Source organism: Mesorhizobium sp. M0052 (assembly GCF_040323255.1).
Classification (GTDB): domain Bacteria; phylum Pseudomonadota; class Alphaproteobacteria; order Rhizobiales; family Rhizobiaceae; genus Mesorhizobium.
This window is the reverse complement of record NZ_JAMYUS010000001.1, coordinates 1-56,709: the sequence shown is the minus strand read 5'-3', so window position 1 is coordinate 56,709 and position 56,709 is coordinate 1. Positions and strand designations below refer to the sequence as shown.

At 62.5% G+C, this 56,709-nt stretch carries 52 protein-coding genes and 1 tRNA gene (1 of these 53 only partly in view); 24 read left to right on the top strand and 29 right to left on the bottom strand.

Features of this window, described 5'->3' with window-relative positions; genetic code table 11:
- From cobT to NKJ77_RS00255, 3 genes are all read right to left on the bottom strand, one after another.
- Positions 1-475, bottom strand: partial view of a cobaltochelatase subunit CobT gene (gene cobT, locus NKJ77_RS00265; RefSeq protein WP_023706318.1) — the beginning only. 1,424 nt of this gene lie to the left of the window's left edge; the window shows 475 of its 1,899 coding nt (coding positions 1-475); the start codon lies at positions 473-475; the stop codon falls past the left edge of the window.
- 11 nt (positions 476-486) lie between these two features.
- Positions 487-1,473, bottom strand: a complete 987-nt coding sequence (gene cobS / locus NKJ77_RS00260; RefSeq protein ID WP_023670677.1) for a cobaltochelatase subunit CobS — start codon at positions 1,471-1,473, stop codon at positions 487-489.
- A 123-nt stretch (positions 1,474-1,596) separates the two neighbouring features.
- Positions 1,597-2,226 (bottom strand): J domain-containing protein, encoded by a 630-nt coding sequence (locus NKJ77_RS00255; RefSeq protein ID WP_032887126.1) that lies wholly within the window; start codon positions 2,224-2,226, stop codon positions 1,597-1,599.
- Positions 2,227-2,394: 168 nt separating this feature from the next.
- Between NKJ77_RS00255 and NKJ77_RS00250 the strand changes: the two genes are divergently transcribed.
- Complete coding sequence (locus NKJ77_RS00250) at positions 2,395-2,697, top strand: BolA family protein (RefSeq protein ID WP_023670675.1); 303 nt, start codon at positions 2,395-2,397, stop codon at positions 2,695-2,697.
- An 11-nt stretch (positions 2,698-2,708) separates the two neighbouring features.
- Here the strand turns inward: NKJ77_RS00250 and NKJ77_RS00245 are convergent, their stop codons facing one another.
- On the bottom strand, positions 2,709-4,262 hold the full coding sequence (locus NKJ77_RS00245) for an acetolactate synthase large subunit (RefSeq protein ID WP_023701378.1): 1,554 nt from the start codon (positions 4,260-4,262) through the stop codon (positions 2,709-2,711).
- 536 nt (positions 4,263-4,798) lie between these two features.
- On the opposite strand from NKJ77_RS00245, the gene NKJ77_RS00240 reads away from it, so the two are divergent.
- The 3 genes from NKJ77_RS00240 to NKJ77_RS00230 are packed head-to-tail and all read left to right on the top strand — an operon-like array spanning position 4,799 to position 9,633.
- Entirely contained in the window at positions 4,799-6,748 is a 1,950-nt protein-coding gene (locus tag NKJ77_RS00240) for a PrkA family serine protein kinase (RefSeq protein WP_352533906.1), read from the top strand.
- A 17-nt stretch (positions 6,749-6,765) separates the two neighbouring features.
- Positions 6,766-8,073: a YeaH/YhbH family protein gene (locus NKJ77_RS00235; RefSeq protein WP_023685368.1), complete on the top strand. Its 1,308-nt coding sequence runs from the start codon at positions 6,766-6,768 to the stop codon at positions 8,071-8,073.
- Between the two features lie 9 nt (positions 8,074-8,082).
- Positions 8,083-9,633: a SpoVR family protein gene (locus NKJ77_RS00230; protein ID WP_023685369.1), complete on the top strand. Its 1,551-nt coding sequence runs from the start codon at positions 8,083-8,085 to the stop codon at positions 9,631-9,633.
- A 41-nt stretch (positions 9,634-9,674) separates the two neighbouring features.
- Here NKJ77_RS00230 and NKJ77_RS00225 read toward each other — a convergent pair whose 3' ends face one another.
- The 3 genes from NKJ77_RS00225 to NKJ77_RS00215 are packed head-to-tail and all read right to left on the bottom strand — an operon-like array spanning position 9,675 to position 12,309.
- On the bottom strand, positions 9,675-10,571 hold the full coding sequence (locus tag NKJ77_RS00225) for an HlyC/CorC family transporter (protein ID WP_023670669.1): 897 nt from the start codon (positions 10,569-10,571) through the stop codon (positions 9,675-9,677).
- A complete protein-coding gene (gene aroB, locus NKJ77_RS00220) occupies positions 10,568-11,701 on the bottom strand; it encodes a 3-dehydroquinate synthase (RefSeq protein ID WP_023694054.1) in 1,134 nt (377 codons plus the stop codon). Before aroB ends, NKJ77_RS00225 begins: the two co-directional genes overlap by 4 nt.
- Positions 11,698-12,309 carry a shikimate kinase gene (locus NKJ77_RS00215; protein WP_023670667.1) on the bottom strand — a complete coding sequence of 204 codons (612 nt, stop codon included), beginning with the start codon at positions 12,307-12,309 and terminating at the stop codon, positions 11,698-11,700. Before NKJ77_RS00215 ends, aroB begins: the two co-directional genes overlap by 4 nt.
- 172 nt (positions 12,310-12,481) lie before the next feature.
- On the opposite strand from NKJ77_RS00215, the gene NKJ77_RS00210 reads away from it, so the two are divergent.
- The 5 genes from NKJ77_RS00210 to NKJ77_RS00190 all read left to right on the top strand — a co-directional run bounded on the left by NKJ77_RS00210 (position 12,482) and on the right by NKJ77_RS00190 (position 16,448).
- Positions 12,482-12,634 carry a hypothetical protein gene (locus NKJ77_RS00210; protein WP_023670666.1) on the top strand — a complete coding sequence of 51 codons (153 nt, stop codon included), beginning with the start codon at positions 12,482-12,484 and terminating at the stop codon, positions 12,632-12,634.
- A 21-nt stretch (positions 12,635-12,655) separates the two neighbouring features.
- Positions 12,656-13,567, top strand: a complete 912-nt coding sequence (locus tag NKJ77_RS00205; RefSeq protein ID WP_027050748.1) for a site-specific tyrosine recombinase XerD — start codon at positions 12,656-12,658, stop codon at positions 13,565-13,567.
- 88 nt (positions 13,568-13,655) lie between these two features.
- A complete protein-coding gene (locus NKJ77_RS00200) occupies positions 13,656-14,606 on the top strand; it encodes an acetyl-CoA carboxylase carboxyltransferase subunit alpha (RefSeq protein WP_023670665.1) in 951 nt (316 codons plus the stop codon).
- A 237-nt stretch (positions 14,607-14,843) separates the two neighbouring features.
- On the top strand, positions 14,844-16,139 hold the full coding sequence (locus NKJ77_RS00195; RefSeq protein WP_023832492.1) for a L,D-transpeptidase family protein: 1,296 nt from the start codon (positions 14,844-14,846) through the stop codon (positions 16,137-16,139).
- A gap of 60 nt (positions 16,140-16,199) precedes the next feature.
- On the top strand, positions 16,200-16,448 hold the full coding sequence (locus tag NKJ77_RS00190) for a sulfurtransferase TusA family protein (protein WP_027050749.1): 249 nt from the start codon (positions 16,200-16,202) through the stop codon (positions 16,446-16,448).
- Between the two features lie 12 nt (positions 16,449-16,460).
- On the opposite strand, the gene NKJ77_RS00185 is transcribed toward NKJ77_RS00190, so the two are convergent.
- Positions 16,461-17,558, bottom strand: coding sequence for a CobW family GTP-binding protein (locus NKJ77_RS00185; RefSeq protein ID WP_023815674.1), 1,098 nt, complete (start codon positions 17,556-17,558; stop codon positions 16,461-16,463).
- A 3-nt stretch (positions 17,559-17,561) separates the two neighbouring features.
- A complete protein-coding gene (locus NKJ77_RS00180) occupies positions 17,562-18,740 on the bottom strand; it encodes a D-alanyl-D-alanine carboxypeptidase family protein (protein WP_023832491.1) in 1,179 nt (392 codons plus the stop codon).
- 233 nt (positions 18,741-18,973) lie between these two features.
- Between NKJ77_RS00180 and NKJ77_RS00175 the strand changes: the two genes are divergently transcribed.
- On the top strand, positions 18,974-20,137 hold the full coding sequence (locus NKJ77_RS00175) for a M20 aminoacylase family protein (RefSeq protein ID WP_023699100.1): 1,164 nt from the start codon (positions 18,974-18,976) through the stop codon (positions 20,135-20,137).
- Between the two features lie 106 nt (positions 20,138-20,243).
- Positions 20,244-20,320 (top strand) — tRNA-Arg (locus NKJ77_RS00170).
- Between the two features lie 278 nt (positions 20,321-20,598).
- On the opposite strand, the gene NKJ77_RS00165 is transcribed toward NKJ77_RS00170, so the two are convergent.
- The 11 genes from NKJ77_RS00165 to NKJ77_RS00115 form a co-directional block, all read right to left on the bottom strand.
- Entirely contained in the window at positions 20,599-21,009 is a 411-nt protein-coding gene (locus tag NKJ77_RS00165) for a TadE/TadG family type IV pilus assembly protein (RefSeq protein ID WP_023708223.1), read from the bottom strand.
- Positions 20,999-21,439, bottom strand: coding sequence for a TadE/TadG family type IV pilus assembly protein (locus NKJ77_RS00160; protein ID WP_352533904.1), 441 nt, complete (start codon positions 21,437-21,439; stop codon positions 20,999-21,001). Before NKJ77_RS00160 ends, NKJ77_RS00165 begins: the two co-directional genes overlap by 11 nt.
- Positions 21,440-21,443: 4 nt before the next feature.
- Positions 21,444-22,649: a pilus assembly protein TadG-related protein gene (locus tag NKJ77_RS00155; RefSeq protein ID WP_352533902.1), complete on the bottom strand. Its 1,206-nt coding sequence runs from the start codon at positions 22,647-22,649 to the stop codon at positions 21,444-21,446.
- 377 nt (positions 22,650-23,026) lie between these two features.
- Positions 23,027-24,013: a methyltransferase gene (locus NKJ77_RS00150; RefSeq protein ID WP_023831989.1), complete on the bottom strand. Its 987-nt coding sequence runs from the start codon at positions 24,011-24,013 to the stop codon at positions 23,027-23,029.
- Between the two features lie 236 nt (positions 24,014-24,249).
- A complete protein-coding gene (gene chrA, locus NKJ77_RS00145; protein WP_352533899.1) occupies positions 24,250-25,635 on the bottom strand; it encodes a chromate efflux transporter in 1,386 nt (461 codons plus the stop codon).
- Positions 25,632-26,450 (bottom strand): chromate resistance protein ChrB domain-containing protein, encoded by an 819-nt coding sequence (locus NKJ77_RS00140; protein ID WP_023806560.1) that lies wholly within the window; start codon positions 26,448-26,450, stop codon positions 25,632-25,634. Before NKJ77_RS00140 ends, chrA begins: the two co-directional genes overlap by 4 nt.
- A 144-nt stretch (positions 26,451-26,594) precedes the next feature.
- The gene (locus tag NKJ77_RS00135; protein ID WP_023831991.1) at positions 26,595-27,308 is read right to left on the bottom strand and encodes a nickel/cobalt transporter; all 714 of its coding nucleotides are present in this window, start codon (positions 27,306-27,308) and stop codon (positions 26,595-26,597) included.
- A 39-nt stretch (positions 27,309-27,347) separates the two neighbouring features.
- Positions 27,348-28,385, bottom strand: a complete 1,038-nt coding sequence (locus tag NKJ77_RS00130; RefSeq protein ID WP_023806558.1) for a cation diffusion facilitator family transporter — start codon at positions 28,383-28,385, stop codon at positions 27,348-27,350.
- Positions 28,382-28,648, bottom strand: coding sequence for a metal-sensing transcriptional repressor (locus NKJ77_RS00125; RefSeq protein WP_023806557.1), 267 nt, complete (start codon positions 28,646-28,648; stop codon positions 28,382-28,384). Before NKJ77_RS00125 ends, NKJ77_RS00130 begins: the two co-directional genes overlap by 4 nt.
- A 75-nt stretch (positions 28,649-28,723) precedes the next feature.
- Positions 28,724-29,512: a 3-hydroxybutyrate dehydrogenase gene (locus NKJ77_RS00120; protein WP_352533897.1), complete on the bottom strand. Its 789-nt coding sequence runs from the start codon at positions 29,510-29,512 to the stop codon at positions 28,724-28,726.
- Between the two features lie 347 nt (positions 29,513-29,859).
- Positions 29,860-30,396 (bottom strand): TetR/AcrR family transcriptional regulator, encoded by a 537-nt coding sequence (locus NKJ77_RS00115; RefSeq protein WP_023831992.1) that lies wholly within the window; start codon positions 30,394-30,396, stop codon positions 29,860-29,862.
- A gap of 149 nt (positions 30,397-30,545) precedes the next feature.
- Here NKJ77_RS00115 and NKJ77_RS00110 point away from each other — a divergent pair, with 149 nt between their 5' ends.
- Positions 30,546-31,850, top strand: a complete 1,305-nt coding sequence (locus tag NKJ77_RS00110; protein ID WP_352533895.1) for an efflux RND transporter periplasmic adaptor subunit — start codon at positions 30,546-30,548, stop codon at positions 31,848-31,850.
- Positions 31,847-34,930, top strand: a complete 3,084-nt coding sequence (locus tag NKJ77_RS00105; protein WP_352514781.1) for an efflux RND transporter permease subunit — start codon at positions 31,847-31,849, stop codon at positions 34,928-34,930. Before NKJ77_RS00110 ends, NKJ77_RS00105 begins: the two co-directional genes overlap by 4 nt.
- A 163-nt stretch (positions 34,931-35,093) precedes the next feature.
- Here the strand turns inward: NKJ77_RS00105 and NKJ77_RS00100 are convergent, their stop codons facing one another.
- The gene (locus tag NKJ77_RS00100; protein ID WP_023730774.1) at positions 35,094-35,555 is read right to left on the bottom strand and encodes a L,D-transpeptidase; all 462 of its coding nucleotides are present in this window, start codon (positions 35,553-35,555) and stop codon (positions 35,094-35,096) included.
- Positions 35,556-35,885: 330 nt separating this feature from the next.
- Between NKJ77_RS00100 and NKJ77_RS00095 the strand changes: the two genes are divergently transcribed.
- Positions 35,886-36,218: a hypothetical protein gene (locus NKJ77_RS00095; protein WP_023670061.1), complete on the top strand. Its 333-nt coding sequence runs from the start codon at positions 35,886-35,888 to the stop codon at positions 36,216-36,218.
- Between the two features lie 32 nt (positions 36,219-36,250).
- Positions 36,251-36,421: a hypothetical protein gene (locus NKJ77_RS00090; protein ID WP_023670062.1), complete on the top strand. Its 171-nt coding sequence runs from the start codon at positions 36,251-36,253 to the stop codon at positions 36,419-36,421.
- Positions 36,422-36,492: 71 nt separating this feature from the next.
- Here the strand turns inward: NKJ77_RS00090 and NKJ77_RS00085 are convergent, their stop codons facing one another.
- Positions 36,493-37,197, bottom strand: a complete 705-nt coding sequence (locus tag NKJ77_RS00085; protein ID WP_023670063.1) for a response regulator transcription factor — start codon at positions 37,195-37,197, stop codon at positions 36,493-36,495.
- Between the two features lie 94 nt (positions 37,198-37,291).
- Here NKJ77_RS00085 and NKJ77_RS00080 point away from each other — a divergent pair, with 94 nt between their 5' ends.
- Together NKJ77_RS00080 and NKJ77_RS00075 are read left to right on the top strand one after the other, a co-directional pair.
- Complete coding sequence (locus NKJ77_RS00080) at positions 37,292-38,020, top strand: response regulator (RefSeq protein ID WP_023690130.1); 729 nt, start codon at positions 37,292-37,294, stop codon at positions 38,018-38,020.
- Between the two features lie 222 nt (positions 38,021-38,242).
- Positions 38,243-40,333 carry a PAS domain S-box protein gene (locus tag NKJ77_RS00075; protein WP_352533893.1) on the top strand — a complete coding sequence of 697 codons (2,091 nt, stop codon included), beginning with the start codon at positions 38,243-38,245 and terminating at the stop codon, positions 40,331-40,333.
- A 234-nt stretch (positions 40,334-40,567) separates the two neighbouring features.
- On the opposite strand, the gene NKJ77_RS00070 is transcribed toward NKJ77_RS00075, so the two are convergent.
- The gene (locus tag NKJ77_RS00070; protein ID WP_023701367.1) at positions 40,568-40,948 is read right to left on the bottom strand and encodes a hypothetical protein; all 381 of its coding nucleotides are present in this window, start codon (positions 40,946-40,948) and stop codon (positions 40,568-40,570) included.
- A 504-nt stretch (positions 40,949-41,452) separates the two neighbouring features.
- On the opposite strand from NKJ77_RS00070, the gene NKJ77_RS00065 reads away from it, so the two are divergent.
- Positions 41,453-42,655 carry an aromatic ring-hydroxylating oxygenase subunit alpha gene (locus NKJ77_RS00065; RefSeq protein WP_023711686.1) on the top strand — a complete coding sequence of 401 codons (1,203 nt, stop codon included), beginning with the start codon at positions 41,453-41,455 and terminating at the stop codon, positions 42,653-42,655.
- A 15-nt stretch (positions 42,656-42,670) separates the two neighbouring features.
- Here NKJ77_RS00065 and NKJ77_RS00060 read toward each other — a convergent pair whose 3' ends face one another.
- A complete protein-coding gene (locus tag NKJ77_RS00060; protein WP_352533891.1) occupies positions 42,671-44,083 on the bottom strand; it encodes an aminotransferase in 1,413 nt (470 codons plus the stop codon).
- Positions 44,084-44,376: 293 nt separating this feature from the next.
- Between NKJ77_RS00060 and NKJ77_RS00055 the strand changes: the two genes are divergently transcribed.
- The 3 genes from NKJ77_RS00055 (at position 44,377) to NKJ77_RS00045 (ending at position 47,280) form a co-directional block, all read left to right on the top strand.
- Complete coding sequence (locus NKJ77_RS00055) at positions 44,377-45,294, top strand: ABC transporter permease (protein WP_023701363.1); 918 nt, start codon at positions 44,377-44,379, stop codon at positions 45,292-45,294.
- Positions 45,291-46,115, top strand: a complete 825-nt coding sequence (locus NKJ77_RS00050; RefSeq protein WP_023670071.1) for an ABC transporter permease — start codon at positions 45,291-45,293, stop codon at positions 46,113-46,115. Before NKJ77_RS00055 ends, NKJ77_RS00050 begins: the two co-directional genes overlap by 4 nt.
- 91 nt (positions 46,116-46,206) lie before the next feature.
- Positions 46,207-47,280, top strand: a complete 1,074-nt coding sequence (locus tag NKJ77_RS00045; RefSeq protein WP_023831996.1) for an ABC transporter ATP-binding protein — start codon at positions 46,207-46,209, stop codon at positions 47,278-47,280.
- A gap of 40 nt (positions 47,281-47,320) precedes the next feature.
- Here NKJ77_RS00045 and NKJ77_RS00040 read toward each other — a convergent pair whose 3' ends face one another.
- The 5 genes from NKJ77_RS00040 to NKJ77_RS00020 form a co-directional block, all read right to left on the bottom strand.
- On the bottom strand, positions 47,321-48,616 hold the full coding sequence (locus tag NKJ77_RS00040) for a flavin monoamine oxidase family protein (RefSeq protein WP_352533888.1): 1,296 nt from the start codon (positions 48,614-48,616) through the stop codon (positions 47,321-47,323).
- Positions 48,613-49,689: an extracellular solute-binding protein gene (locus NKJ77_RS00035; RefSeq protein WP_352533886.1), complete on the bottom strand. Its 1,077-nt coding sequence runs from the start codon at positions 49,687-49,689 to the stop codon at positions 48,613-48,615. The genes NKJ77_RS00040 and NKJ77_RS00035 overlap by 4 nt, the downstream gene beginning before the upstream one ends.
- A 116-nt stretch (positions 49,690-49,805) precedes the next feature.
- Positions 49,806-50,888 (bottom strand): ABC transporter substrate-binding protein, encoded by a 1,083-nt coding sequence (locus tag NKJ77_RS00030; RefSeq protein ID WP_023724466.1) that lies wholly within the window; start codon positions 50,886-50,888, stop codon positions 49,806-49,808.
- Positions 50,889-50,946: 58 nt separating this feature from the next.
- Positions 50,947-51,627 (bottom strand): transcriptional regulator BetI, encoded by a 681-nt coding sequence (betI, locus tag NKJ77_RS00025; RefSeq protein ID WP_023670076.1) that lies wholly within the window; start codon positions 51,625-51,627, stop codon positions 50,947-50,949.
- A 27-nt stretch (positions 51,628-51,654) separates the two neighbouring features.
- Positions 51,655-52,455: a class I SAM-dependent methyltransferase gene (locus tag NKJ77_RS00020; protein WP_023670077.1), complete on the bottom strand. Its 801-nt coding sequence runs from the start codon at positions 52,453-52,455 to the stop codon at positions 51,655-51,657.
- Positions 52,456-52,656: 201 nt separating this feature from the next.
- On the opposite strand from NKJ77_RS00020, the gene NKJ77_RS00015 reads away from it, so the two are divergent.
- The 3 genes from NKJ77_RS00015 to NKJ77_RS00005 form a co-directional block, all read left to right on the top strand.
- Complete coding sequence (locus tag NKJ77_RS00015) at positions 52,657-54,276, top strand: phytoene desaturase family protein (RefSeq protein WP_023701359.1); 1,620 nt, start codon at positions 52,657-52,659, stop codon at positions 54,274-54,276.
- Positions 54,263-55,828, top strand: coding sequence for a phytoene desaturase family protein (locus NKJ77_RS00010; RefSeq protein ID WP_023831999.1), 1,566 nt, complete (start codon positions 54,263-54,265; stop codon positions 55,826-55,828). Before NKJ77_RS00015 ends, NKJ77_RS00010 begins: the two co-directional genes overlap by 14 nt.
- A 51-nt stretch (positions 55,829-55,879) precedes the next feature.
- Positions 55,880-56,709: aminomethyltransferase family protein (locus NKJ77_RS00005; RefSeq protein WP_352533884.1), on the top strand; the 830-nt coding region annotated here is incomplete at its 3' end.

The following is a 56,709-nucleotide window of genomic DNA, read 5'->3' as shown; positions in this document are numbered from 1 at the left end:
CCATCAGCGCCAGCGCTTCCTCGATCGGCGCGTCGGCCTTGTCCTTGACGTCGACAAGGTTGGCCTTGGCGTATTTGTCCTCCAGCATCGAGCCGATATTGTCGGCGACGCCTTGCATGGCGCGGCTGCCGATCGCCTCGACGCGGGCCTGTTCCACGGCGTCATAGATCGAGCGCGCCAGCTTGCCTTCCGGCGCCAGTTTGGTGTGGATGCGCTGATCGTGGCAGGCGCGCTTCAGCGCCATGGAATCGCCCAGGCCACGAGTAATCGCGATGTCTGTCTTGGACGCTTTCTTCGGCAGTTCGGGCAGACGGGCGCGGCTGCCGGCGAGCGCCGGGCGGTCCTTGGCGAAACCGACTTCGAGCTCCTTGTCGCCGGCGATGGCGCGCATGCAGACGGTGACGGCACGCTTGAAGCTGTCGGCTTCAGACCCCGTCTTCGACTTGTTGCGCGTGTTGTCGCCCGGACCCGCCATCGAGGCTCTGCTCAGCCCAGCACCACGTTGGCGGCGCTCTCGGGCAGGTCCTCGCCGAAGGCGCGCTGGTAGAACTCGGCCACCACCGAACGCTCCAGCTCGTCGCACTTGTTGAGGAAGGTCAGCCGGAACGCCATGCCGATATTGCCGAAGATCTCGGCATTTTCGGCCCAGGTGATGACGGTACGCGGGCTCATCACGGTCGACAGATCGCCATTGATGAAGGCCGAGCGCGTCATGTCGGCGACCCGCACCATCTTGTTGACGATGTCCTTGCCCTTGCCGTCGCGATAGTGCTTGGCCTTGGCCAGCACGATGTTCACCTCATTGTCGTGCGGCAGGTAGTTCAGCGTGGTGACGATCGACCAGCGATCCATCTGCGCCTGGTTGATCTGCTGCGTGCCGTGATAGAGGCCGGTAGTGTCGCCGAGGCCGACCGTGTTGGCGGTCGAAAACAGCCGGAACGCCGGATGCGGTCGGATGACCCGGCTCTGGTCGAGCAGCGTCAGGCGGCCCGACGATTCCAGCACGCGCTGGATGACGAACATCACGTCCGGACGGCCTGCATCGTACTCGTCGAAGCAGAGCGCGACATTGTGCTGGTAGGCCCAGGGCAGGATGCCGTCGCGGAATTCGGTGATCTGCAGGCCATCCTTGACGACGATGGCGTCCTTGCCGACGAGGTCGATACGGCTGACATGGCTGTCGAGGTTGACGCGCACGCAGGGCCAGTTAAGGCGGGCGGCGACCTGTTCGATATGGGTCGATTTGCCGGTGCCGTGATAGCCAGACACCATGACGCGGCGATTGTAGGCAAAGCCGGCAAGGATCGCCAGCGTCGTCGCCTTGTCGAACAGATAGTCCGGATCGATGTCCGGCACATGTTCCGAGGTCACCGAATAGGCCGGCACCACCATCTTGGACTCGAAGCCGAATTTGTCTTTCACCGACACCGTCGTGTCGGGCAAATTGGCGATGTCGCGATCGACCTTGTTCATCTCTATCCAAGTCTCCACTGGCGAAATGCCTGATTTCGCCGGCAATCGATTTTGTCCGGGGGCGGTCTTAGAGCCTTTTCCACCCTTATGAAAGTTGGAAAACGACACGAACCGTTAGGTTGCTCAGCACAAACCCGCCTGCTTGAGCACGCGATAGGCCTGCAGCACATCGCGGAACCGGTCTTCCGAACCTCTATCGCCGCCATTCGCATCCGGATGGTGGCGCTTCACAAGTTCCTTATAGCGCGCCTTGATGTCCTTGCCAGTCGCCTTTGTATCAAGGCCAAGCGTTTCCAGCGCCTTGGCCTCAAGCGGCTTGGCCTTGCGTTCGCGCGCCTCGCGCGGGTCCTTCGGCCCTTTGAACAGATCGAAGGGATCGCGCATGCGGTTGTAATAGCCGGCGCGACCGGAACGCTGCTGGGCGAAATCGGGCGAGGAGCGCGTCGAGGCGCCGGCGACGCCCATCTTCCATGTCGGCCGGTGGCCGGTCATCGCTTCCTTCTGGAAGCGGGCTATCTCGGTGTCCGGCACGCCGGAGAAGTAGTTGAAACCCTTGTTGTATTCGCGCACATGATCGAAGCAGAACTGAAAATACTCGCCTTCCTTCATGCGTCCGACCGGCGCCCGGTGGGTACCGGCCTCCTTGCAGCCGTCCCACTGGCAGATCGGCGAGTGCGACTTCAGCTCCGCATCCTTGTCGGGGCGGACCCGAATTTTCTCGAAATATTTGGGGTACGGTTTCATCTCACCCATTTATGGGCTGTTCGCACGTGCGAAACAAGAATTGACATTTTCGCGATCATCGCCCTAACCGCTGAATCGCGGCATAAAGCAGGGCGAATGGCGATTTTTGAGGCGGCCCGGCGGGATCGATCCCGATTTCCCGATCACGCCTTGCAGATATGGTGAAGGGAGATGGCGATGTCCATACAGGCGACGATGGAAGACAAGCTGAACAAGGCGTTTTCGCCGGAGCGGCTGGCGATCGTCAATGAAAGCCACCTTCATGCCGGTCATCACCACCACGGCTCCGACGATCACGGTGCCTATGACGGCACCGGCGAGACGCATTTTCGCGTCCGCATCGTCTCATCCGTCTTTGCCGGCATGAGCCGCATCGACCGCCACCGCGCCGTCAACGAATTGCTCGCAGCGGAGCTGCAAGCCGGCGTCCATGCGCTGGCAATCGAACCGGCTGCACCCGGCGAAAAGACCCGTTGGTAAGTCTCTCCGCCTCAGATCACCGCTTCGATGAGAAACGGTCCCGGACGCGACAGGGCACTGTCGAGCAGCGCGTCGAACCGCTCGCACGTGTCGGCGCGGGCCGCCTCGACGCCCATGCCTTTGGCCAGCGCAACCCAGTCCAGCGCCGGATGGTCGAGATCGAGCATGCGCCTAGCGTTCTCGCCGATCTCATTGACCCCGACATTCTTCATTTCGCCATGCAGGATGGCGTAGGTCCGGTTGGAAAAGATGATGGTCACGACGTCAAGCTTTTCCCTGGCCTGGGTCCACAGTCCCTGCACCGTGTACATGCCGCTGCCGTCGGCCTCGAGATTGATCACCTTGCGGTCCGGGCAGGCGATCGCTGCTCCTGTCGCCATCGGAATGCCGCCGCCGATCGATCCGCCCGTACCCATCATGTAGTCGTGCGGCGCCGCAAAGGCGGATAGCGCGAAGAACCGTCTCGCCGAGGTGACCGCTTCGTCGCAGACGATGGCATTGGCCGGAAGTTTGCGCGCCACCGACAGCGCGATGGCATCGTCCGTCAGTCTGCCGCTCAGCGTCGGTTCGTCTGGAAAGGCGGTTGCGGCGGCGAATTGCTGCGTCGGCTTGATGCCGACCTCGGCAGCCAGCGCCTCCAGCGCCGCTTTCAGATCCTGGCCATGCGCCGCCAGCGAAAGCACCTTGCAATCGTCCCGAACCAGCCGCCCGGGCTTGCCTGGATAGGCGAAGAAGGCAACCGGCTCCTTGGCGCCGACCAGCACCAGCAAGTCGATATCCCGGAGCATGGCCGTCGCCGCATCGACCGGATAGGGAATGCGGGTCGGGGCGAACCGCCCGCGGCCGCGCTGCATGCGGGCGATCAGAACCTCACTGAACAGCCTGACATCGCTTCCCGATGACATTCTCCCTGCGATTTCAAGTCCATCGGCGCGCGCCGCCTGCCCACGCACCACCATGCCGACACGGCCCGGCGCGGCGCGGATTGCTTCGGCGATCGTGCGCACAACAGCCATGTCGACGGCGGGCGGCGGCTCCAGCTTCACCTTGCCAGGCGAAATCGCAGCAACTTCGCCCCAGGCGGCATCCGCAGGCAGGATCAAGGTCGTGACGCCAGGCGGCGTGAGTGAGGCGCGGAAAGCCGCCTCTGCGGCCGGCACAATATCGGCCGGCCCCTTGACGCGGCCAACCCAGTTCGACATCGGCGACGCCAGGCCTTCTATGTCGCTGGTCAGCGGGGCATCGAGCGGCAGATGGTAGGAAGCATGGTCGCCGACAATGTTGATCATCGGGCTGCGCGCACGCCTTGCGTTGTGCATGTTGGCCAAACCGTTGGCGAGACCCGGTCCGGTATGCAGCAACGTTGCTGCCGGGCGGTCGGTCATGCGCGCATAGCCGTCGGCGGCGCCGGTCACCACGCCCTCGAACAGGCCGAGCACGCAGCGCATCTGAGGTTTGCGGTCCAGTGCGGCAACGAAATGCATTTCGGATGTGCCAGGATTGGCGAAGCAGACCGTGACGTCATTGGCCAGGAGCACGTCGCACAGCAGATCGGCGCCATTCATGATTTTCTTTCCCAATCGACAACTCAGGAACAATTGCACCTGTAGCCGCCGGGTCGGCAATGTCCCGCCGGGGCTTTTGGTCTGATCCAGGACGCCTCGCGGGGATCGGGGATCAACCGACGGTCCATTCAGGAAGGCCAGCATCGCGGCGGTCAACGCGTCGCCGTCCTCGCCGAAGTCGTGATTGATCGACATATGCGTGTAGGCGTTGCCGTCGAACAGCGTCACTTCAGTGCCGATGGCGCGCAGGCGTTTGGCAAAGCCCTCGATTGGTCGTCGCGGCCTTCGGCGCGCGAATAGGCGATGAAGGTCGGCGGATGCTTGTGTCCATCGAGATAGCTGGCCGGCGACAACGCCGCCCATCAGCGCCGCAGCACCGGGCAACCCGCCATTCCAGCCACTCCGAATGTTTCCTCCCAAGCCTTCTACCCGGATTGCAGCCACTCTCCTTCATGTGAAGGGAACCAACAATGCTTTCCGACAGTTGAAGGTGATGAGGCGATTGGAATCCAGATCGGCTCCGAGGGCAGAACATCATGCGTGCAACCCAATCCGACGTCTTCGATCTTTTTTCGGAAATTTATGCCAATGCGGCGGACGAAGAGGTCAGCATCCAACAGTATCTTCTTGCCTGTCGGGAAGACAAATCGATGTACGCTTCGGCGCCCGAAAGGATGGTCGACGCAATCGGCGAACCAAAACTGGTTGACACCAGCAAAGACGAGCGCCTCGGCCGCATTTTCGCGAATCGGACCCTCAAGATCTACCCTCATTTTTCTGACTTCTATGGAATGGAGGATACGATCGAGCGCATAGCTGGATATTTCCGCTATGCCTCGCAGGGGCTCGAAGAACGCAAGCAGATCCTCTATCTCCTCGGCCCGGTCGGCGGCGGCAAATCCTCTCTGGCCGAGCGCCTGAAGAAACTGATGGAGCAGCGCCCGATCTACACGCTGAAGGTCGGCAACCAGATCAGCCCGGTTTTCGAGTCGCCGCTTGGGCTGTTCCATCCCGATCACATGGGTGATCTGCTAGAGGATAAATACGGCATAGCCCGGCGCCGGCTGAACGGATTGATTTCGCCATGGGCGGCCAAGCGCCTCGACGAATTGTCTGGCGACATTTCCAAATTCAGCGTCGTCAAGCTGATGCCGTCGCGGCTGCGCCAGATCGGCATTGCCAAGACCGAACCTGGCGATGAGAACAATCAGGATGTCTCGGCCCTGGTCGGCAAGGTCGACATCAGGCAATTGGAAAATTTTAGCCAGTCCGACCCCGATGCCTATTCCTATAGCGGTGGCCTGAACCGGACCACGCAAGGTCTGCTTGAATTCGTCGAGATGTTCAAGGCACCCATCAAGGTTCTGCATCCGCTGCTGACCGCGACACAGGAAGGCAGCTACAACGGCACTGAAAATTTCGGCGCCTTTCCCTACCAGGGGATCATCGTCGCCCATTCCAACGAGTCGGAATGGCAACAGTTCAAGAGCAACAAGAACAACGAGGCGTTTCTTGATCGCATCCTGGTGGTCAAGGTACCCTATTGCCTGCGGATCACCGAAGAGAGGCAGATCTATGAGAAATTGCTGCGTGAGAGCGAGTTGGCCGCCAGCCCCTGTGCCCCTGAAGTTTTGGACATCCTCAGCCGCTTTGCAGTTTTGACGCGCTTGGCCGAGCACGACAACTCGCCGCTCTACACCAAGATGCGCGCCTATGACGGCGAAAATCTGAAGGAAGTCGATCCCAGGGCAAAGTCGGTCCAAGAATATCGCGACGCCGCCGGCGTCGATGAAGGCATGACGGGCGTCAGCACGCGCTTTGCCTTTAAGATCCTTTCGCAGACATTCAACTTCGATAATGAGGAGGTGGCCGCCGATCCTGTGCATCTGATGTACATTCTGGAGGAGGCGATCAAGCGGGAGCAGTTCCCGAAGGAAACGGAAGCGGCCTATCTTGAATTCATCAAGTCGGAGCTTGCGGCGCGCTACGCCGAGTTTATCGGCCACGAAATCCAGAAGGCCTATCTGGAGTCCTATAGCGAATACGGCCAGAACCTCTTCGACCGCTACATCGCCTATGCGGATGCCTGGATTGAGGACCAGGACTACAAGGACCCCGACACCGGCCAGATCCTCAACCGGGAGATCCTGGACAACGAACTTTCGCAGGTCGAGAAACCGGCAGGCATCGCCAATCCCAAGGACTTCCGTAACGAGGTGGTGAAGTTCACTCTGCGCGCTCGCGCAAGAAACCACGGCCGCAACCCGTCATGGACCAGCTATGAAAAACTGCGCGAGGTCATCGAGAAGCGGATGTTCGGACAGGTCGAGGACCTCTTGCCGGTGATCAGCTTCGGCTCCAAGCAAGACAGCGTTACGGAAAAGCGCCATAACGAATTCGTACAGCGCATGATCGAGCGTGGCTACACAGAACGGCAGGTACGCCGGCTGGTGGACTGGTACATGCGGGTGAACAAGGCGGGTTGACAGAGCCGGATGGTTCCATGCCGATCTTCATCGACCGTCGCCTGAATCCCAAGGACAAGAGCCTTGGCAATCGACAGCGCTTCCTCAGGCGTGCTCGCGAGGAGTTGAAGCGGAGCATTCGCGATCAAATCCGCACTGGCAGGATCGCCGACGTGGATACCGAGCACGCCGTGCCCATGCCTGAAAGGAAAACGGCCGAGCCGAGCTTCAACGATGACAGGGCCAGCGGACGGCGCCGACACATCCTTCCGGGCAACAGGCATTTTTCCCCTGGAGACCTGCTCCCGAAGCCGCATGGGGGCGGCGCGGCGTCGTCGCCAGGAAACACGGCGTCGGAAGACGATTTTCGTTTCGTGCTGTCACGCGAGGAGGTGCTCGAACTCTTTTTTGAGGATCTCGAACTGCCCGACCTGGTTAAGCTCAATCTCAAGGAAATCCTTGCCTTCAAGCCGCGCCGGGCCGGCTTCGCGGCAACTGGTTCCCCGACCAACATCAATGCCGGCCGCACGATGCGCAACAGCCTAGGCCGGCGCATTGCGCTGAGGCGCCCCACGCAGCAGGAACTGGAGGCGATCCTCCGGGAAATCGTCACGCTTGAGTCGGCCCCGGCCGGCGCGGCGGTGCGCCAGCGCATCGCGGAATTACGCGACGAGCTTGACCGGCTGGAGCGACGGCGCAGGCGAATTGCCTTTGTCGATCCGGTCGATATCCGATTCAACCGCTTCGACGCCCGGCCGGTGCCGAATGCCAATGCCGTCATGTTCTGCCTTATGGACGTGTCCGGATCGATGGGCCAACGCGAAAAGGACTTGGCCAAACGCTTCTTCGTGCTGCTGCACCTGTTCTTGAAACGGCGCTACGAACGCACGGAGATCGTCTTCATCCGCCATACCCATGAGGCGCACGAAGTGGATGAGGACACGTTCTTCTACAACACGCAGAGCGGCGGTACGATCGTCTCCACCGCGCTCGACGAAATGCACCGCATTATCGGCCAGCGCTATCCTGCCAGCGAGTGGAACATTTACGCCGCGCAGGCCTCTGACGGGGACAATTTCACCACCGATTCCGAGCGATGCATAGAGCTCATGAACGGCAAGCTCATGCGCCTGTGCCAGTATTTCGCCTATGTCGAGATCATCGACGAACGCGAGAGCCACATATTCGGTGCTACCGAAAACGGGACGTCGCTTTGGCGCGCCTACAGTACGATCGAGCTGAAATGGCCCAACTTCCAGATGAGCCGCATCGCTGCTCCCGCGGATATTTACCCGGTCTTCCACCGGCTCTTCGCCAGGCAGCCGGTGGCCATCAAGAGCGCTTGAGAGAGAGAGATGGTCAGGCGAGCCAACGAAACGAATTTGTTGTTTTCCGGTTCCGACTGGAATTTCGAGAAATTATCGCGGGCTTTTGAAGAGATCGAGGCGATCGCGGTCGACGAGTTGCATCTCGATACTTACCCGGTCCAGATGGAGATAATCTCCTCCCAGCAGATGCTCGACGCCTACTCATCTATCGGCATGCCACTGATGTATCGGCATTGGTCGTTCGGCAAACATTTCCTTCACCAGGAGCTTCTTTACCGTAAGGGTGGTCGGGGGCTGGCCTATGAACTGGTCATCAACTCCAATCCCTGCATCGTCTACCTCATGGAGGAAAACACCATGGCCTTGCAGGCCCTTGTGACGGCCCACGCGGCGCTTGGCCACAATCATTTCTTCAAGAACAATCATCTGTTTCAGCAATGGACCGACGCCGGGGCAATCCTGGGTTATCTGGACTTCGCCAAGGGCTACATCGCCCGGTGCGAGGAGCGGCACGGCCTTGCAGCAGTGGAGGCTATTCTCGATTCCGCCCATGCGCTGATGGAACAAGGGGTGTTCCGCTACCACCGGCCGCCAAAGCTCTCGTCGGAGCGACAGCGCGAAGGGCTTCGCGAGCGCCTCGAATACGAAGAGCGCTCCTACAACGATCTGTGGCGCACGCTGCCGCCGTCGCAGAACAAAAACAAGTCCGGCAATGAGGATCAAGGGATGGCGGAGCGCAAGAGATCGCTCAACCTTCCCGAGGAAAACCTCCTTTATTTCCTCGAGAAGAACAGCCTGATCCTGGAACCCTGGCAGCGCGAGATCATCAGGATCGTCCGCGTCATCGCGCAATATTTCTACCCGCAGCGACAGACTCAAGTCATGAATGAAGGCTGCGCCACCTTCGTGCATTATACGCTCATGAACATGCTATTCGATCGCGGCCGGATCGGCGAAGGTGCCATGCTCGAAATCCTGCGCAACCATTCGAACGTGATCTTCCAGCCGGCCTTTGACGATCCCCGGTTTTCAGGCATCAATCCCTATGCCCTCGGCCTCGACATGATGCAGGACATACAGCGCATTTCGACCGAGCCGACGGCGGAGGACCGCGACTGGTTCCCGGACATTGCAGGACATGGCAACTGGCGCGAGGTCCTGCTTGAGGCCTGGGCCAACCACCGCGACGAATCCTTTATCCGCCAGTACCTCAGCCCGAGCTTGATCCGAAAATGGCGGTTCTTCGTGCTTGGCGATGGAGCCGACCAACCGCATTTCGAAGTCGCCTCGATCCACAACGAACGTGGCTATCACAAGATACGGGCCGAGCTAGCCCACGGTTACGACCTTGGAGCGAATCGGCCGGACATCCAGGTGATTGATGTCGACCTGCTCGGCGACCGGCAGTTGCGACTGCAACACAGGGTAAAGGATGGTGTTGTGCTCGAAGGGGCCAGCCGTGACGCGACGCTGCGCCATGTCCGCAGCCTCTGGGGCTACGAGGTCAGCCTGGTCGCAGTTGACGCTCAAACCGGTGCGACCATCCACGAACGGTCTACGAGCCAGATCGCGGCATAAGCTCGGCAAAGAGCGTCATGTGGCGGGCCTGCTCGGTACCTTTAAGATTCGCCCGCCGGCCTGATCCTGATTCTGGCGATCCGGTTTTTGTCGCGCTTCATCACCACGAAGCGCTTGCCGTGGAAGGTGAAAGCCTGCTTTTCCTCGGGGATCGACTGCGTCTCGTGGATGACCAGGCCGGCAATGGTGGTCGCTTCCTCGTCAGGCAGGTTCCAGTCGAGCGCCCGGTTGAGATCGCGGATCGGCACGGTGCCGTCGACGACCACGGAACCGTCCGCCTCCTGCTTCACGCCCTGAATGTCTACATCGTGCTCGTCGGCGATCTCGCCAACGATCTCCTCGATAATGTCCTCCAGCGTCACCAGCCCTTCGACCTCGCCATATTCGTCGACGACGATAGCGAAATGCGCCTTGGCGCGCAGGAAGGCGTTGAGCTGTTCCTGCAGCGTCGTGGTGTCGGGCACGAACCAAGGCTTCGAAGCGATCTTCATCACGTCGATCCGGGAAAAGTCGTTGCCGACCTCGTTCAGCGCTCGCAGCAGGTCCTTGGCGTGCAGCACGCCGACAATGTTGTCGAGAGAGCCTTTCCACAACGGCATGCGGGTGTGCGGGCTTTGCAGGATCTCGCGCACCACCGCTTCCGGCCCATTGTCGGCATTGACCGAGCGCATATTGGTGCGGTGGACCATGATGTCGGAGACTTCGAGCTCGGCGAGATCGAACAGCCCGCCGACGCGGTCGCGGTCCTCACGCACCATCTGGCCGTCGCGGCGGAAATCGTCGACCGCGCCGCGCAACTCGTCCTGTGTCGAGCGCTGCGGCTCGATGCGCGACAGCTCATAGCCGAACATGGCAAGCAGGCGCGTGCGCACGGCCAGGACCAGCAGGATGAGGATGGCAAGGACGGCGACGACGGTCCAGCCGGGCTCGTTGATCATCGCTGCCGGCTTTCCTGGCCCGGGTGGTTCTCCCTGAGGAACGAAAGCACTTCCGACGCCGGTACATCCTTGGCAATAAAAGCCTGGCCAACGCCGCGCGTCAGGATGAAGGTCAGCGCGCCGCGCGACACTTTCTTGTCCTGGGTGATGAAGCCAAGCAGCGCCTCGGCATCGGGCAACTCACCAGGGATGTCGGCCATCCGCCAGGGTAGACCGACGGCGCGAAGATGCGCCTCCACGCGCGCCGCGTCGTCCGGGCTGGCCAGATTGAGCCTTGCGGAAAAGCGGTGCGCCAGCGCCATGCCGATGGCGACGCCTTCGCCATGGACGAGGCGGGCGCCATCATACTGTGTGGCGCCTTCCAGCGCATGGCCGAACGTGTGGCCAAGATTGAGCAGTGCGCGGTCGCCGGTTTCGAACTCGTCGCGGGCGACGACATCGGCTTTGGCGCGGCAGGCCTCGGCAATCGCCTCCGCCCGTTCCGCACCACCGGCGAACACCTTTTCCCAGTTCGCTTCCAGCCAGGCGAAAAACGCCGGTCGGTCGATCAACCCGTATTTGGCAAGCTCGGCATAGCCGGCGCGAAATTCGCGGATCGGCAGCGTGTCGAGCACTTCGGTGTCGGCCAGCACCAGCTTCGGCTGATGGAAGACGCCGACCAGATTCTTGCCGCGCGGGCTGTTGATGCCGGTCTTCCCACCGACCGAGGAATCGACCTGCGCCAGCAGCGAGGTTGGAATCTGGACGAAATTCATGCCGCGGCGCACGATGCCGGCGGCAAAGCCGGTCAGGTCGCCGATGACGCCACCGCCGAGCGCAATGACGACATCGCCGCGCTCCAGCTTGGCGGCGAGCACGCCATCGACCACCTCTTCGAGATGGGCAAAGCTCTTGGTCTTTTCGCCGGCCGGCAAAGTGATGACGGCAGGCTGGATGCCGCCTGTTTCCAGACCGGCCTTCAGCGCGTCGAGATGTGCCGCCGCGACATTGTCGTCGGTGACCACCGCCGCCCTCGTGCCGGGCAGGCGGCGCGAAATCTCGGCGCCGGCGCGCGCCAAAAGGCCAGGGCCGATCAGGATGTCATAGGCACGCTCGCCAAGGCCGACCTCGACAGTGACCGGTTCGCTCACAGCCGCACCTCGCCTGGCGCAGTCGGAGCCGGAATGCCGAAATGCCCGCACAGCGCGTCAACAACCTCCGTCGCAATGACCTCCTTGCGGTCGTCGCGTGTCGGCACGGTGATGTTGGACGTGGCATAGACCGGGTAGCGCTCGCCCATCAGTCGCTCGAGCACGGCGCGCGGATCGGCGCTTTTGAGCAACGGCCGGTTCTGCTTCTTGGACACGCGTTCCATCAATAGGTCGATCTCGGCCTTCAGCCACACCGACACGCCATGCCCGGCGATCGCTTCCCGCGTCTGCGCATTCATGAACGCGCCGCCGCCGGTCGACAGCACCTGCGGCCCACTCTCCAGCACGCGCAGGATGACGCGCTGCTCCAATGCCCGGAATTCGGTCTCGCCATAGCGTTCGAACAGTTCCGGCACCGTCATGCGCGACACGGTTTCGATCTCCTGGTCGCTGTCGACGAAGGGCAGCGACAGCATCGTCGCCACCTTGCGGCCGATCGCCGTCTTTCCGGCGCCCATCAGGCCGACAAAGACGATCGAGCGGCTGCCCAGCCTGTCGAGCAGCGCGGCATGGCTATCGCCGGGAGGATTTGCTGGTAACGCGTTCATGAGACCATGCTGTTTCTAAGCCGTCTTTGCCGGCGTATCGACATCAAAAGCCCGCTTGCGTCAAGCACAGCGCCTTTCGCACGCAGAGCCCTTCGTCCTTGAATTGACGGAATTAGCGTCCCATAAGGACACAGGGCTTGGAATCGCAGAGCAAGAAGACGGGCGAAGATTGATGCCGACACTGTTCCGCTTTGTCGTGACGATGATGATTCTTGCCGGCATTGCCTATGGTACGATGGTGGCGTTGGCGATGTTCGTCGAGCCGAAAAAAGCCGAAATCACCGTGCGCATTCCACCGGAAAAGCTGAACCCCAAGAAAAACTGACCCAAAACTGACCCCTGGAACATGAACAGCGCGGCTCGCATCGAAGCCTTTCTCGAGATGATGAGCGCCGAACGCGGTGCCGCTGCAAACACGCTGTCTTCCTACCGCCGTGATCTCGAAGACGCTTCGCAGCAGATTGCCGGCGGGCTTGCCGCTGCCGCCGCAGCCGACATCCGCGCCTATCTCGACGATATCGCGGCGCGCGGCTTTGCGTCGACGTCGCAGGCGCGCAAACTGTCGGCGATCCGCCAGTTCTTCAAGTTTCTCTACGCCGAGGGCTTGCGCGGCGACGACCCGACCGGCACGCTGGACAGTCCGAAAAAGGGCCGGCCGCTGCCCAAGACGATGAGCGAGGCCGATACCGGTCGGCTGCTCGACCGCGCCGCGCTTGAGACAGGCGATGCCGTCAATGGTGACCGGGTGGCTGCACTGCGCCTGCACGCTTTGGTGGAGGTGCTCTATGCCACCGGCTTGCGCGTCTCCGAACTAGTCGGCCTGCCGGTGACCGTCGCCCAGCGCGACGACCGCTTCTTCATGGTGCGCGGCAAGGGCGACAAGGAGCGCATGGTGCCGCTGTCGGCCAAGGCCCGCACGGCGATGCGGGCTTGGCTCACAGCCCGGGCCACGGTGCCGGCTTTCGCCGACAGCCCGTTTCTGTTCCCGGCCGCCGGCGACAGCGGCTTTCTCTCCCGGCAGGTCTTTGCCCGCGATCTCAAAGGCCTTGCCGCGCGGGCCGGCATATCGGCGGCGAAAATTTCGCCGCATGTGCTGCGCCATGCTTTCGCCAGCCATCTCCTGCAGAACGGCGCCGATCTCAGGGCGGTGCAGCAGCTGCTCGGCCACGCCGATATCTCGACCACGCAGATTTACACGCATGTGCTGGAAGAGCGGTTGGTGCGGCTGGTCAACGATCATCATCCGCTTGCCGACTAGGCCTCATATCGCTATGTGAGGGCAACGTGCCCGCGCGGAGCCTACATCTGCGCGATGTTTGCCTTCCGACGCATCGGTCCGCTCAAGAATGTACAATTACCTCGATTTCGAAAAGCCGGTGCAGGACCTTGAACTCAAGATCCTCGAGCTGAAGAAGCTTGCCGAGAATGGCGAGGCGGTCGATGTCGGCGACGAAATCAGCCGGCTCGAGAAGCGCGTGCGCGACGCGCTGCGCGACATCTACAAGGCGCTGACGCCGTGGCAGAAGGTGCAGGTCGCGCGCCACACCGACAGGCCGCATTGCCTCGACTACATCAAGGGTCTGTTCAGCGATTTCACGCCGCTCGCCGGCGACCGCAATTTCGGCGAGGACCAGGCGATCATCGGCGGCTTCGCCCGATTCCGCGGCGAACCGGTGGCCGTCATCGGCCAGGAAAAGGGCTCCGACACGGCGAGCCGGCTCAAGCACAATTTCGGCTCGGTGCGCCCTGAAGGCTACCGTAAGGCCGTGCGGCTGATGGAACTTGCCGACCGCTTCCAGATTCCACTTCTGACGCTGGTCGACACCGCCGGCGCCTACCCCGGCGTTGGCGCCGAGGAACGCGGCCAGGCTGAAGCCATCGCCCGTTCAACCTCGGCCTGCCTCGGCCTCAAAGTGCCATCGATTTCGGTCGTCATTGGCGAAGGCGGTTCGGGCGGCGCCATTGCGATCGCCACCGCCAACCGCGTCTACATGCTGGAACACGCCATCTATTCGGTGATCTCGCCGGAAGGCGCTGCCTCAATCCTGTGGCGCGACACCACGCGCTCGAAGGATGCGGCGACCAACATGAAGATCACCGCCCAGGACCTTCTGGAAATGAAGATCATCGACGCCATCATTGCCGAGCCGCTCGGCGGCGCCCAGCGCGCGCCCGAAACGGTGATCGCCGCCACCGGCGACCTCATTGCCAAGACGATGAAGGAATTTGCCGGCGCCAATACCGATTTTCGCGAGCAGCGCCGCGAAAAATACCTGGCGATGGGCCGCAGCCTCTGATTTCGGCGGGCAACGCACCGCAATGTGGCGTCAAGGAGCAATTTCGCCATAAAAATGCCGCCGCATTCGGCTCAATAAAAAATCCGTGACACCGGGCGAATTGCCGTGGGGGACGCCGTCCGACGCTTGCGGTAAGGAATTTTCAAGGTTAACGGGCTTAGGGTGTCCGTCAGTGTTCAGCATACAGGACCGGGCGCTATCCGGCCCGTGACGCGAGAAAAAGACATAGCCGTATCCATGTTTACCAAGCTTGCCCGCACCGCACTTCTGATCGCCGCGCTTGGCGTTGCCGGCTGCAACGATTCCTCTATGAAGAATTTTGCGCCGGAAGCCAGCAAGCCGCTGCCGGACAAGATCCTGGCCGACATGAAGGCCAAGGGCATGATCCGCACCTCGTCGGTGATGGCTCGCATCTTCAAGGAAGAAGGCAAGCTCGAAATCTGGAAGGCCAAGACCACCGGCCGCTACGAGATGGTCGCCAGCTACGACATCTGCAAATGGTCGGGCAAGCTCGGCCCGAAATACACGGAGGGCGACCGCCAGGCGCCGGAAGGTTTCTATACGGTCCGCCCGTCGCAGATGAATCCGCGCTCGAACTATCACCTGTCCTTCAACATCGGCTATCCCAACGCCTATGACCGTGCCAATGGCCGCACCGGCGCCAATCTGATGGTGCACGGCGCCTGCTCGTCGTCGGGCTGTTATTCGATGACCGACCCGCAGATCGAGCAGATCTACGCTTTTGGTCGCGATGCCTTCCAGGGCGGCCAGACCGAGTTCCAGATCCAGGCGTTCCCATTCCGCATGACCGCCGCCAACATGGCGCGCTACCGCAACGACCCGAACTATGAGTTCTGGAAGATGCTGAAGGTCGGTTACGACAATTTCGAGATCACCAAGGTGCCGCCGAAGGTCGATGTCTGCGACAAGCGCTATGTCTTCAACCAGGTGGCGCCTGAGGGCACGACATTCGATCCGACTGGCGCCTGCCCCGCGACCACGCAGCCGGATTCGCTGAAGAGCGCACTCAACGCCTATCAAAGCAGCTATGACGCGGCCTTCACAGGCGCGGTCAAGGCCAGTGTTCCGGCGCCCAAGCCGACCATTGCCGGCATCAAGGAAGCCAGCATCGTTTCCGACTGGTCGAAGCGCCGCGCCCGGGGCGAGCGCGTGCCGATCGAACCGCCGTCGCTGAATTCCGACGGCACGTTGACCGAGACGGCGCGCATGGGCCGCATCGATTCGCCCGCCGGCCGCAAGATGGCGGCGCTGGACGCAGAGAAGGAAGCCAAGCGCAAGGCCGAGGAACAGCGGGTTGCTGCCATCGAGGCTGCGAAAGCCGCCAAGGCCCAGGCACTGGCTGAAAAGCAAGCCGCAAAGGCCCAAGCGCTGGCCGAAAAGGAAGCAGCCAAGCAGGCCCCCCAGCAGCCGGTCGCCACTGCGAGCGTCGAGGCGGCGCCTGCAGAACCGCCGGCGGACGAAAGCCGGATGTCGAAGATCAAGAACAAGCTGCTAGGCATGTTCGGCGGCTGAGGTTTTTCGCCTTGCCGATGCATGTCGCCCAAAAGTGCGCAGCGGTTTTGGGACAAAGACATGCATGAAGACAAACAAACAAATCACACCGCGATCTATGACCTCAAGGGCCTGAACTGCCCCCTGCCCGTTCTCAAGGCGAAAAAACGCCTGGCGGCAATGCAGCCGGGCAGCCGGCTTTGGCTGGAGACCACCGACCCGCTGGCGGTCATCGACATCCCCGCCTTTTGCGCCGACGCTGGCCACCAGCTTGTTGAAACATCAGCCGTCAGCGGCGGCCACCGCTTCCTGGTCGAACGCGGCGCATAGCGAGCCTGACAATCAGCCCCCGGCTATCGCCAGCGGATTGCTCTCCAGCGCCGCGCGATCCGGCGTGTCGATCGACGGCCGGTTGGTGAAGGCGGAAAACAGCCGGCGCACATAATCTTCCGGCATATCGAGCGTGATCAGCACCAGCCTGGTGCCGCGTTGGCCGTCCGGCCAGGCCAGCAGCCGCGCCGGCGGATGCAGGATCTTCTGCACCCCGTGGACGACAAGCGGCCGCGACGGGTCCTCCGCAAGCTCGATGACGCCCTTCATCCGCAAAAGCTTGTCGCCATGCGCAGAACGCAGCAGGTCGAGGAACATCTCGATCGCCGAAAACGGCACCGGGCCGTCATGGACCAGCGAGTAGGAGCGCACGCGGGAATCGTGGCAGTGGTGGTGCTCATGTTCGCCGTGATCATGATGATGGTGGTGCTCATGGGCGGCTTCTTCGCCGAGCCAGCGCCGGACATCGGCGGATTTGGTCGCCGGATTGTAGAGGCCGCAATCGAACAGCGCCGTGACGCCGGTTCGGCCGTCGCCGGCCTCCAGCACCACGGCGCCTGGATTGAGCTGATGGAGTCGCGTTCGCAAAGCATCGACGTCGCCGGGATCGCTGGCCAGATCGACCTTGGTCAGCACGATGCGATCGGCGACCGCCACCTGCTTGACCGCCTCGACATGGCCGTCGAGCGTCGCATTGCCGTTGACCGCGTCGACCAGCGTGATGACGCCATCAAGTCGGAAGGCCTGCACAAGGGCGGGATGCGCCATGATCGACTGCAGCACCGGCGCCGGATCGGCGAGCCCGGTGGTTTCGACGACGACGCGGGCAAGGCGGGCGATACGGCCGGTCTGCAGCCGGTCGACGAGGTCAGCCAGCGTATCGACCAGTTCGCCGCGCACCGTGCAGCACAGACAGCCGTCGGACAACTGGATGATGCCGTCCGAGGCCTGCTCGACCAGCAGGTGGTCGATCGCCACCTCACCGAATTCGTTGATGATGACGGCCGTGTCGACCAGTGCCGGATCTTTGAGCAACCGGTTGAGCAATGTCGTCTTGCCGGCGCCGAGGAAGCCGGTGACCACCGTGACGGGTATCGGAAAGCCAGCCATCGCCTAGTTCGCGGCTTTGACCAGCTGGTCGCCCTGCACCGCGGTTGCCTGGCCCACCGCGGCCGGTTCGGCGCCCTTTGGCGCCGGAATGTCTGGCCGCCAGCTCGGCAGCGGCACATCGGCGTATTCCTGGCCGCCCTGGTCGAGCATCGCCTTCGGCGCCGGCCCGGTGGCGCCGCCGAGGCCCACGGCAACCAGCGTCGGCACGTGGTCGAGCTTTTCCTGATAGGGCGATTTCGGCACGTCGGCACCCTTCGCGGCCACCGGCGGAGCCGCCTCGGACTGCTCGTGCGGCGCCTTCTTCCTGCAGATCTCATCATGCATGTCGTTGGGTGACATTGTATCGCCATAGGAAGGCATGGCCGCGACCGTGAGCCAGTTCGGGTCGGGCGTGGCAAAGCCCTGGTCGAGCAGCCTGGCGGCGGTCTCGGCACGGCTGATCGCCGATTTTTCGCCGAGCACGACCGCGACCAGCGTGCGGCCATTGCGTGTCGCTGAGCCGATCATGTTGAAGCCCGAGGGACAGACGAACCCGGTTTTCATGCCGTCGGCGCCGGGATAGCGCCCGATCAAGAGATTGTAGTTGGAGATCGCCTTCTTGCCGACGGCAAGGCCTTCGATCGAGAACCAGGGGGCGTATTGCGGGAATTCCTTGCGGATCGCCATCACCAGCAGGGCAAGATCGCGCGCCGTCGTATACTGCTCCGGCGAAAACAGTCCGTTCGGATTGACGAAATGCGTTCCGGTCATGCCGAGCCGCGCCGCCTCCGCATTCATTCGAACGGCGAATCCGGCCTGCGAGCCGCCTATGTTTTCGCCGATGGCCATGGCGATATCGTTGGCCGATTTGACCAGCATCATCTTCAACGCATTGTCGAGCCGCATCACCGAGCCCGGCTTGAAGCCCATCTTGCTCGGCGGTTCGCCCGCCGAATGCTTGGTCACCTTGATCGGTGAATCGAGCTGGACCTCGCCGGCGGCAATCGCCCGGAAGCTGACATAGGCGGTCATCAGCTTGCTCAGCGAAGCGGGATACCAGCGCTTGAATGCGTCCTGGTGCTGCAGAACCTTGCCGCTGTTGAGGTCGAACAGGATCACCGGATTGGCCAAAGCTGGCCCAGCCAGCATGGGTAGCGCCAAGCCGCCCGTTAGCAGTAATTTGAGGATATGGCTGTGCCGCATCATGGAATCCGAAATCGCCTCTTGCCGTAGTCGCCCCTGGCTCCGTAAGATTTCGTTACGCGATGGCCAGCATGACCTGATCCGGCCCTCAATTTCCGGATCACATTGTCTGGGGTGCTATTTACCCTATGTGACGCCAAGATGGCAAAGTGCCAAGATGGCAACAAGCATGGCAATCACAATTGCAATCAAGCAGGCCAGATCGTCTGCTCCAACAGCGAGATGGAACCATTATGCCGATTCTCAACCGCGCCGCCGAGATGCAGGATGAAGTTGCCGGCTGGCGACGCCATCTGCACCAGACGCCAGAACTGAATTTCGATGTCTTCAAGACCGCCGCCTTCGTCACCGAGAAGCTGAAGGAATTCGGCTGCGACGACGTGGTGACGGGCCTCGGCAAGACCGGCGTCGTCGGCATCATCCATGGCCGCAAGGGGCAAGGCGCGACCATCGGCTTGCGCGCCGACATGGACGCGCTGCCGATCAACGAGATCACCGGCAAGCCCTATGCCTCGACCATTCCTGGCAAAATGCATGCCTGCGGCCATGACGGCCATACGGCGATGCTTTTGGGCGCCGCCAAATATCTGACCGAAACGCGCAATTTCGCCGGCTCGGTCGCGGTCATCTTCCAGCCGGCGGAAGAGGGCGGCGGCGGCGGCAACGAGATGGTCAAGGACGGCATGATGGAGCGTTTCGATATTTCGCGCGTCTTTGGCATGCACAACATGCCGGGCCTGCCGGTGGGCCAGTTCGCCATCCGGCCGGGCCCGATCATGGCGGCGACCGCCGAGTTCACCATCACCGTGAAGGGCCGCGGCGGCCATGCGGCGATGCCGCACGGCACGATCGACCCGATCGTCATCACCAGCCAGTTGGTCGGCGCCCTTCAGACGGTCGCTTCGCGCAGCACCGATCCGGTCGAGGCGGTGGTGGTTTCGGTGACGAAGTTCCACGCCGGCGACGCCTACAACGTCATTCCCGAGACCGCCGAGATTGCCGGCACGGTGCGCACACTGAAGAAAGAGATCGCCAAGAAGTCGGAAGAGCGCATCCGCACCATCTGCGAAGGAATAGCCACGGCCTTCGGCGCGACGATCACTGTCGACTATGACGCCAACTATCCCGTGACCTTCAATCATCCGGAAGAAACGGTCTTTGCCGGCGATGTCGCGGCACATGTCGCCGGCGACACCCAGGTCCACCGCGCCATCCAGCCGGTGATGGGCGGCGAAGACTTCTCCTACATGCTGGAAGCCCGACCTGGCGCCTTCATCTTCATCGGCAATGGCGAGACCGCCGGCCTCCATCATCCGGCCTACGACTTCAACGACGAAGTCATACCGCACGGCATGAGCTACTGGGTGAAACTGGCCGAAACGGCGCTGGCAGCCTGACCTGCCCCGACGAAAGGCCGGCCGATTAGCCTTCGGCCGGCCTCTTCATTGCCTTCGGCGAGCCTCTTGGCGAAACGATCGGAAGCGGCTATGTGTCGGGCCGCGTGGTCCCGTAGCTCAGTAGGATAGAGCGGCAGATTCCTAATCTGTAGGTCACAGGTTCGATTCCTGTCGGGATCACCAGCAAGATCAAAGGCTTGGTGACTGAGATAGCCTGTCGGCATGTTGCAGCACTGATGGACTGGTTTTCGGTGATTTTCACGGACGCGACCAAGCAAGCAGCCTGACTTTAGTTCCATAGAAAAAGTCCATCCCTGAGGTCTCAGGAGCGAGCTTTAAGCATCTACAGCCGCGAAGAGAATCGACCTCTTGCAAGTACAATTCCAGATCGAGCGATGGTTCCCAGTCGATCCGTTACCGTCTGAGTTCGGCGCCGCCAACTCAACGAAGCCGGCCGTATCCTAGCTGGCAACCAGGGGCACCGTGACGGTCGTGGCGTAATTTATCGGATACTGGTCGAAATACGGGAAAGCGATGACGAAGGCATAGCTGGCGGTCAGATGCGCCATCTTGAAACCGCCGCTGGCAGGGTCGGTCGCGATCGTCACAATGACGTTCTTCAGACCCAGGTTCACCAATTTCTGCGTGGCGATGGCCTGGATGTCGCTCTGCGAAAGCGTGTTGTTCAGCTGCAGCGCCCGAGAAGAGGTTTCCAGCGTATAGCGGACGGTCGACACGGCATTCATGGCCCAGCCGAAGGCGAAGATTCCGAACAAAAGCATTACCAGGAAAGGCGCGATCAAGGCGAACTCCAGCCCGGCTGCGCCGGAGCAGTCACGGCGCCATCTGGATCCGATCCTTTCAGCGGACACGGATCACCTCCTGATGGCTGATCGCGCGCGGGTCCGGGAAGACACCGAAGTTGAACGGGGGCACCCAGGTGCCCGTGGCCGTTATCTGGACGAACACGGTCGGCAGCTTCGTTCCGCCGCAAATGGTGGTCGCATCCACGACCGTGGCGCCGCACAAATAGGAGCGGACCAGCACGACCGCGGCGTCCTCGGGCTTGTCGTTCCAGCTCGAAAGCGCGACCGCCTGCGTTCCGGTGTCATTGGACGCGCCGGCCATTACGAGATTGGCCGCGGTTTTGACGCCCGCGCGCATCTGCAGGTAACTCGTCACGTAGGACCAGCCGTCGGCGATGCCGAGGCAGACGAGGCACAGGATGGGCAGCAACATGGAAAACTCCACGGCAGCTATCCCGGATTTGTCCAGGACAATGCGCAAGGTCCGCCCACCCATCCCGCTACTCGACGAGCTGAACGGATTGCGTCGCCGGAATGTTCTTCATCCCGAGGCTGGTGCAGTCCTGCTTGATGGTCGTACTGCCGGACCACTGGATGGTGTCGGCGACGACCTGAGTGCAGCCGCCGTTCCCGGAGAAGTTGCCAAGGTAGTTGACCTGCTGCCTGGGGAAATAGATGGCGCCGGTCAAAAGCGAGGCCGCGGTGCCGTTGAAGGTGCTCTGCGCCGCAGTCCCGGTCCTGTCGCCGTAGAACAGCACGCCGGAATAGGCTCCGGAGGTAGGCGCGCTCAGCGTCACCTTGGCGTTGCCGTTCATGCTGACGGTGTTGCTGCCTGCCATGAAGATGGTTACTCCGCTGCCCGCGACGACCGCGTTGGCGTTGACCTTCATACCGCCCTGCACGACGTAGACGCCGGGCTGCAGGGTGACGTTGCCACTGAGGCTCATGCCGCTACAGTAGGTGCCGGGCTGGAGTGTTTGCGACGTCTTGTTGCCGTTGACAGACTTGCACGGGTTCCCGGCCGTCGGCGCCGCCAGGCTGGAGAAAGGATCGGCTGCCGGCAAGGCCTGGGTGATGTTGGACTTGCAGACCGTGGTCGCTGGATTGTTCAGCACCATGCCGCCGACCGTGATCAGGCAGTCGGCCTTGAGCACCGCCGAGCCCTGCGTCTTTATGGCGTCCGAGGCAATCGAGTCCGACATGACCGAACAGCCGGTGAGGTTTACGGTGGTGTTGCCGGAAAAGAGCGCAGCCTGGGAGGCCGACTGACTAAGCGCGAGTACGCAAGCCTTGGAGGCGTCATTGATCAGCGCCACCGCCCTTGCCTGTTCGGCAACGGGCGCCTGGTTGAAAATCGCCGTGAAGTAGCGATCGAGGTTCTGCTTGACGATGACCTCCACCGCCTTCTTTGCGGTGTTCGGGCCGGACAATGGCGGCGTGTTGACCTGGATCGTGCCCGGCGTGGCGAAATTGTTCGAAGTCGCGGACTGCGTGGCGGCGGCGATGATGGTCGGGTTGTCGGAACCCGCGACTTTCTCGAGCGCACCGGCATAGGCCGCGGCATCGGCAACGGCCTGCAGCTTAAGGCTGCTGTAATACCAGAAGGATGTCTCCATACCGAGGCCGGCGCCGCCAACCACGACCGGCAAGGTGAAGGCAACGATGACGGCAACGTTACCGTTCGTGGCGCGCCTTAGGCGGCTCAAAGCAAACCAAATCCGGGTGAACGCGTTGGATGCCATATGTATTAGAAACCACGAATAGATAAACGAATGTGTAAAAACTCCATTCCGATTCGACGTAGTCGAACGTGCTAGGCGCAATTGCAGCGACCGCGCATCATCCTGTCGGAGGTACCGCCCCAGAATCGATGAATGCGAAATATGCCGCTATCGCGAACTTTGTTGTCGACCAAGTGACATTTAAATGCCCCCTCTGCGAAGAAGCTATCGAGAAGACAGGGGACACCGCGCTGCCCGGTAAGGGGAAAGATCGGCTCACGCCGCCTCAGGAACTTTGTGCAATCCGTCCGGGGCTGGCTCTGAGGGCCACACACGCCCGAAACCAACCACTCCAGCCACGATCAGTCCGTGAGGCGCCCACGAAACAACGTGGTGCCGTCGGTCAGCTGCGACCTGGAGATATCCCGGAACCCAGCTTCGGCCATCCACCCGCGATACTGACCTTCCGTGTACGATTCGCCTGCGCGGTAAAGGTTCAGGAAGGTGAGATTGAGAAAGACACCCTCAGGCGGGCCGAGACGGTCGTCATCGACGACACCCCACCCCGCAATTGCGATCTCGCCTCCTTGGGTGAGGCAACGCGCCGCGTTCAGGATCGAACTGCGCGCCTGGTCCGGCGGCAGGACCTGGACGACAGCCTTCAGGATTGCCAAGTCATGCCGGCCGGTCGATGGAGCGACCGTTATGTCGCCTTCTTCGACAACCACATCGCCGGCACCGTATTCCGACAGGATCGCTGGTGCGACCGCTGCGACCGTCGGGAGTTCCATCAAAGTCGCCGCAATATGCGGCCATCGCTCGCGAAGTCCGACCAGAATGGTCCCGGCGCCGCCGCCGATGTCGATCACCGAACGGACCGCCGAGAGGTCCAGCTCACGGGCCAGATTCCGGCCGAAAATCACCCCTCCCGGTGCGAGCATGCGGCTGAAGGCCGCTGCGGATTCTGGCCCCGCTTCAGAAAAGTCATGCAGCGCGGCCGGCCGGTTCTGCCGCAGCGACTCTGCGGTCAAAAGGTCGGCTCCCCAGAGTTCGCGCAGCAGCACATGATCGCCGCCGCGATAGGTCGGCTTGGACGCGTCGAGAAACTTCGACGCTTCGGCTCCGTTGCGAAACTGACCATCCTTGACGTCGAGGAGACCGATGCTGGCGAGCGCGTAGAGGAGCCGCGACAGACGAGCGGGCTCGACTTTGAGCGCTGCCCCAAGGCTGTCGGCAGTCGCAGCATCGCCGCCGAGCCGGGTGAAGATGCCAAGGTCCAGCCCGGCACAAAGCGCCAAGGCAGGGGGCACCCCTGCGATCAGCTTGTCGATCCCATCGGAATCCACCATGTCATATCCCGTTGTGCGATCCAGGATCGACTTTGAACAGCTCGGCCAACCTCGTCAAATCAGTTCACCAGCGCGCCGCTCTCCGCGTCGAGCAGGTTCAGCTTGCGGTATCGGGTTCGACGTAAAGCGTATCTCCGGGGCCGGCGCTGATCCCACCAGCGCCCGCGACCGTTGTGCGCCGGCCCGGCATGCCTTGGAAGTCCGGCTGTGATGATGGCTGGCCGCGCCTTCGAACGCTACGCAGGCAAGGCCAGCAGCGCCAGTCCGGCCAGCGCCGAGCCGGCTAATGTCGGCAGCATGCCGATCTTCAGTTTCAGCATGGCGACCATCGCCGCCGCCGCCAGCAGCGCGGCGCGCCAGTTCAGCGACGACAGCACCGGCACCTCCATCCCAAGGCCGACACGGTGCACAGCGCCAAAGATGACATGTAGCGCAAACCACAGCGCGAGGTTCATCACCACGCCCACGACTGCCGCCGTGATCGCGCTCAGCGCCGCCGACAGCGCCTTGTTGCCGCGCAGCGCCTCGATGTAGGGGGCACCGAGAAAGATCCAGAAGAAGCACGGCACGAACGTCACCCAGAGCGTCAGTAGTGCGCCGAGCGATCCGGCAAGCAACGGGCTCATCGCGCCGACGTGCCGGTAGGCGGCGACGAAACCGACGAATTGCAGCACCAGGATCAGCGGTCCCGGCGTCGTCTCGGCAAGACCGAGGCCATCGACCATCTCGCCGGGGGCGAGCCAGCCGAACGACGTCACGGCTGCCTGCGCGACATAGGAGAGTGCGGCGTAGGCGCCGCCGAATGTGACCACCGCCATCAGGCTGAAGAAGCCGCCAAGCTGCGTCCACACACTGGCAGGGCCGGTCAGACCCAGGATCAGCACGACCGGTCCGAGCCAGATCGGCAGCCAGATCGCAATGGTGCGCGGCGCGTGCCATTTCGCCGGCTTGGTGTGGGCGAGTTCGCCGCGCTCGAACATCAGGTCGACGGCGCCCCTGACATCAGGCAAATTGCCCTTGCCATGAGCGGCTCCGGAAAAACGCGTGGGCGCCAGGCGGCTGCCAACCCAGCCGGTCAGCCCTGCAAACAGGATGATGAGCGGAAACGGCAGCCTGACGACATAGATGGCAAGGAAGGCGACCACCGCGATCGCCACCATAACCCGGTTCTTGAGCGCCCGTTTGCCGATGCGGATGACCGCCTCGACGACAACGGCCAGCACCGCCGCCTTGATGCCGAAGAACAGCGCCTCGATGAAAGGAGCATCGTTGTAGAGCACGTAGAAGACGCTGAGGCCCAGCATGACAAGCGCACCGGGCAGCACGAACAGGATGCCGGCAACGAGGCCGCCGGCGGTTCGGTGCAGCAGCCAGCCGATATAGATCGCCAGTTGCTGCGCCTCGGGGCCGGGCAAAAGCATGCAGTAGTTGAGCGCATGCAGAAAGCGCTGCTCGCCGATCCAGCGGCGCTCCTCGACCAGTTCCTTGTGCATCAGCGCGATCTGGCCGGCCGGCCCGCCGAAGGAGAGCAGGCCGATCCTGGCCCACAGTTTCGCGGCTTGGCGAAAGGTTGGCGTGGCTGGTGCAGCGAGCGGACTGTCGTCGGCGGCAAAAGCGTTCATGTCGCTTTGCCCCCGCTCGGCCAGTTGTGGGTTTCGTCGGTGGCATCGCGGCACCACCTGAAAAACGCGTCATAGAGCAACATGCCTGCCTCAAGCTGTTCGAGATCGTCGCGAAACATCCGTGACAGGCCGAGCGATGCCGCGAGGAACCCTGCCGCCTGCGGTATGAGATCGAGGCGCGCCGTGTCGGCTGCACGCACGATCAAAGCAAGACGATCGAGCGCCTCGGACCGCAACTCGAACTCCTCGATCATGGTGTCGAAGGTGCAGCGCTCGCCGCGATGGCTCCAGAACACATCGTCGATGTCGAAGGGGATCGCAGCGAAACGATCGGCGGCAGCCAGCACTTCGGCCGGTTCGACGAACAGGAACACCGCCGAAGGATCGATGAAACGACGGATCAGCCAGGGGCAGGCGATGCGATCGACCTTGGGGCGCGCGCGCGTCACCCAGACCGTGCGGCCCTTATCGTCGCGGCGCGGTATCTTGTCGGCCTTGACCAGAAGTCCCTTTGCCGCCAGCCAGGCCTCGAAGCCGCCTTCGAGCGATTCAGCTGTGACACCGTCATGGCGCAGCCATGCAGCGACGCCTTGCGAAAGCTTCTGCCCTCTCTGGCAAATAACGATCACATGAGCTCCGGTGAACTCGGCCGCCCAGGTAGAGACGGTCTTGAAATCGCGCCGGCATGAGGCCGGCAGCAGCCGCGGATCGGTATCATAGTCCTCGTCGATGCGGACATCGACAAGAACAGGTGCGTCGGGCAGGCCGATAATCCGGGAAAGTTGCGCTACGGTGATTGCGGTTGTTGACGGCATGGCGTCCACCTCCAGAAGTGAGAGTTTGGACGCGATCTTTGGGCTGGCGCCTCACGGGGTCGTCGCGAAGGAACCCCTTGCCATGATGCTGGATCGATCCTTCGTGCTTGTCAATCCATAACCTAGCTGTTCGTTTCAACGTCCTCAGCGCGCAGAAATTTGCCAAACAGCCACTCCAGCCAGAATGAAGCCGGCGATACCTTCGATGCTTCTGGATATTATGTCGAACAAGCGTGGCCGGCTGTCGAAAAAATGCACCAGCCGTTCCCGAAACAGGATCGACAGTACCGCCACGCTGGACAGCGTCAGGGCCACGCCGATCATCATGGTGGTTGCGAACAGAATGCCGGCAACCGGAACGCCTCTGGATATCGCGAAGGTCATAACGAAAAGCGTCAGCGGGCATGGGATCAGGCCGGCCATGATCCCAACGGCTTCGCCCTCGTGCTTATGATAGTGGCCGTGGCTCATTGCGCGCCACAACATCCAGACGCCAATCAGGCCAAGCAACCCACGGCTGATGTCTTCCAGCAGAGGCGCTCGGCCAACGCTTCCCAAGGCAATCGATACCAGTGGTAACGAGAACGCCGCGATCAGCACCGCGATCGTCACATGCGTGAAGGAAAGCGTTATCGACACCAGGAGACCGCGCGAAACCTTCGCGTCCGAACCGGCCAGATACGTGGCCAGAACGGCTTTGCTATGTCCAGGCGTCAGGGCATGCGCCGCACCAAACAGCACGCCCATCGGCAGAAAGGCAAGGAACGCCAGCCAGCCACCGCCAGCCGAGAGCAGTTTTATCTGATCGGCGAGCGCCAGGTAGATCGTGCGCTGGAATTCGACGAGCGTCTGGAGCATCAGCCTAGACTAGCAGACGCGGTTGGTTTTCTGCGCACGTCAGTGTTGGTTTTGGTGTTCGCCATGATTGTGGTCGTGAGGGTGTGGATGCTCGTGCGCGCCATATTCGCTCGAAAAACGGATGTTGGCAGCGGCGAGGGCCGGCATGTGTTCGAACAATTCATTCTCCAGCGCCGCCGTGATCTTGTTTGCCTCCGAGAGCGGCAAGGTTTCGTCTGCGGCGATGGCGATGTCGGCGTGCAACTTGTGGCCGATCCAGCGGGCCTTGGCATCGATGATGTGAGCACCCGGCACGTGCTCGCCAGCATGATGAATTTCGGCCATCACACCCGGCTCGACGCCGTCGAGCATACGGGTGAGCACTGAGCGCGCCGATTGCCAGACGATACCGAAAATGGCGACCGTGATGAGAAGCCCGATGATCGGGTCGGCCAGCGGAAATCCGAGCCACACGCCGATGGCGCCGATGACCACGGCAAGGCTCGTGAGACCGTCGGTGCGGGCATGGTAGCCGTCAGCGACGAGCGCCGCGCTGTTGATTTCCCTGCCGACACGGATGCGAAACACCGCGACGGCCTCATTGCCGAGGAAGCCGACGATGCCCGCCGTCGTCAGCCAACCGAGATGCGTCACTGCCTGCAGATGGATTAGGCGCTCGATAGCCTGGTACCCGGCGACGATGGCGCTGAACAGAATGATCAGCACGATAATGATACCGGCAAGGTCTTCGACCCGACCGAGCCCGTAGGTGAAGGTTGACGACGGCTTGCGCCTCGCCAGCATAAAGGCGACCCACAAGGGAATGGCAGTGGTTGCGTCTCCAATATTGTGAATGGTGTCGGCAAGAAGGGCTACGCTTCCCGAGAGAACCACCACGACCATCTGCATTGCTGCGGTGACCGCCAGGATGACAAAGGACCACTTTATAGCCCAGATGCCTCGATCGGTCGTCGCGATGGTTGCATCGATGACGCCGTGTGTATGGCCATGCGGACCGTGGTGGTCATGATCGTGGCCAGAATGATCATGCGAACCGAAACCGAACCAGTCGAGAGTGCGCCTGCCGAGACCGCTCATAGATACTTGGCCAGCTGCTTGAGTTCAGTCAGCGAGTCGTGCGCTCCGCCCTCGGCGGTGTCGGTCAGGCAATGTTCGATATGATCGTGGATCAGTTCGCGCTTGGCGCTGCTTATGGCGCTTTCCACGGCATGGAGTTGCTGTGCGAGGTCAACACAGGAACGATGAGCTTCGAACATGGAGAGCACTGCCGCAAGGTGGCCTTGCGCGCGCTTTAGACGCTTCACGATAGCGGGATGCGACCGATGCGTATTGTCTGTCATGCGAGTCGACTATCCTCCCCGGGGGGATGAGTCAATCTGCAGTCTGTGGTGGCGAGTTGATCTCGGGGACCGCGCCTACTGCGCCGTCCAGCCGCCATCCATCGGCAAAGTCGTGCCGGTAATCTGCCTGGCCGAGTCCGAGCACAGGAACAGAGTCAGCGCGGCGAGCTCCTCGACGGTGACGAATTGCTTCGTCGGCTGCGCTGCCAGCAGCACGTCGTGCTTGACCTGTTCCTCGGTCATGCCGCGCGCCTTCATCGTGTCGGGGATCTGTTTTTCGACCAGTGGCGTCCAGACATAGCCGGGCGCGATGGCGTTGACGGTGATGCCGTCCTGCGCGACTTCCAGCGCTACCGTCTTGGTCAGACCCGCTATGCCGTGCTTGGCCGAGACGTAAGCCGACTTGAACGGCGAGGCGACCAGTGCATGCGCCGACGCGGTGTTGATGATGCGGCCCCATTTGCGCGCCTTCATGCCGGGCACCACGGCCTTGATCGCGTAAAAGGCGGCAAGCAGATTGATGCGGATGATGGCTTCCCACTTGTCGTCGGGAAACTCCTCGATTGGCGCGACATGCTGTATCCCGGCATTGTTGACCAGAATGTCGAGGCTGCCCAAGGCCTGCTCGGCTTCGCGCACCATGGCGGTCACCGCTGCGCCGTCCATCATGTTGGCGCCGGAGTAGCGGCACTGGACGCCGAAATCCTTCTCGATGCCGGCGCGCTCCTGTTCGATCGCCGCGGCTTCGCCAAGGCCGTTGATCGTGACGTTGGCGCCCTCGGCGGCAAGGGCGCGGGCAATGGCCAGGCCAATGCCGCTGGTCGATCCGGTGACGAGCGCATTCTTCGAAGAAAGGGAACCCATGGAGATCTCGCGACTGTTGGGAGGGACTACAAAGACGCATAGTTTGTGCGCCGCAACATGACAACGCCATAACCATATGTCGGCGCTGTTACGGCACTAAAACGCGCTTTGCCGGCCTCGCCGAGCGCCGTCTCAAGGCTGACACGTCAAGGCTGACACGGCAGTGTTATGGTGCGGCGCAACATAGTCGCCCACGCATTCGCGCAGTCATTCCTGAACCATCGATCCAACGAATCAGGGGGCTGTAGCTTGAAATCGCCGATGTCGTGATGCGTGCCTATGCCATGCCGCTCACCAACCGTCCTTTCCGCCCGGCCCGTATCGCTTCTTCGATCCGACGCCTTGAGCTATCCCGCAATCTCCAGCAGGGCCGATACCAGCAAGCGGCGTTCGTCGGCGGAAAGCACGTCGGAATCGAAGAGGTTCATGCTGCGCAGCCCTTCGATGGCCAGAAAGCAGACCAGCAGCGTCTTCAGGTCCGGCGTCTCGCTCTTCAGCCGCTGCAGCAGCTGCGACTTGAAGGCTTTTATCGGCGTCAGGAAATCCGGATCCTCGGCGATCGCCGAGAATATCCACGAAGCCGTCGGCTTCGGCTCCTCGCAATCATCCGCCGAGAGCCGGATATAGGTGGCGAGCAGGCTCTCGCCGCTGGCGCCGGCGACACGGCCCGATTCCAGCGCCAGCTCGAACGCGCGCAGGTAATTCTCCACCAGGCCCTGCATCAGTTTGGCCTTGGTCGGAAAGTTATATAACAGGCCGCCTTTCGACACGCCGGCGCGGCTGGCGACGGCGTCAAGCGACAGGCTGCCGGGACCGGCCTCGCGTGCGACATCGGCGGCGGCGGCGAGTATCTTGTCGCGCGAATTTGCCCTTCGGGTCTTCATCGATCCCTTCCCCCGCACCAGCCTAGGCGGAATTGACAAGACCGTCCAGACGGTACAGTAAGTTCGCCGTCATTTGTAATCGGGACCTGGCGTCGATAAGTGTCCCGCTATTCGGCTATTTTGCCGGACATCGGCCGAGGGGACAGTTCGTGAAGCGCTTCATCTCTATCACCGCAATTCTGCTTCTGCTCGCTTTGGTGTGCGTCGGCGTTGTCGGCTTCAACCTGTTCCGCGATAACGCTATCAAACAGTATTTCGCCACCATGAAGCCGCCGGCGACGACCGTATCGACGGTTGTCGTCAAGCCTTCCGACTGGACGCCGGGCGTCGAGGCGATCGGCACGGTACGCGCCGTGCGCGGTGTCGACCTTACCGTCGAGACCAGCGGCATCGTCAAGGACATCCTTTTCCATGCCAACCAGAAGGTGCCTGTCGATTCGGTCCTGCTGCAGCTCGACGATGCCGTCGAACGCGCGGATCTCGTCGCGGCCAAGGCGCAGTCCGTGTCCGACAAGACGGCACTCGAACGCGCGCTGGAACTGCAACGGCGCGGCGTCGGCACGGACGCCACGCTCGACACCGCTCAAGCCGCTGCATCGGCTTCCGCGGCGCAGGTCAACAAGCTGCAGGCCGTGCTTGATCAGAAGCAGCTGACGGCGCCGTTCGCCGGCACCGTGGGCATCCCCAAGATCGACCTCGGCCAATATCTCTCGCCCGGCAACGCAGTGGTGACCTTGCAGGATCTGGACACCATGCGGGTCGATTTCTCGGTACCCGAACAGCAGCTGCCGCTGCTCAAGATAGGCCAGACGGTGCGGCTCGGCCTCGGCGGCACCGGCGGCGGCGCCGACATGCCGTTTGCCGGCTCCATTCGCGGCATCGATCCCAAGATCGACGCTTCAAGCCGCCTGGTGTCCGTCCGCGGCGAGGTCGCCAACCCTGACGGCAAGCTGACGCCCGGCCAGTTCGTCCAGGTTCGCGTCGAGCTGCCGCAGGAGAAAAACATTCTGTCCTTGCCGCAGACGGCATTGACGTCGAGCCTCTATGGCGACTTCGTCTTCGTCGTCGTTCCGGCGAAGCCGGCGGAAGGCGCCCCGGCCGCGAAACCCGAGGAAAAGCCTGCTGCAGGGGCCGACGCAGCAAAGCCGGCGGCAGATGCAAAGCCGGCAGACGCGAAACCGGCTGCCGAAGACGCCGCGGCGAAGCCCGCGGACAAGCCGGCTGTCGACCCCGCGAAGCCCGCGGCAGAACCGGAAAAGCCGGCGCTCGTGCTGTCGCAGGTGTTCGTGAAGCCCGGCCGCCGCAACGACGGCATGGTCGAGATCATCGAGGGCATCAAGGCTGGAGACGAGGTCGTCACCGCCGGCCAAAACCGTCTCTTCAACGGCATGTCCGTCGCTGTCGACAACACCATTGACCCCAGCAAGTCGGCGAACCAGCAGGCTCAGCAATGAACTTTTCCGACATCTTCATTCGCCGGCCGGTCCTCTCCACCGTCCTCGCCTGTATGATCCTGCTCCTGGGTTTCCAGGGCATCTTCAACCTGTCGATTCGGCAGTATCCCAAGGTTGACGAGACGGCGATCACCATCACCACCGCCTATCCCGGCGCCAGCGCCGACCTGATCCAGGGCTTTATCTCCGCCCCGATCGCGCGGGCCGTCGCCTCGACCGAGAACATCGACTACGTCACCTCGTCCAGCCGGCCGTCTTCGAGCACTGTGGTCGTCCAGATGAAGCTCGGCTCCAATCCGGATGTCGCGCTGACCGAGGTCCTGTCGAAAGTGCAGGGCGTACGCGGCACCTTGCCGGATGCATCCAAGGACCCGGTCATCGTCAAGGGCACCGGCCAAGAGTTCGCGATGATGTACATCTCGATGCAGAATCCGAACATGAGCAAGGAGCAACTCACCGAATATATCGAGCGCGTCGTGCGGCCCCGCATGTCGACGGTCGAAGGTGTCGCCGACGTGCAGATCTTCGGCGCCGAGGAATATTCGATGCGGGTCTGGATCGACCCGGTCAAGCTTGCTGCGCGTGGCGTCACCGCCGCCGAGGTGCTGGCGGCGATCAACAACTCCAACTTCCTGTCGGCGCCCGGCAACACCGAGAACGAATATGTCGTCTCCTCGATCACGGTTCGCTCGACGCTGCAGACGCCTGAGGCCTTTGCCGAGCTTCCGCTGCGCTCGACGGACGGCCAGGTGGTGCGCTTGCGCGACGTGGCGCGAGTCGAGCTTGCCGCCGAGAGCACCGACACGAGGGTGAGCTTCAATGGCAAGCCCGGCACCTTCCTCGCCATCTTCCCGACGCCGGCCGCCAACCCGCTGACAACGGCGGAGGCGATCCACAAGATCGTGCCTTTGATTCAAGAGACGCTGCCGAAAGGCATGACCATCGAAATCGTCTACGATTCCACCGAACAGATCAGCGCCTCGATCGATGAAGTGTTCAAGACCATCGCCGAAGCCGTCGCCATCGTCGTCGTGGTCATCCTGTTGTTCCTCGGCTCATTCCGCTCGGTGATGATGCCGATCGTGACCATCCCGCTGTCGCTGGTCGGCGTCTGCTTCCTTTTGTTTGCGGTCGGCTATTCGATCAACCTTCTGTCGCTGCTGGCCATGGTGCTGGCCATCGGCCTTGTCGTCGACGACGCTATCGTGGTGGTGGAGAACATCCATCGCCACATGGAGGAGGACCACATGTCGCCGATGCAGGCGGCCTTCAACGGCATGCGCGAGATTTTCTCCGCCATCGTGGCCATGACCATCACGCTCGCCGCCGTGTTCGCGCCGCTGGCCTTCACCGGCGGCCTGACCGGTGCGCTGTTCCGCGAGTTCGCGGTGACGCTCGCCGGTTCGGTGGTGCTGTCCGGCCTCATAGCCGTCACCATCACGCCGATGATGGCGGCGCGTCTGCTCAAGGCGGGATCGCACAGTCGCTTCCAGCGCGTCGTCGACGGAACCTTCAGCCGTGTCGAGCATGTCTATGAGCGGGCGGTAACCGCCTCCTTGAGAAATCGACCGGTGACGCTGCTGATGGTCGTGGCGCTGGTTGCGCTCACCGGCTTCATGTTCACCAAGACCTCGAGCGAACTGGCGCCGGAAGAGGACCAGGGCTTCCTGTTGTCGATCGTGACGGCACCGCGCTACGCGACCTCGGACTACACCGAGACCTACGTCAACCAGATCCTCGGCCTGGTGAAGGACATTCCCGAAACGAGGGCGCAATTCTCCGCCGTTGCCTTTGGCGGCGCCACCAACGGCGCCTTTGTCGGCTTCGCCTTCAAGGATTGGGCCGAGCGCCAGCGCAACTCAAAGGAGCTTCAATCCGATATCCAGGGACGCCTCGGCAAGGTGGCCGGCGTCGAGGCCTTCGTCTTCGCGCCGCCGACGCTGCCGGGCTCCGGCGGCGGCCTGCCGATCTCCATGGTGGTGCGCTCGACCGGTGGTTCCGCCGAGGTCTACGAGGCGGCCGAGCAGATTAAGAACAAGGCGCAGGCCTCCGGCCGCTTCATCGTCGTGCAAAACTCGATGTCCTTTGACGCTCCGCAGGTGACGGTGACCATCGACCGCGACCGCGCGGCGGCTCTCAACCTGCCGATCGCCGACATCGGCCAGACGCTGACGCTGCTGGTCGGCGGCGCCGAAGTGGCTCAGTTCGACCGCGATTCCAACAGCTACGACATCATCCCGCAGGTGCCGAAGGAATTCCGCGACAATCCCGAGAAGCTCGGCGAATATTTCGTGCGTAGCGTGACCGGCGAAATGGTGCCGCTTTCAGCGGTAGTGAAGATTTCGACCAACGCCGCGCCGGCCGCGATCGAGCAGTTCAACCAGCTGAACTCGGCGACGATATCAGCGCTGCCGCTTCCCGGCGTCACCACGGGCGACGGGCTGCAGACCCTGGAGAACCTTGCCAAGGAGAGCCTGCCCGATACCTTCTTCATCGATTATTCCGGCCAGTCCCGGCAGGAGAAGGAGCAAGGCAACACGATCCTTATCGCGTTCGCAGCCGCCGTAATCGTCATCTATCTGGTGCTGGCGGCGCAGTTCGAAAGCTTCCGCGACCCGCTGATCATCATGATGGCGGTGCCACTGTCGATCTTTGGCGCCATCGTGCCGCTCAATCTGGGGCTTGGAACGCTCAATATCTACACGCAGGTCGGCCTGATCACACTGATAGGTCTGATCACCAAGCACGGCATTCTTCTGGTCGAGTTCGCCAACCAGCAGCGCGAGTTGCATGGCATGAGGCGGCGCGATGCGATCGTCGCCTCGGCCAAGGTGCGCTTGCGGCCGATCCTGATGACGACAGCGGCGATGGCGCTCGGCGTCGTGCCGCTAATCGTGTCCAGTGGTGCTGGTGCGGCGGCGCGCTATTCGATGGGCCTCGTGATCTTCACTGGCATCCTGGTCGGAACCATGTTCACCCTGTTCGTGGTGCCGATGTTCTACACCTTCATCGCCAGCAAGGACCTGCCGCACCACGCCGAAAAGCCAGACCCGAAGCTGATGCCGGTGCACGCGGACTGAGCGCGAACGGCGTCAGCGAACAAACGAAAAGAGGCCGGAAATTTCCGGCCTCTTTTTTGACTGGATTGATTTACCGCGAGCCCCGATGGAGCTCCAAGGCGGGAACTTGCGGTGCGGCATGACCTGTCCGGCTGCGCTGCACCATCGCTCCAAACGCAGTCTGCTACTTGACGATGACGATGCTGGTGTTGGTCGGGCCGAAGGTTTCGACCAACTGGTAGAAGTCGGCGGCATTGTCGGGATGCAGCCGCACGCAGCCATGCGACGCCGGCCGTCCCAGCCGCTTGATGGCGTTGGTCGCATGCACGGCGTAGCCGCCGCTGAAGAAGACCGAGTGCGGCATCGGTGCGTTGTCGTATTTCTTCGAATGCCACATCTCGTGCATGCGGGTCGGCTTGAACGAGCCGGTCGGCGTGACATGCGCACTGTCGCCGGTCGAGACCTTCCAGGCGAAAGTCGGCCGGCCATCGACCAGCACTTCCATGGTCTGCTGCGACAGCGAAACACGCGCGACGATCTGGTTTGCCGCGGCATGGGCGGTGCTATTGGCAGCGCCAAGCAGAAGCGCGGCGCCGGCAGCGGCGGCGGCGACGTTGATGAGTTTGGCGGAAATGGCTTTGTACATGATGGCTCTCCTTTGCCGGTCCTGCCGGCGTCAATTCGGTGGCCGCCTTATCCCTGCGCCATGTTTCAGACTGACTTCGCTGAGGCTCGTTTGTGTTTCGAATCTGTTTCCTCTGGTTAACAAGCAAGGTGGACAAGGAGCGTGCTCCCGTCTTCGCTGCGCACTCCCGATCACGCACCGCCCCCCAAACGAAAGTGCTGATGTCCTCATATGAAAGAAGATTGGCTTCGCTCGAAACCGACTTGCAACAAAGCGCGGCCTGGGCGGCATGATCTGGTTACAGGCTCGCGGCACAGTCATCCCAACGAGAACAGCCGGCGCCAACGAAAAATGAGCATCAAATCGACAACCCTGTCCTGGCTCTTCAGGATAAGCATCGCCGCATTTGTCGTCGGCGGCATCGGCACAGTAGCCGGCACCCCGATGACGAAACTGGCGGTGATGAATTCGGGTGAGATTTCGACGCTGCATGCCGCGCTGTTCATAGCCTTGGTCTGGATTGTCTCCAGTCTGCGCATCAACCGTCTCAGGGCCCTCTGGCGGGTCGGCCTCGGGTTGAAGTGGATGCGCGGCCCCTCCGGCAACTTGCTGCCGAGAGGACCGAAGGCCCGCGTCGCAACGGGGGGCTCCGTGGGCGACGCGGGCACTTCGGGTTTATCCTGAAGCACCCGCGGTTCTGATTTTGGGGACAACCGATGAAGACGAAATCTGCAGCCTCCGTGCTTTCGGTACTGCTCTATGCACAAGGCCTGCTCGGCTTTGCCGGTCTCGCCACGGTTCTTCTGAAGGACCGCGCGCATGCCGCCAGCGAAATCGTAGTCGCCAGCGAATTGCCGTCGGGACCATCGCTTCTGGTGGTGCGCTGACGCCTATGCATGGCGCCCGAGATTGCGCAGCTTTTTTGGGCGAGCCGAGGAACAATCCAGCCTCCCGACCCTCAGTCGGCGCGCTGCGTCGGCGGGTCGAACCGGTAGCCTGCGCCGCGTATAGTTGTGATGGTTTCGGTGTCGAGCTTGCGGCGCAGCCGCACGATGCGCGAATCGATCGAGCGGTCGAAGGCATCGGCATTTTCGGCGGGCGCCGCCGCAATGATGTCGTCGCGCGTCAGCACCTTGCGCGGGCTGGCCAGAAACAGCCTGAGCAGCGCCACCTGGCCCGGCGACAGCTGTTCTTCCGTACCCGAACGGTGCATGACGATGGCCGACCGCAAATCGACGGTGGCATTTTCCAGCACGATCAGTTCCTGGGCGGACCTGCCGCGCCGCGTCAGCAGGCCGCCGATGCGCGCGGCAAGCTCCCTGACATTGAGCGGACTTTCGACGACATCTGCGGCGCCAAGCTCGAGCGCCAGCACCTTGTCGACCAGATCGGCCGGCCGGCAGATCAGGATGAAATCCGGCCCCGCCTTCCCGTCCGCGCTCTGGCCGCCGCCATAACGCCTGAGCAGGTCCCGCCCCTCCGCCTGGCTGAGGCTGTCGCCGACGATGACGATATCGATGCCTCCGGCCGAAAGCAGGGATTCAGCTTCCCAGGGCTGCCGCGCCTCGCGCACGTCATGGCCGCGCCGGTCGAGATGATCGGCAAGATCGCCGGCCACCACATCGGCGACGGAAACCAGCGCGATGACGGATCGTGCAGCCATGTTTTTCTTCCCGTTCCCCCGCAACCGCATATGAGTGCTGGACATCATGTTTATACCCAATCTACTTTCCGCTGAAAGCGGGAGCGAGGCCATAGTGCGGGCACGGATTGTCATCGTCGAGGACGAGCCCGATCTCCGGGACGCGGTCGCCGAGTATCTCGGCGCCAACGGCTACGATGTGACCCAGGCCGGAAGCGCGGCCGAGGCGCGCGCCTTGCTGGAGACGGAATCGTTTCATTTGGCCATTCTCGACATCGCCATGCCGGGCGAGGACGGACTGTCGCTCGGCCGCTGGCTGCGCTCGCAAATACCGGTCGGCATCATCTATGCCACGGCCGCCGGCACCGCACTCGACCGCATTGTCGGGCTGGAGCTTGGCGCCGACGACTACATCGTCAAGCCCTACGAGTTGCGTGAGGTGCTGGCTCGTGTGCGCAGCGTGCTGCGCCGCGTTCCGCAGCCGAGCCCGCCCCAGGCGGCGAAGACACAAGCCGATGGCGGCCGCCGCCTGACCTTCGGCCCGTTCCAGGCCGACCTCGACGGCAGGCTTGTCACCGGCGCCAACGGCGCCGTCATCGACATGGCCAAGAGCGAGTTCGATGTGCTGGAGGTTTTCCTGACCCGCGCCAACCGGCTGTTGACGCGATCGGCGATCTCCGAGGCGATTGGTTTTGTCGAGGATCCTGAATCGTCGCGCGCCGTCGACATTCGCATCATGCGGCTGCGCAAGAAGATCGAAACCGATCCGGCCAATCCGAAATTTTTGCGCACAGTGCGCGGCGAAGGCTATATCTTCTCGCTGCCGACCGGTGACGGGCACTAGAGCAATTACAGGAAAAGTGTACGCGGTTTCCGCCCGGAATTGTGTGAAAACAAAGAGATAGAGGCTTCTCCGTTTCCGTGAAACGGTGAAGCGCTTTAGCAATTCCAGGAACAGTGCGTAGCGATTTTCCGTTCGGGATTGCATTGAAACATGGAGCGTTTCACCTTTTTCGTGAAATGCTCCATAGCTGCCTAATTCGACGGCCCTTTACTGATGGCTGACATGACCGCTGAACCAGCACCACGTATGGACCCGCAAGGCGCTCGCCAGAGCGCCGCGATGACGGCTGTGCGAGTCGTCCGCCGGTTGCGCGATGCCGGCGACTGGCAGCGCGAGATGGAAACCATCCTCGAAACGCTCTGCAGCGCCATGAATTGCCAGCGCGGCATCCTGTTCAGGCTGCGCGAATTGCCCGGCCAGGGCTTCGCCCAATCGGTCGCCGCCTACTGGATCGATCCTCGCTTCGGCGGCGAACTGGCTTCGCCGACGGTGATCATGCAGTCGATCGTCGATACCGATCCGCTGCTGGAGCGGATTGGAGAGGACGAGCGGCAAGGCAAAATCTTCGCCGGCCATACGCGCGATCTCGACGGGTTCCTCAGGGCCGATTTCGAAAAGCAGCACATCAAGTCGTTCCTGTCGGTATCGGTGTTCGCGCACGGTCATCTGTGGGGCACGTTCGCGGTCAATGACTGCCTAAACGAGCGCGAATGGACCGAAGAGGAAGAGGCGACGATGCACATCATCGCGCTCGCCATCGGCGACGCCATCGAGCACTCGCCGTCCGACGCCCATGCCAGCGAAGTCATCCGCCGCACCATGCTGCAGGCGTCGCTCGACGCGATCATCGTCATCGACGAGACCGGCTCGATCATCGAATTCAATCCGGCCGCCGAAAAGATGTTCGGCTATCAGCGCAGCGACATCCTCGGCAAGGACCTGCTCGATACCGTGGTGCCGGAATATTACCGCAAGGGCTATGTCTCGGGCGCCGAATACATGTCTGGCCGCGGCGCGCCGATGGTTGGCCAGCGGCTTGAGACCGTGACACAGAATGCGGCCGGCGAGGTGTTTCCCATCGAATTGACGGCGACCGAGATGCGGGTGGCCGACCGTCAGCTCATCTTCGGTTCGATCCGCGATCTGCGCGATAAGCTGCGCGCCGAAGAAGAGATCAACCGCCAGCGCGAAAAACTGCACCAGAACGAGAAGATGGCGGCGATGGGTTCGCTGCTGGCCGGTGTTTCGCACGAGCTCAACAATCCGCTCGCCGTGGTCGTTGCTCAGTCGACGCTGCTGCATGAATTCGCCACCGACCCGCAGACCAAGGTTCGCGCCGAGAAAGTGCGCGCCGCTGCCGAGCGCTGCGGCCGCATCGTCAAAAGCTTCCTGTCGATGGTGCGCCTGCATCCGGCGGCGCAGGCCGAGACCGATCTCAACCAGGTGATCCGCGCGGCACTCGAAGTGACCGCCTATGGCGCACGCTCGAGCGGCATCATCATCGACACCGATTTCGCGCCCGGCCCGCTGCTGGCGATGGCCGATGCCGACCACGTCACGCAGGTGGCCGCCAATTTCCTGATCAACAGCCAACACGCTCTGGCCGGTATCGGCGGCGACCGCCTGATCAAGGTGCGGACATTCCGCAGCGATCGCGGCAACCCCGGGTTTTCGGTCGAGGACAACGGACCGGGCATTCCCGAGGCGATCCGCAGCCGCATCTTCGAATCCTATTTCACCACCAAGCCGGTCGGCGTCGGCACCGGCATCGGCCTGTCGATCTCGAAATCGATCGTCGAGCGCCACAACGGCAATATCTGGTTCGAGGAGGTGCTGCCGCGCGGCGCGCGCTTCGTCGTCCAGCTGCCGGTAATCACCGGCGGCGCGGCAGCAGCCGGCGACAGCCCGGCTCGTTCCAGCGGCTTGCGCTATGCGCTGATCATCGACGACGAACCCGACGTCGCCGGCTCCCTCTCCGACATCCTGGAACTGATGGGTATCAAGTCGCGGGTTGTGCCGGCCTGGACGTCGGCGGCGGCGACCTTGACCGGCCACATGCCGCCAGACATCGTCTTTTCCGACTTGCGCATGCCCGGCACCAGCGGCATTGCCATCTACCGCGAATTGCTCGCCGACAACCTGGCGCTGGCCAAACGCTTCGTGCTGGTCACCGGCGACCTGATCGGCGCCAAGGCCGAGATCGAAGCCTTGCCGGCGCCGCAGCGCCCGCAAATCCTGGAAAAGCCGTTCTCGACGCTGGACGTCCGCGGCGTACTCTCGGCAATAGCCGACCAGGTCGCCGCCGACGGCTAAGTTTTCGAAGCACCCACGTAGGGTCTATCGAGATTCGGGTCAGGCCGAGTCGAGAATGGTGGTTCCCGAGAACCGGAGCGGAGCGTACTTGAAGTACGCGAGCACCGGAAGCGCAGGGAACCTCCATGCGCAGGCCGGCCTCACCCGAATCTCGATAGACCCTAAAAAAGAGGCTCCCGACCGAGGGAAGCGGCGGGAGCCAAGAACGAGCGCGGGAGGAAGCGCTCGGGACGTTCAGAAAACGTTGGGTGTCGTGGTCAGCGGCGCTGCGTTGGCGATCATGCGGACGGCACGCGCCTTGTGCACGCCGGACTGGGCGGCGATGACGCGCAGGCACTCCGCGCTCTCGGCGCCCCAGGCCTGGCCCTGGCAGGCAAAATCGATTTCCGGCTCCGGCAGCCGGGCGGTCTTGATGGTGGTCAGCGCGCCCTGGACGACATTGGCCGGCGGGTTGAGCGAAGCGAAGGCCGGACCGGAAGCCGGTGTCAGGAACATGACGGCCAGAGCGCAGGCGCCCAGCATGGAGAACATCGCAACCGGATGGTCGCTGGCGCGCTGACGCAGTGCCGGTTTGGCGCGCCGTTCGTTGCTGGTGATCTCGATTTTCGTATGCATTGCTGCCCCCCTTCGTTTTCTTATGAAACGAACCTAAGCGCGCCTGGTAACGGGCGAATGATGCGCTTGGCTTGCCCGCGTAACAGGTTTGAAACAAGAAATTCGGGCATATCCGGACAGATCCGGTCATGTGCCGACGGCAAGATGCATTTGCGAAGCTGTTTCATGCGCGCAATCAAATGTTGACGACAGGCGGGCCGCGAACGCACCAAGCCCGCTTCCTGTCGGCCGCACTATGAACAAGCTCACACTGCGGATCGAATTTGCGGACGCCAGGTATTTTTCGTCTCGGAGCGGGCCGTGTTTGCAAGCTCGGCACGGCCAAATCCGCATGCCGGACAGCTATTTCACGACCCCGGTTAACGCCCGGATATTCCGGGATTTTCTGGCTTTCAGCCGGCCCTGTTGTGCCGACTTGAAAAGTTGAGATTTCTACAAGCCGTTGCATTTCAACGCAAAATATGGTTTTATTGAATGAGTATTCAATAAAAGAAGAGCTTTTTTATGAACCCGCATCTCCGTGACGTGGCGATCCCCAATGATTGGGACCGGCGGGGTCTGCCGGGCTGGAGTTATCACTCCGACGCGCTTCTCGAACTTGAGAAGGAATACGTCTTCCGCAACCATTGGCAGATCGCCGGCCATGTCTGCGACGTGCCGAATGCCGGCGACTATCTGACTATGGACGTGGTCGGCGAGCGGGCGCTCATCGTGCGCGGCAAGGACGGCGTCTTGCGCGCCTTCAACAACATGTGCCGGCATCGCGGCAGCCGCGTCGTCGCCGACAGCCAGGGCACCTGCAAGAACGCGCTAGTCTGCCCGTTCCATGGCTGGGTCTACAATCTCGACGGCACGCTGCGCGGCGCCGCCCGGCCGCGCTCCTTCCCCGAGCTCGACAAGACCGAATTCGGCCTGATGCCGCTCGACCTTGAGATATGGATGGGCTTCATCTTTGTCCGCTTTCGCAAGGGGGGCCCGCAGCCTTCGGTGGCCGAACTGTTGAAGCCGATCGAGGCCGAGATGGCCCACTACAATGCGGCCGAGATGGTGCCGTCCTGGGGCATCTGGACACAGAAAACGCCGGTCAACTGGAAGTCGGTGCGCGACGTCGACAATGAAGGCTACCACGTCGCCATGGCGCATCCGGCGCTGCAGGATCTCTACGGCTCGACCTATTTCGATGAGCCGTTCATCAACGGCGTGTCGCGCTCGTTTGCCACCTACAATCCGCATGCCGGCCGGCGCTGGAGCGTGCGCGAATACATCAAGCTCACGCCCGATGCCTCACACCTGCCGGAGCATCTGCGCAGGGCCTGGATCTATTACGGCATCTTCCCCAACAACGCGCTGTCGATCATGCCGGAATCGGTGCAGTTCTATCAGGAGTTCCCGCTGTCGACCGGCGAGACGCTGCTGCGCGGCGCCATCTACCGCTACCCCGACGAAACCAGGGAACAGGCGGCCGCCCGCTATCTCGCCTACCGCATCGACCGCGATACCATGAACGAGGACGTGCAGCTTTCCGTCTGGTCAAACGAGTCCATGATCTCGGAGGCCTTCGAGGGTTTTTATCTCTCCGACCTCGAATACGGTGTGCGCACCCACCACGACCATCTGCGCAAGCAGATCCCGGTGCTGGGCTTGGAGACGGCGCCGGAGGAGAAGGACATGTGGAACCTCAATGAGGCTATGCGCTCGCAGGTGTAGGGGCGGAACTGCCAGTCACCCCTGCCACACGCCCTCTTTGCGCAGATCATCCATGGTCCGCGAAATGCCTTCGCGCAGGATCGCCACCATGTCGTCGATCTGCTCTCGCGTGATGATCAGCGGCGGCGACATCACGCACATGTTGATCAGCGGCCGGACCAGGAGGCCGAGTTCGTGGCAATGCGCGTCGATGCGCTTGCCGACATCCTTGTCGAGCTGAAGCGGATCCTTGCTTTCGCGGTCGGCTACGCACTCGACGCAGCCCATCAGGCCCATGCCGCGGACTTCGCCAACCAGCGGCAGTTCCTCCAGCGTCCTCAGCTGCGCCTGGAAATAGGGCGCGACATCGCGCGTGTGGGCCAGCACGCTGTCTTCCAGGATATCGAGGTTCTTCAGCGCCACCGCGCAGCCGATGGGATGACTGGTATAGGTCAGGCCATGGCCGAACATAGCGTCGGGATGGTTGGAACGGCGCATTTCCTGAAGCAGCCGCTCCGAGATGATGACGCCGCCAAGCGGGAAATAGCCTGATGTAACGCCCTTGGCGAAGGTGATCATGTCGGGGTCGATGCCGAAGCCATCGCCGGAGGCAAAGACATGGCCGAGCCGCCCGAAGCCGGTCACCACCTCATCGGAGATATAGAGGATATCGTTGTCCCTGCAGATTTCGCGAATGCGCTTGAGATAGCCATCCGGCGGCACGACGACGCCGCCGGATGCCTGCACCGGTTCGCCGACGAAAGCACCGATCTTCTCTGCGCCGACGCGGGCGACCGTATCGCGAAACTGCTCGACCAGGAAATCGCAGAAGGCGGCGATGTCAATGCCTTTCGGCCGCCGGAACGGGTCTGGCGAGGACAGTTTGACGACCAGATCGTCGGCGCCGTCCATCCAGTCGCGGTCGCGCGGCCGGCCGTTGAGCGAGGCCGACAGATAGGTCGAGCCGTGATAGGCGCCACCGCGGCTGAGGATCAGCTTCTTTTCCGGCCGCCCGCGCACATTGTTGTAGAACTGCATGAAGCGCAGCGCCGTCTCGACAGCCGACGATCCGCCGGTGGTGAAGAAGGTATGGCTGAGACCGCCCGGCGCATGATCGGCGAGGCGCTTGGCGAGCTCGGCCGACGGCGCATTCATCGTATACCAGGGCGTGTTGTAGGACAGCATCATCGCCTGGTCGTACATCACCCTGGCCAGCTCCTCGCGGCGGTGGCCGACATTGATGCACCACATGCCGGCCGGCCCGTCGATCAGTCGCTTGCCTGTTACATCGGTGATGTAGATGCCATCGCCCTCGCCGATCAGCGCACGCGCTTCATTGCCGACCGAGCCGGCATAAGGCCAGGGCTGAACGAGATGACGCTTGGCCAGCTCGACCGCATCGTCACCGTCAGCCATTTCCATCGCTCTTAGGTCTCTTGCAGCCGCCATCATTGCCTCGCATCGTCTGAGCGTAATTTTCACCGGACAGAACATGAAGCGCCAAGGGCAGGAAAGCCGGCTTTCTTCACTCCATTTTGAATGTCCGTTCAATCAATATTACAGAAATAGCGCTTGATTTCAATGCACGGATGCGCTCATGATGAAAGAAAGCCGGCAAGCTTGGAGCACGGCCAGCAAAGCGCGCTCCGCAAAAATTGGGAACAGGCAGCCGGCCCGGTCGAAGGGAGCATCATGGCGGAACAGTTCGAGCCAGCAACCGAGATCACGCCCGGGTCGCTGCAATGACGGTAGCTGCCGAAGGGGTGCCCACGCGGCGCATGACGCGAGCAAGGCGAAACGCCCTTCTGCAGTCCGAGTCCGTCCAGGGCCTTGCCCTGATCAGCCCGACCTTGGTCTACGCTTTGATCCTGCTGCTGGTGCCGATCCTGGTGGTCTTCGCCCACTCCTTCTGGACGCAGAACTACCTCACCATCGACCATACATTCACGCTGGAGAATTATCGCATCGCGCTGACCGAGCCGATCTACCGCGATCTGCTCTGGCGCTCGCTCTACATTTCGCTGACGGTGAGCTTTTTCACCGTCATCCTCGCCTATCCGATCGCCTATTTCATCTCGTTCCATGGCGGTCGCCACAAGAGCCTGTGGCTGTTCCTGATTACCATCCCGTTCTGGACCAGCTATCTCCTGCGCGTGATGTCATGGAAAGTCATCCTCGGCTATAATGGCGTGCTGAATTCCGGCCTGATGGGCCTCGGCATCATCGACGAACCATCGACCGCGCTACTCTACAATTCCAGCGCCGTCATCATCACGCTCACACACGCCTGGGCGGCCTTCGCCATCCTGCCGATCTTCGTTTCGCTCGAGAAGGTCGACCGCACCTTGGTCGAGGCTGCCACCGATCTTGGCGACGGCCCGCTGCGCTCCTTCCTGCGCGTGACGCTGCCGCTGTCGGCGCCGGGCGTCATCTCGGCCGCTCTCATCGTCATGATCCCCACCGTCGGCGACTATGTCACCCCAAGGCTGGTCGGCGGCAAGGATGGCGTGATGATCGCCAATGCCATCGAGTCGCAGTTCCATAAGGCCTCCAACTGGCCACTCGGCGCGGCACTGTCCGTGACCACCATGCTGGTCGTGACGCTGATGGCGGGCGCCACCGTGCTCATCATCCGCGCGCTGCAGAGGCTGGCGCGATGACAGCGAGGCGGCGCCTTTTTCCCGGCGGCTGGCTGTCCGCCTACGCCTTCCTCTACGTCGTCTTTCTCTATCTGCCGGTGATCTTCCTGCCGATCTTCTCGATCAACACCGCGCCGACGCCAAAATTTCCTCTCACCGGCTATACGCTGAAATGGTACCAAGACCTGCCGAAGACGCCGGCGCTGCTTGACGCCGCCTGGAACAGCCTGATCGTCGGTATCTCGGCATCGGTGCTGGCGACGCTGCTCGGCATCCTCGCCGCCCGCTCGATCACCCGCTACCGCTATCCCGGCCGCCGCACAATCAATGGCCTGATCATGGCGCCGCTGGTGCTGCCGGAAATCATCCTCGCCATCTCCATGCTGCTGGTCATGCTGCAACTGGGCTTGAGCCTTTCGCTGTTCACCGTCGTACTCGGCCATGTCCTGATCTGCATTCCCTATTCGATGACGGTGCTGACCGCCGGTTTCGAGGGCTTCGACCGCAGCCTCGAAGAAGCCTCCGCCGATCTCGGCGAGAGTGCCTTCGGCACCTTCCGGCGGGTGACGCTGCCGATGGTGGCGCCGGCGATCATTTCCAGCCTCCTGGTCTGCTTCACCATCTCGCTCGACGAGTTCGTCATCGCTTTCTTCCTGACCGGCACCGAGACGACGCTGCCGATCTATATCTGGGGCCAGTTGCGCTTTGCCGCCAAGCTGCCGGGTGTGTTGGCGCTGGGCACGCTGCTGCTGGTTGCCTCTTTCGTTTTGATGACCGTTGCCGAGATCCTGCGCCGCCATGCGGCCAGACGCACCCAGAGCGAGGGAGGCCTCTATGCCTGAGCAGTCCCGGGCCGAACGGCCTCAGGATGAACCATCCAAGCAAGATAAGTCCGAGCGGGCCCAATCTGATCGACCCCAAACCGACCGAGCAATGATCGAAATCCGCAGCGTTACCCGCAGCTATGGGGCGTTCAAGGCGCTCGACGACGCCTCGCTGACCATCAAGGAGGGCGAATTCTTTTCGCTGCTCGGCCCTTCCGGCTGCGGCAAGACTACGCTGCTGCGCATGATTGCCGGTTTCGACAACCCGACCAGCGGCTCGATCTCGGTCGGCGGCCAGTCGATGGAAGGCATCCCCGCCAACCGCCGGCCGACCAACATGGTATTCCAGAGTTATGCCATCTTCCCGCATCTCAATGTCGAGCAGAATGTCGCCTATGGGCTGAAACGGCTCAGGCTGGGAGGAACGGAAGAAAAGCGCCGCGTCGAGGAAGGGCTGGCGCAGGTGTCGCTCACCGGCCTCGGCAAACGCCTCGCCACCGAGCTTTCCGGCGGCCAGCGCCAGCGCGTGGCGCTCGCCCGCGCCTTGGTGATGCGGCCCAAGGTGCTGCTGCTCGACGAGCCGCTGTCGGCTCTCGACAAGAAATTGCGCGAGCAGATGCAGGTCGAACTGCGCCGCCTGCAGCAGGCGGTCGGCATCACCTTCGTGCTGGTCACCCATGACCAGTATGAGGCGCTCGCTATGTCCGACCGCATCGCCGTAATGTTCGGCGGCAAGATCGCCCAAGTCGCCTCGCCCAAGGAAATCTACCAGCGGCCGGTCAACCGCCAGGTCGCCGATTTCCTCGGCGGCATGAATTTCGTAAAAGCGCAGATCATAGAGGAGAATGCCGCCTCGCTGGTCGTCGACACGCTGGGCTTCGGCCGCGTCAGGACCGACAAGCCGAAGGCCTTCATGCGCAATGGCGGCGGCGCCACTCTGGGCATCAGGCCGGAGCGATTGCGCGTGCTGTGGGACAATGCGACGGCGAAATTCGAAGTGGCCGGCAAGGTGGTCGAACGCCACTATTTTGGCGAGATCACCCACCTGATCGTCGAGATACCCGGATTGGAAAAGCCACTGTCGGTCACCGAGACCAACGACTTCGGCGCCGACGATATCCCCGTCGGCACGTCGGTCCGCCTCGGCTACGATCCCGAGGCCCTGGTGGCGATGGCGGACTGAGCATGATCCCGAAAAGTGGGAACCGATTTTCGGAATAAGATCATGCTCCACTAAGAATTTTAAGTTCCGTCGCGATCTGTTTGGCTGCGATCCGCCCCATCACGATGGCGCCTTCGACATAGCCCGGGAATGACGGCGACAGTTCCGACGATGCTAAATGAACCGGGGCAGCGCCGGCACGGATCGTGCGCTCGGCATCCCGTGCCGTCACATCGACAATTAGGTCGCTGTAGGCGCCGCCGCTCCAGCGGTCATCGATCCAGTCGCGCTGGCTGAAATCGATAATGCCGGCCGCCTCCGGGCCAAGGGCATCAACGAGCCTTGCCGTGACCTCCGCACGCAGCGCCGCGTCCGCGAGCGGACGCCAACGCAACGCCAGTGGTCCGCCGACGAAGACGACCAGCGCGGCATGTTGCGCATCCTTGCTGGCGTCACAGGCGAACAGGCCCGGCAGGTCGCGCCACATCACCATGCCGCACAGGTCGCGCTCGCGCCAGAACGGCGTGGGATAGCGCACCAGGATCTTGATCACCGCACCGCTTTCCCAGACGCCGAGCGCCTTTGCGAGAGCCGGCGGCAGAGCGGGCGCGAAATCCAGCTTCGCGGCCGTCGCCGGCGGCAGCGCGACCAGCACTTTTCGCGCTTCGATGGCGCTGCTTGCCGAGACGGCACGAACCCCTTGCGGCCCGTGCTCGATGCGCGTAACCGGCTCGTTCAGCCAAACCCTGTCGCCGAGATCTCCCGCCATGTCCTCGGCCAGCGACTGCATGGTTTCGAGCAGCGAATATTGCAGCTCGGGCACCTCGTTGGTGATGCGGCGGTCATTGTCGATGAGGTACCACAGCGGCACCTTGTCCATCGCCAGGCACCACAGGCCTTCGATCATCGAGCGGAAAGCCGTCTTGGCGTCAGTGGGATCAGGCTGGCGTTCGAGCCAGGCGGCAGCGCTCATGCCGGCGATCGAGGGAGCGTCCGGCTCGATCGCATTCATCCGCTCGCGGATTGCCATCGCGCCATGATAGGTCCGTTCGGCCTCTTCGACCGACAGCGACGGATGGGTGATGAAATCGCCATTCACATAGGTTTCGACGAAGGCCTTGCCACGGGACGCGGCCAGCGCCGTCACCTCCGGCATGTCTTCGCAGAAAAACTGGCCGCCGCTGTCGATGCGCTCGCCAAGCCCGTTGCGAATAGCCTCGACCCTGCCGCCGACGCGGTCGCGTGCTTCGAGCAGCACGACATCGATGCCGGCCTTTCTCAGCTCAAGCGCAGCCGACAGGCCGGTGAAACCGGCGCCGACGATGACGACATCGGTTCTTTCAGTCCTGTCGCTCAATAGCCGGCCTTGATCTTCTCGAATTCCGTGACCATGCGCTGCTTGAGCTCAGGCGGCACCGGCTGCTGGAACAGCGTCTTGTCCAAGAACTTGTCGAGATTGTCGAAGCCACGGTCGCTCAGCACCTGATGGTCGATCGCGGCCATCCCGGCGCTGTTGCCGTGGCCGTAGCCGAAGGTCTTGACCAAGTAATCGGACACGGCATGCGCGTTGACCGCACTGAGGAAATCATAGGCCTGATCGAGCTTGCCCGGCGCATCCTTCATCAGCACATAGCCGCACACCCAGGTGGATATGCCTTCCCTGGTGTCGCGGTTCATGGCGATCGGCATGCCTTGGCCCTTGAGCGTCACGAAGGTCTCATTCCAGCCCCAGACGAGGTCGACCTCATTGCCGGTAAAGGCCTGGTTGAGGTCGGTGTCGTCGGTCCAGTAAAAGCGGATGTTCTTGTGGACGTCACGCAGGAAGGCGGACGCCTCCTGGAACTGCGCGTCGGTCATCTTGGTCCAGTCCTTGAGGCCGATGACCAGGCTGGCCAGCGCATAGGCGTCATCGACATTGTCGCCGATGGTGACGCGGCCCTTGAATTTGGGATCGGCGAAAATCTTCAGCGACTGCGCTTCCTCCGCCGTGACCTTGTCGGTGCGGTAGAGCAGCGAAGTGTTGCCCCAGTCGAACGGCATGAACCAGGCCTTGCCGTCGGCGGTGACGGCGAGATCCTTCATCGCCATGATGCCGGGATTGAGATCCTTCCAGCCGGCGATCCGCGAGGTGTCGAGCGGTTGCAGAATGCCGGCCCCGCGCCACTTGGTCACGCTTTGCGAGCAGGGGTGGGCGATGTCGGCCTTGAAGCCGGCGCGCATCTTCTGGAACGCTTCCTCCTCGTCGCCGAAGAAAGCAAAGGTCGGCTCGGCGCCGTATTTGGCGGTGTAGTCGGGGTGCAGCAACGGATCTTCATAGCCTGACCAGTCGAACACGACGAGGTCGCCGCCGCCTTCGGCATAAGCAAGCACGGCGCCGGCGCCGACTGTAAGAGCAGCGGCAAGGGCGAGGCGGCGAAGCATGGAATTCATGGCGCGAAACTCCTCATCGCGAAAAGCGGCCGGGCGACGTTACGGAATTTCAGCGGCCTTGGCGAGACCGTCTGCCCGGCGCACTGACAGGCAGACGGAGGAGGCCGGACAGAGCTTTAGTAGCCTGCCTTGATCTTCTCGAATTCGGCGATCATCTTGAGCTTGAGCGACGAGGGCACGGGCGATTGGAACAGGGTCTTGTCGACGAATTTCTGCACGTCGTCATAGCCCTTTTCTTTCAGGATCGCCGGGTCGACGCCGGCCATGCCCTTGGCGTTGGCCTGGCCATAACCCCAGTCCTTGACCAGCACCTTGGCGGTCTCGGGATCGTTGATCGCGTTGAGGTAGTCATAGGCCTTGTCGACATTGCCGGGTGCGTCCTTGAACAGCACGTAGCCGCAGACCCAGGTCGAGATGCCTTCGTCCGTATCCTTCTTGGACTTGATCGGCACACCGGCAGCGACGGATTGTACCGTGGCATCGTTCCATGCCCAGGCGAGATCGACCTCGCCGCCGCTCAGCAACTGCACGACGTCGGTGGTATCGGTCCAGTAGGAGCGGACATTCTTGTGCACTTGGCGCAGGAAATCGGACGCCTGCTTGAACTGGTCGTCCGTCATCTTGGTCCAGTCCTTGAGCCCGATGGCAAGGCTGGCCAGCGCATAGGCGTCGTCGACATTGTCGCCGATTGAGACCCGCCCCTTGAACTTGGGATCGGAGAAGGCCTTCAGCGACTGCACATCCTTCGCGTCGATCTTGTCGGAGTTGTAGGTGAGCTGGGTGTTGCCCCAGTCCCACGGCATGAACCAGGCCTTGCCGTCCGAAGTGGTGGCCAGATCCTTCATCGCCATGATGCCGGGATTGAGATCCTTCCAGCCGGTGATCTTCGAGGTGTCGAGCGGCTGCAGCAGCCCCGCCTCACGCCACTTTGTCACGCTCTGCGAGCAGGGATGGCCAAGATCGGCCTTGAAACCGGAGCGCACTTTCTCGAAGGCTTCGTCCTCGTCGCCGAAGAAGGCGAAGGTCGGCGAGTCGCCGTTCTTCTCGACATATCTGGGGTGGAAGCTCAGGTCCTCATAGCCCGACCAGTCGAACACGATCAGGTCCTTGTCGGCGGCGACCGCAATCGCCGCGGCCGAACCAGCCAGCGTCGCCGTCAGCGCCAATGTCAGTGTCAGGCGTCGGGTTATTCTTTTCATGCTGTTCCATCCTCTTTGTTTTTGATTGTTCGCTCCGGCTTGGATCCGCCGGTTGTTGTCAACGTCCGCTGTCCGGCGGGTAGTGCTTCGGAAAGGCGGCCGACAGGAATTCGTTTGCCGCCTGCAGCGCGCTCTCACGGGTGACGTCCTCGGTCCCCATCATCAGCCGCAGCCACAAGCCCTCCAGCATGGCGCTGAGCGCCAGGGCCATGACCTGCGGCTCATAGGCGTAACCACCGCCCTGCTTGAGCGTGGCACAGAGGTCGATGAAGATCTTCTGGTAGGCCGCGTCGCGCGCGCCGCACAGCGCCTGGTAGGTCGGCCGCGACTTGGCCTCGCCCCAGAACGCGCACCACGCCGCGAGCTTGCGCTTGTTGCAGATCGAACGGTCGAAATCGGCGGCGACCAGCGCCCGCAGCTGCCGGGCTGGATCCTCGCCGGCCTTGGTCAGCGCGACGCGCCAATGCGCCGCATATTCGTCGGCCATATAGGCAAGCGTGGCGACGAGCAGCTTCTCCTTGCTCTCGAAATGGAAGTTGACGATGCCGCGCGACAGGCCGGCGCCGTCAGCGACATCGGCCATCGTCGTTTCCGAATAACCGCGCTTGGCCAGCGAATCGATGGTCGCTTCGATCAGCTGCTGTTGCCTGACCTCCTTCGACGCCTTGCGGCCGCGTTTTTCCGGTTCGGTTTTTCCAGACGTGTCGGAGGATCGCTCTTCGCGCGCTGCAGCTTTCATCGGTGCCGTCATGCTCCACATTGCCGGCTATCCCACCACAGCCGGCTTCCACCCGCGAAGATGAGTGGGACGGTGCTCGCCACTGTCAAGCACCTTCTGCATGGCTTCCCAGGTCTTGATGTTCTTGTCGACATAGGCCGCTCCGACCGCGACTGCCGCCGTCTCGTAGAGCGGGCCTTTCAGCCTTTCCAGCTCGCCGCGCGCGACCTTGCGATACCAAGAATTGCGGTCTCTGACGGCGACATCGGCAAAGCCGGCGCTGCGCATCGCTTGCGCATAGCGTGCCGGCGAGGCCATGGCGAAGGACAGGCCTTCGGCTGCGACATAGGCCTTCATCTCAGATGACGGCTCGCCGTCATGGCCGATCAGCCAGTCGGAGGCGGCAAAGACGCCGTCCGGCTTCAGCACACGGAAGATTTCGGCAAACAGCGCGTCCTTGTCGGACACGTGCACCAGCGCATCCTTGGAGAAGACGACATCGAACGAAGCGTCGGCAAAAGGCAGCGGCCCCGGCGGCGCCTGGACGAAGCTGGCGCGGTCTGAAAGCCCTCGTGCAGCGGCATGCTTTCTGGCCGCCTCGATCACCGGCCGCTCGATGTCGAAGCCGGTGGCATGAGCAGCACCGTGGCGCTCCACCAGATGCAGCGCGATGCCGCCGGAGCCGCAGCCGATGTCGAGGATCGTCTTGCCCCTGAGCGACAGCCCTTCGACCACCCGGTCGACCTCGTCTGGTCCGCCCGGCGACAGATAGCCCTCGCCCCACAGCGCCTCGAGGAAGCGGATCGCGGCGTCGTCATATTCCGGCTCGCCATCTGCCGTTTCGATCATGAGACCTTAAGTCCCGTCAGCCGAATTGCGCAGGTTCGAATGCCGGCAAAGCGTAGCGTATTAACAGGAAAACGCAATATCGTTTGTTGAACATTCATTCAGAATGGCTGGACAGAATGGCCGCTGCCGTGCCAAATTCCGCGCATTCGGCGACAAATCACGCGAAAATGAAGGGTCGAGCACCATGAAGGCTGGGCGCGAATGAAAGCTTGGGATGCGATCGTCATCGGCGGCGGACACAACGGCCTGGTCAACGCCTGCTATTTGCAACGCGCCGGGCTCGACGTGCTGGTGGTGGAAAAGAACGACTGGGTCGGCGGCGCCGCCACCAGCCGCGAGCTGACGCCGGGCTTCCTCTACTCCAACTGCTCCTATGTCTGCTCGCTGTTTCGCCCCGAGATCATGCGCGACCTCGAACTGCCGCGTTTCGGCTTGCAGGTTATTTCCTATGAAGGCGGCGCCGTGTTCACCCGCGACGGCGACTACCTCGCCAACTACCGTGACCACGATGCGCACCGGCGCGAATTCGCCCGCTTCTCCAGGCGCGACGCGGAGGCCTATGACCGCTATTCGCGCGACGTGACGCGGCAGTGCCGTTTCATCCAGCCGCTGCTGATGCGCACCGCACCGGACCCGGCCAGTCTCAAGCCGCGCGACCTCGGAGAGCTTCTCTATCTCGGCAAGAAATTCGTCGGCCTGTCATCAGAAGAAATGGCGCTGACGCTGCGCTTCTGGACCATGTCGATCTCGGAATTCCTCGACGAATATTTTGAGACCGATGTCATCAAGGCGAACTTCGCTTTGTCCGGCATTATCGGTACCGCGCTCGGGCCGATGTCGCCCGGCACAGCCTACGTGCTGCTGCACCATTATATGGGTGAGGTCGACGGCTCGGTCGGCGCCTGGGGCTATGCGCGCGGCGGCATGGGCGCCGTCACCAAGGCGCTCGCCGCTTCATTCAAGGCGTCCGGCGGCGCTATCCGCACCGGCGCCGAGGTCGACCATGTGCTGGTGAGCCGAGGCAAGGCCAAGGGCGTGGTGCTGGCCGGCGGCGAGGAGGTCTACGGCAAGCTCGTCGTCTCCAACGCCGACGTCAAACGCACATTCCTGAAACTGGTCGAGGAGAAGGAACTGCCCGACATTTTCCTGCGGCGGGTCAGGAACTTCAAGATCCGCGGCTCCTCCGGCAAGGTCAACATCGCGCTGGATTCTCTGCCGGAATTCCCGGCACTGCCGAAGGATTCACCCGTTTATCGCGGCGACATGCATTTCACCGATTCCATGGAGCGCATGGAGCGCGCCTATGACGACTGGAAGGCCGGTCGCTGGTCGGCCGACCCATTCCTCGACATGGTCATCCCAACGACGCTCGACCCGACCATGGCGCCGCCGGGCAAGCATTTCATGAGCTGCTTCGTGCAGTACGCACCGCCCAAGGTGAAGGGCCAGGACTGGACCGATGCCGACCGCGACGGTTTCGCCGAAAGCGTAGTTGCGCAGATCGCCGAATACTCGCCAGGCTTCCGCGACCGCATCGTCCATATGGAGGTGCGCACGCCGCGCGAGATCGAAGCCGAGGTCGGCCTCACCGAAGGCAACATTTTCCAGGGCGAGCTGACCTTCGACCAGCTGCTGTTCAACCGCCCGGTGCCGGGCTACGCACAATACCGCTCGCCGGTCGGCGGGCTCTATATGTGCGGCTCCTCGACACATCCCGGCGGCGGCGTCATGGGCGCACCCGGCCGCAATGCGGCAGCCGAGATCCTGCGCGACCTCGCCAAATCGACCTCCCATATGAGCCCGGCCCATGACGTCATTTGATGCCATCATCATAGGCGGCGGCCATAACGGCCTTGTCGCTGCCGCCACTCTGGCGAAAGCCGGCCGCAAGGTTCTGGTGCTGGAAGCGGCCGGCGATGTCGGCGGCGCGGCGCGCACCGAAGAGTTTGCGCCAGGTTTTCGGGTCTCCTCGATCGCGCATGTGCTGAACCGCCTGCACCCCGACGTGGTGAAGATATTGGAGCTGGAGAAACACGGGCTGCAGGTCACCCGCGCAGACTTCATTCCGTCGGTCGCCTTGGCGAGGGACGGCCCGCCGCTTGTCCTGCATGGCGCCTATGGCGAAGTGCTGACCGGCTCCACTCCGTCCGAGCAGTCCGCCTGGAAGGAATTGCGCGCGCAACTCATGCGCTATGCCGGCATCCTGAAACCGTTCCTGTCGCGGCGCCCGCCCGATCTCGGTGGCATGTCCCTGCTTGAAACCGCAGCGCTCGGCCAGACGGCCGTGGCGCTGAAAAAGCTCGGCAAGGAAGACATGCGCGACTTCCTGCGCGTTCTCCTGTTGAACGTCGCCGACCTGCTCGACGAACAGCTTGCCGATCTCAGGCTGAAGGGCCTGCTTGCCTTCGACGCCACGCTTGGCAGCCACCTCGGCCCGCGTTCGCCGACCTCGCTGCTTGGCCTCTATTACCGGCTGGCCGGCGAGACTGACGGTGCGGCCGGGGCACAGATGCTGCCGAAAGGTGGTATGGGTGCGGTCGTTGCCGCCATTCGCGCGGCGGCGGAGAAAGCCGGCGTCACCATCCGCACGGCAGCGCCCGTGGCCAGAATAGTCGTCGAGAAAGGCCGCGCCCTCGGCGTGACCCTCGACGGCGGCGAGGTGCTGCACGCCAGAACGATCGTCTCCGCCGTCAACCCGGCGACGACCATGCTCGATCTCGTCGGTCCGCGCGAGATCGACACGGGTTTCGTGCGCAAGGTAAAAAATATCCGCATGAAGGGCGACGCTGCCAAGCTCCATCTGGCGCTCGATCGGCCACCGCAATTTTCCGGCGTCGACGCCGATAATCACAAGGGCCGTCTGGTCATCGCGCCCTCGGCCGACCATGTCGAGCGCGCCTTCAACCCGTCAAAATATGGCGAGTTCTCAGCCGAACCGGTGATGGAGATCACACTGCCCTCGCTCTCCGACCCCTCGCTCGCGCCAAGCGGCGCCTGCGTGCTGTCGGCGACCGTGCAATACGCGCCTTACGCGCTGAAAGAGGGTTGGGATGCCGGCAAGCCGAAATTCCTCAAGGCTGTTATGGCGCAGCTCGAAGCGTACGCCCCCGGTATCGGCAAGTCCGTGCTGCATGCCGAGCTTTTGACGCCAGCCGGTATCGAAGCCAACTACCGGATGCCGGGCGGCCATTGGCACCACGGCGAATTGCAGGCCGACCAGATGCTGATGTCGCGGCCCGTCTCGGGCTGGTCGGGCTACGACACGCCGATCGAGGGGCTGTTCCTGGCCGGCGCCGGTTCGCATCCAGGCGGCGGCGTTTCGGGTGCTCCCGGTTTTAATGCGGCGCGGCGCATCATAGCGATGAAGGGATGATCGGATGTTTCAGCCAGTCAACGCCGCACTCTACGGCGAAGGAATGCCGTCATGACGAGTCCGGTCAACAACGCCGCCCGCACCACAGCGCAGGGCCATTTCCGCACCTTGCGTCTCGGCACGCCGTTCCAGCCGCGCATCGATGCGGTGGCCAAAACTCAGGACTGGTACAATTGGGCCGGCTATCGCGCGCCGCATTCGCTGTGGGACGAGGAACTCGAATATTTCGCCATCCGCAGCCAGGCGGCTTTGTTCGACATCTCGCCGATGACCAAATACCGCATCGAGGGGCCGGATGCCGAAGCCTTCCTCGATCGCGTCACGCTGCGCGATGTCACCAAGCTGAAACCCGGCCGCGTCCACTACACCGCATGGTGCGACGACGAAGGTTTTGTCCTCGATGACGGCACGCTGTTCCGGCTGTCGCCGACCCGCTTCCGCCTGTGTTCGCAGGAGCGGCACCTGCCCTGGCTGCTCGACAGCGCCATCGGTTTCGAAGTGACCGTCGAGGAAGAGACCGAAAACGTCGCTGGTCTCGCTCTGCAAGGCCCAACCTCCTTCGCCGTGCTGCGCGAGGCGGGTTTCGCCGGCGTCGAGAAGTTGAAGATATTCGACCTCGCCGAGTTTCCGCACGACAGCGGCACCGTAACCATCTCGCGCACCGGCTTCACCGGCGATCTCGGCTACGAACTGTTCGTGCCGGCCGAAAAAGCGCTCAGCCTCTGGGACCGCCTGATGACGGCAGGCGAACTGCGCGGCATCCGCGCCATCGGCTACGCCGCCCTCAACCGCGCCCGGCTGGAAGCCGGCCTGATCGTCGCCAATGCCGACTTCACCACCGCAGACCATGCCATTCGCGCCGACCGTCTGCGCATGCCGGA

Bases quoted from the DNA above. Each gene is read 5' to 3' on its own strand.
- cobS (WP_023670677.1), bottom strand. From the start codon at position 1,473: ATGAACAAGGTCGATCGCGACATCGCCAATTTGCCCGACACGACGGTG.
- NKJ77_RS00255 (WP_032887126.1), bottom strand. From the start codon at position 2,226: ATGGGTGAGATGAAACCGTACCCCAAATATTTCGAGAAAATTCGGGTC.
- NKJ77_RS00250 (WP_023670675.1), top strand. From the start codon at position 2,395: ATGTCCATACAGGCGACGATGGAAGACAAGCTGAACAAGGCGTTTTCG.
- NKJ77_RS00245 (WP_023701378.1), bottom strand. From the start codon at position 4,262: ATGAATGGCGCCGATCTGCTGTGCGACGTGCTCCTGGCCAATGACGTC.
- NKJ77_RS00240 (WP_352533906.1), top strand. From the start codon at position 4,799: ATGCGTGCAACCCAATCCGACGTCTTCGATCTTTTTTCGGAAATTTAT.
- NKJ77_RS00235 (WP_023685368.1), top strand. From the start codon at position 6,766: ATGCCGATCTTCATCGACCGTCGCCTGAATCCCAAGGACAAGAGCCTT.
- NKJ77_RS00230 (WP_023685369.1), top strand. From the start codon at position 8,083: ATGGTCAGGCGAGCCAACGAAACGAATTTGTTGTTTTCCGGTTCCGAC.
- NKJ77_RS00225 (WP_023670669.1), bottom strand. From the start codon at position 10,571: ATGATCAACGAGCCCGGCTGGACCGTCGTCGCCGTCCTTGCCATCCTC.
- NKJ77_RS00215 (WP_023670667.1), bottom strand. From the start codon at position 12,309: ATGAACGCGTTACCAGCAAATCCTCCCGGCGATAGCCATGCCGCGCTG.
- NKJ77_RS00210 (WP_023670666.1), top strand. From the start codon at position 12,482: ATGCCGACACTGTTCCGCTTTGTCGTGACGATGATGATTCTTGCCGGC.
- NKJ77_RS00205 (WP_027050748.1), top strand. From the start codon at position 12,656: ATGAACAGCGCGGCTCGCATCGAAGCCTTTCTCGAGATGATGAGCGCC.
- NKJ77_RS00200 (WP_023670665.1), top strand. From the start codon at position 13,656: ATGTACAATTACCTCGATTTCGAAAAGCCGGTGCAGGACCTTGAACTC.
- NKJ77_RS00195 (WP_023832492.1), top strand. From the start codon at position 14,844: ATGTTTACCAAGCTTGCCCGCACCGCACTTCTGATCGCCGCGCTTGGC.
- NKJ77_RS00190 (WP_027050749.1), top strand. From the start codon at position 16,200: ATGCATGAAGACAAACAAACAAATCACACCGCGATCTATGACCTCAAG.
- NKJ77_RS00185 (WP_023815674.1), bottom strand. From the start codon at position 17,558: ATGGCTGGCTTTCCGATACCCGTCACGGTGGTCACCGGCTTCCTCGGC.
- NKJ77_RS00180 (WP_023832491.1), bottom strand. From the start codon at position 18,740: ATGCGGCACAGCCATATCCTCAAATTACTGCTAACGGGCGGCTTGGCG.
- NKJ77_RS00175 (WP_023699100.1), top strand. From the start codon at position 18,974: ATGCCGATTCTCAACCGCGCCGCCGAGATGCAGGATGAAGTTGCCGGC.
- NKJ77_RS00160 (WP_352533904.1), bottom strand. From the start codon at position 21,439: ATGGGTGGGCGGACCTTGCGCATTGTCCTGGACAAATCCGGGATAGCT.
- NKJ77_RS00150 (WP_023831989.1), bottom strand. From the start codon at position 24,013: ATGGTGGATTCCGATGGGATCGACAAGCTGATCGCAGGGGTGCCCCCT.
- chrA (WP_352533899.1), bottom strand. From the start codon at position 25,635: ATGAACGCTTTTGCCGCCGACGACAGTCCGCTCGCTGCACCAGCCACG.
- NKJ77_RS00140 (WP_023806560.1), bottom strand. From the start codon at position 26,450: ATGCCGTCAACAACCGCAATCACCGTAGCGCAACTTTCCCGGATTATC.
- NKJ77_RS00135 (WP_023831991.1), bottom strand. From the start codon at position 27,308: ATGCTCCAGACGCTCGTCGAATTCCAGCGCACGATCTACCTGGCGCTC.
- NKJ77_RS00130 (WP_023806558.1), bottom strand. From the start codon at position 28,385: ATGAGCGGTCTCGGCAGGCGCACTCTCGACTGGTTCGGTTTCGGTTCG.
- NKJ77_RS00125 (WP_023806557.1), bottom strand. From the start codon at position 28,648: ATGACAGACAATACGCATCGGTCGCATCCCGCTATCGTGAAGCGTCTA.
- NKJ77_RS00120 (WP_352533897.1), bottom strand. From the start codon at position 29,512: ATGGGTTCCCTTTCTTCGAAGAATGCGCTCGTCACCGGATCGACCAGC.
- NKJ77_RS00115 (WP_023831992.1), bottom strand. From the start codon at position 30,396: ATGAAGACCCGAAGGGCAAATTCGCGCGACAAGATACTCGCCGCCGCC.
- NKJ77_RS00105 (WP_352514781.1), top strand. From the start codon at position 31,847: ATGAACTTTTCCGACATCTTCATTCGCCGGCCGGTCCTCTCCACCGTC.
- NKJ77_RS00100 (WP_023730774.1), bottom strand. From the start codon at position 35,555: ATGTACAAAGCCATTTCCGCCAAACTCATCAACGTCGCCGCCGCCGCT.
- NKJ77_RS00095 (WP_023670061.1), top strand. From the start codon at position 35,886: ATGAGCATCAAATCGACAACCCTGTCCTGGCTCTTCAGGATAAGCATC.
- NKJ77_RS00090 (WP_023670062.1), top strand. From the start codon at position 36,251: ATGAAGACGAAATCTGCAGCCTCCGTGCTTTCGGTACTGCTCTATGCA.
- NKJ77_RS00085 (WP_023670063.1), bottom strand. From the start codon at position 37,197: ATGGCTGCACGATCCGTCATCGCGCTGGTTTCCGTCGCCGATGTGGTG.
- NKJ77_RS00075 (WP_352533893.1), top strand. From the start codon at position 38,243: ATGACCGCTGAACCAGCACCACGTATGGACCCGCAAGGCGCTCGCCAG.
- NKJ77_RS00070 (WP_023701367.1), bottom strand. From the start codon at position 40,948: ATGCATACGAAAATCGAGATCACCAGCAACGAACGGCGCGCCAAACCG.
- NKJ77_RS00065 (WP_023711686.1), top strand. From the start codon at position 41,453: ATGAACCCGCATCTCCGTGACGTGGCGATCCCCAATGATTGGGACCGG.
- NKJ77_RS00060 (WP_352533891.1), bottom strand. From the start codon at position 44,083: ATGGCGGCTGCAAGAGACCTAAGAGCGATGGAAATGGCTGACGGTGAC.
- NKJ77_RS00055 (WP_023701363.1), top strand. From the start codon at position 44,377: ATGACGGTAGCTGCCGAAGGGGTGCCCACGCGGCGCATGACGCGAGCA.
- NKJ77_RS00050 (WP_023670071.1), top strand. From the start codon at position 45,291: ATGACAGCGAGGCGGCGCCTTTTTCCCGGCGGCTGGCTGTCCGCCTAC.
- NKJ77_RS00045 (WP_023831996.1), top strand. From the start codon at position 46,207: ATGATCGAAATCCGCAGCGTTACCCGCAGCTATGGGGCGTTCAAGGCG.
- NKJ77_RS00035 (WP_352533886.1), bottom strand. From the start codon at position 49,689: ATGAATTCCATGCTTCGCCGCCTCGCCCTTGCCGCTGCTCTTACAGTC.
- NKJ77_RS00030 (WP_023724466.1), bottom strand. From the start codon at position 50,888: ATGAAAAGAATAACCCGACGCCTGACACTGACATTGGCGCTGACGGCG.
- betI (WP_023670076.1), bottom strand. From the start codon at position 51,627: ATGAAAGCTGCAGCGCGCGAAGAGCGATCCTCCGACACGTCTGGAAAA.
- NKJ77_RS00020 (WP_023670077.1), bottom strand. From the start codon at position 52,455: ATGATCGAAACGGCAGATGGCGAGCCGGAATATGACGACGCCGCGATC.
- NKJ77_RS00015 (WP_023701359.1), top strand. From the start codon at position 52,657: ATGAAAGCTTGGGATGCGATCGTCATCGGCGGCGGACACAACGGCCTG.
- NKJ77_RS00010 (WP_023831999.1), top strand. From the start codon at position 54,263: ATGACGTCATTTGATGCCATCATCATAGGCGGCGGCCATAACGGCCTT.